Source organism: Streptomyces sp. P1-3, from assembly GCF_050613155.1.
Classification (GTDB): Bacteria; Actinomycetota; Actinomycetes; order Streptomycetales; family Streptomycetaceae; genus Streptomyces.
Genome location: NZ_CP192512.1, coordinates 4,024,453 through 4,080,254, shown reverse-complemented (window position 1 = coordinate 4,080,254; position 55,802 = coordinate 4,024,453). Strand labels below are relative to the sequence as shown.

At 71.1% G+C, this 55,802-nt stretch carries 49 protein-coding genes, 2 tRNA genes and 5 pseudogenes (1 of these 56 running past the window's edge); 16 read left to right on the top strand and 40 right to left on the bottom strand.

Annotated elements, in window-relative coordinates; translation table 11 throughout:
* The 14 genes and pseudogenes from ACQUSR_RS17525 to ACQUSR_RS17460 all read right to left on the bottom strand — a co-directional run.
* Positions 1–1,037, bottom strand: partial view of a cytochrome P450 gene (locus tag ACQUSR_RS17525; protein WP_431043512.1) — the 5' portion only. Its footprint begins 178 nt before the window's first position; the window shows 1,037 of its 1,215 coding nt (coding positions 1–1,037); its start codon is at positions 1,035–1,037; its stop codon lies off the left edge, out of view.
* A 338-nt stretch (positions 1,038–1,375) separates the two neighbouring features.
* Positions 1,376–2,245: pseudogene (locus ACQUSR_RS17520) on the bottom strand (alpha/beta hydrolase family protein); the annotation flags it as partial.
* A gap of 285 nt (positions 2,246–2,530) precedes the next feature.
* A pseudogene (locus ACQUSR_RS17515) lies at positions 2,531–2,662 on the bottom strand (alpha/beta hydrolase); the annotation flags it as partial.
* Between the two features lie 75 nt (positions 2,663–2,737).
* The gene (locus tag ACQUSR_RS17510; protein ID WP_431043511.1) at positions 2,738–4,108 is read right to left on the bottom strand and encodes a kynureninase; all 1,371 of its coding nucleotides are present in this window, start codon (positions 4,106–4,108) and stop codon (positions 2,738–2,740) included.
* Positions 4,101–4,985 carry a tryptophan 2,3-dioxygenase family protein gene (locus ACQUSR_RS17505; RefSeq protein WP_431043510.1) on the bottom strand — a complete coding sequence of 295 codons (885 nt, stop codon included), beginning with the start codon at positions 4,983–4,985 and terminating at the stop codon, positions 4,101–4,103. The genes ACQUSR_RS17510 and ACQUSR_RS17505 overlap by 8 nt, the downstream gene beginning before the upstream one ends.
* A gap of 233 nt (positions 4,986–5,218) precedes the next feature.
* The gene (locus tag ACQUSR_RS17500) at positions 5,219–5,632 is read right to left on the bottom strand and encodes a DUF3151 domain-containing protein (RefSeq protein WP_431043509.1); all 414 of its coding nucleotides are present in this window, start codon (positions 5,630–5,632) and stop codon (positions 5,219–5,221) included.
* 140 nt (positions 5,633–5,772) lie between these two features.
* Complete coding sequence (locus ACQUSR_RS17495; protein ID WP_431043508.1) at positions 5,773–7,326, bottom strand: MFS transporter; 1,554 nt, start codon at positions 7,324–7,326, stop codon at positions 5,773–5,775.
* Positions 7,327–7,462: 136 nt separating this feature from the next.
* The gene (gene fbaA, locus ACQUSR_RS17490; RefSeq protein ID WP_431043507.1) at positions 7,463–8,485 is read right to left on the bottom strand and encodes a class II fructose-bisphosphate aldolase; all 1,023 of its coding nucleotides are present in this window, start codon (positions 8,483–8,485) and stop codon (positions 7,463–7,465) included.
* Positions 8,486–8,686: 201 nt separating this feature from the next.
* Complete coding sequence (pyrE, locus tag ACQUSR_RS17485; protein ID WP_431043506.1) at positions 8,687–9,226, bottom strand: orotate phosphoribosyltransferase; 540 nt, start codon at positions 9,224–9,226, stop codon at positions 8,687–8,689.
* Between the two features lie 10 nt (positions 9,227–9,236).
* Complete coding sequence (locus tag ACQUSR_RS17480) at positions 9,237–10,052, bottom strand: aldose 1-epimerase (protein WP_431043505.1); 816 nt, start codon at positions 10,050–10,052, stop codon at positions 9,237–9,239.
* Between the two features lie 158 nt (positions 10,053–10,210).
* Positions 10,211–11,131, bottom strand: a complete 921-nt coding sequence (locus tag ACQUSR_RS17475; RefSeq protein ID WP_431043504.1) for an SRPBCC domain-containing protein — start codon at positions 11,129–11,131, stop codon at positions 10,211–10,213.
* Positions 11,132–11,343: 212 nt separating this feature from the next.
* Entirely contained in the window at positions 11,344–12,993 is a 1,650-nt protein-coding gene (locus tag ACQUSR_RS17470) for a spermidine synthase (protein WP_431043503.1), read from the bottom strand.
* 339 nt (positions 12,994–13,332) lie between these two features.
* Positions 13,333–13,869 carry a DUF2617 family protein gene (locus ACQUSR_RS17465; protein ID WP_431043502.1) on the bottom strand — a complete coding sequence of 179 codons (537 nt, stop codon included), beginning with the start codon at positions 13,867–13,869 and terminating at the stop codon, positions 13,333–13,335.
* Between the two features lie 409 nt (positions 13,870–14,278).
* Positions 14,279–14,563 (bottom strand): hypothetical protein, encoded by a 285-nt coding sequence (locus tag ACQUSR_RS17460; protein WP_431043501.1) that lies wholly within the window; start codon positions 14,561–14,563, stop codon positions 14,279–14,281.
* A 129-nt stretch (positions 14,564–14,692) separates the two neighbouring features.
* Between ACQUSR_RS17460 and ACQUSR_RS17455 the strand changes: the two genes are divergently transcribed.
* Entirely contained in the window at positions 14,693–15,880 is a 1,188-nt protein-coding gene (locus tag ACQUSR_RS17455; RefSeq protein WP_431043500.1) for a pyridoxal phosphate-dependent aminotransferase, read from the top strand.
* A gap of 32 nt (positions 15,881–15,912) precedes the next feature.
* Here ACQUSR_RS17455 and ACQUSR_RS17450 read toward each other — a convergent pair whose 3' ends face one another.
* From ACQUSR_RS17450 to ACQUSR_RS17440, 3 genes are read right to left on the bottom strand one after another with little or no spacing between them, the layout of a single operon-like run.
* Entirely contained in the window at positions 15,913–16,452 is a 540-nt protein-coding gene (locus ACQUSR_RS17450) for a hypothetical protein (RefSeq protein WP_431043499.1), read from the bottom strand.
* The gene (locus ACQUSR_RS17445; protein WP_431043498.1) at positions 16,442–17,578 is read right to left on the bottom strand and encodes a hypothetical protein; all 1,137 of its coding nucleotides are present in this window, start codon (positions 17,576–17,578) and stop codon (positions 16,442–16,444) included. Before ACQUSR_RS17445 ends, ACQUSR_RS17450 begins: the two co-directional genes overlap by 11 nt.
* On the bottom strand, positions 17,578–18,159 hold the full coding sequence (locus tag ACQUSR_RS17440; RefSeq protein ID WP_431043497.1) for a hypothetical protein: 582 nt from the start codon (positions 18,157–18,159) through the stop codon (positions 17,578–17,580). The genes ACQUSR_RS17445 and ACQUSR_RS17440 overlap by 1 nt, the downstream gene beginning before the upstream one ends.
* A gap of 373 nt (positions 18,160–18,532) precedes the next feature.
* Here ACQUSR_RS17440 and ACQUSR_RS17435 point away from each other — a divergent pair, with 373 nt between their 5' ends.
* Positions 18,533–19,741 (top strand): hypothetical protein, encoded by a 1,209-nt coding sequence (locus ACQUSR_RS17435; protein ID WP_431043496.1) that lies wholly within the window; start codon positions 18,533–18,535, stop codon positions 19,739–19,741.
* Between the two features lie 104 nt (positions 19,742–19,845).
* Here ACQUSR_RS17435 and ACQUSR_RS17430 read toward each other — a convergent pair whose 3' ends face one another.
* Together ACQUSR_RS17430 and clpB are read right to left on the bottom strand one after the other, a co-directional pair.
* Positions 19,846–20,379 carry a YbjN domain-containing protein gene (locus ACQUSR_RS17430; RefSeq protein ID WP_431043495.1) on the bottom strand — a complete coding sequence of 178 codons (534 nt, stop codon included), beginning with the start codon at positions 20,377–20,379 and terminating at the stop codon, positions 19,846–19,848.
* A 130-nt stretch (positions 20,380–20,509) separates the two neighbouring features.
* Entirely contained in the window at positions 20,510–23,095 is a 2,586-nt protein-coding gene (gene clpB / locus ACQUSR_RS17425; RefSeq protein ID WP_431043494.1) for an ATP-dependent chaperone ClpB, read from the bottom strand.
* Positions 23,096–23,263: 168 nt separating this feature from the next.
* Here clpB and ACQUSR_RS17420 point away from each other — a divergent pair, with 168 nt between their 5' ends.
* Positions 23,264–23,698, top strand: a complete 435-nt coding sequence (locus ACQUSR_RS17420; protein ID WP_431043493.1) for a pyridoxamine 5'-phosphate oxidase family protein — start codon at positions 23,264–23,266, stop codon at positions 23,696–23,698.
* On the opposite strand, the gene ACQUSR_RS17415 is transcribed toward ACQUSR_RS17420, so the two are convergent.
* The 3 genes from ACQUSR_RS17415 to ACQUSR_RS17405 all read right to left on the bottom strand — a co-directional run bounded on the left by ACQUSR_RS17415 (position 23,679) and on the right by ACQUSR_RS17405 (position 24,791).
* A complete protein-coding gene (locus tag ACQUSR_RS17415; RefSeq protein ID WP_431043492.1) occupies positions 23,679–23,972 on the bottom strand; it encodes a hypothetical protein in 294 nt (97 codons plus the stop codon). The two genes, ACQUSR_RS17420 and ACQUSR_RS17415, sit on opposite strands and share 20 nt — an antisense overlap.
* A 3-nt stretch (positions 23,973–23,975) precedes the next feature.
* The gene (locus ACQUSR_RS17410) at positions 23,976–24,344 is read right to left on the bottom strand and encodes a cupin domain-containing protein (RefSeq protein ID WP_431043491.1); all 369 of its coding nucleotides are present in this window, start codon (positions 24,342–24,344) and stop codon (positions 23,976–23,978) included.
* Between the two features lie 63 nt (positions 24,345–24,407).
* Positions 24,408–24,791, bottom strand: coding sequence for a winged helix-turn-helix transcriptional regulator (locus ACQUSR_RS17405; protein WP_431043490.1), 384 nt, complete (start codon positions 24,789–24,791; stop codon positions 24,408–24,410).
* A 25-nt stretch (positions 24,792–24,816) separates the two neighbouring features.
* Here ACQUSR_RS17405 and ACQUSR_RS17400 point away from each other — a divergent pair, with 25 nt between their 5' ends.
* Positions 24,817–25,365, top strand: a complete 549-nt coding sequence (locus ACQUSR_RS17400; protein WP_431043489.1) for a YybH family protein — start codon at positions 24,817–24,819, stop codon at positions 25,363–25,365.
* Here ACQUSR_RS17400 and ACQUSR_RS17395 read toward each other — a convergent pair.
* The 3 genes from ACQUSR_RS17395 to ACQUSR_RS17385 all read right to left on the bottom strand — a co-directional run bounded on the left by ACQUSR_RS17395 (position 25,287) and on the right by ACQUSR_RS17385 (position 28,042).
* Positions 25,287–25,805, bottom strand: a complete 519-nt coding sequence (locus ACQUSR_RS17395) for a GNAT family N-acetyltransferase (protein ID WP_431043488.1) — start codon at positions 25,803–25,805, stop codon at positions 25,287–25,289. The genes ACQUSR_RS17400 and ACQUSR_RS17395 overlap by 79 nt on opposite strands.
* A 126-nt stretch (positions 25,806–25,931) precedes the next feature.
* On the bottom strand, positions 25,932–27,038 hold the full coding sequence (locus ACQUSR_RS17390; RefSeq protein ID WP_431043486.1) for an amidase domain-containing protein: 1,107 nt from the start codon (positions 27,036–27,038) through the stop codon (positions 25,932–25,934).
* Positions 27,039–27,346: 308 nt separating this feature from the next.
* On the bottom strand, positions 27,347–28,042 hold the full coding sequence (locus ACQUSR_RS17385) for a TetR/AcrR family transcriptional regulator (protein WP_431043485.1): 696 nt from the start codon (positions 28,040–28,042) through the stop codon (positions 27,347–27,349).
* Positions 28,043–28,166: 124 nt separating this feature from the next.
* Here ACQUSR_RS17385 and ACQUSR_RS17380 point away from each other — a divergent pair, with 124 nt between their 5' ends.
* Entirely contained in the window at positions 28,167–29,591 is a 1,425-nt protein-coding gene (locus tag ACQUSR_RS17380; protein WP_431043484.1) for a serine hydrolase domain-containing protein, read from the top strand.
* A gap of 47 nt (positions 29,592–29,638) precedes the next feature.
* Here the strand turns inward: ACQUSR_RS17380 and ACQUSR_RS17375 are convergent, their stop codons facing one another.
* The 3 genes from ACQUSR_RS17375 to ACQUSR_RS17365 are packed head-to-tail and all read right to left on the bottom strand — an operon-like array spanning position 29,639 to position 31,205.
* Positions 29,639–30,100 carry a GNAT family N-acetyltransferase gene (locus ACQUSR_RS17375; protein WP_431043482.1) on the bottom strand — a complete coding sequence of 154 codons (462 nt, stop codon included), beginning with the start codon at positions 30,098–30,100 and terminating at the stop codon, positions 29,639–29,641.
* Positions 30,101–30,144: 44 nt separating this feature from the next.
* Entirely contained in the window at positions 30,145–30,342 is a 198-nt protein-coding gene (locus ACQUSR_RS17370) for a DUF397 domain-containing protein (protein WP_431043481.1), read from the bottom strand.
* Positions 30,343–30,353: 11 nt separating this feature from the next.
* Positions 30,354–31,205: a helix-turn-helix domain-containing protein gene (locus ACQUSR_RS17365; protein WP_431043480.1), complete on the bottom strand. Its 852-nt coding sequence runs from the start codon at positions 31,203–31,205 to the stop codon at positions 30,354–30,356.
* Positions 31,206–31,381: 176 nt separating this feature from the next.
* Between ACQUSR_RS17365 and ACQUSR_RS17360 the strand changes: the two genes are divergently transcribed.
* On the top strand, positions 31,382–31,828 hold the full coding sequence (locus ACQUSR_RS17360) for an ATP-binding protein (protein ID WP_431043479.1): 447 nt from the start codon (positions 31,382–31,384) through the stop codon (positions 31,826–31,828).
* Positions 31,829–31,919: 91 nt separating this feature from the next.
* Positions 31,920–32,501, top strand: coding sequence for a Uma2 family endonuclease (locus tag ACQUSR_RS17355; protein WP_431043478.1), 582 nt, complete (start codon positions 31,920–31,922; stop codon positions 32,499–32,501).
* 87 nt (positions 32,502–32,588) lie between these two features.
* Here the strand turns inward: ACQUSR_RS17355 and ACQUSR_RS17350 are convergent, their stop codons facing one another.
* The 4 genes from ACQUSR_RS17350 to dnaK are packed head-to-tail and all read right to left on the bottom strand — an operon-like array spanning position 32,589 to position 36,832.
* Positions 32,589–33,056 (bottom strand): heat shock protein transcriptional repressor HspR, encoded by a 468-nt coding sequence (locus tag ACQUSR_RS17350; protein WP_431047645.1) that lies wholly within the window; start codon positions 33,054–33,056, stop codon positions 32,589–32,591.
* A 27-nt stretch (positions 33,057–33,083) separates the two neighbouring features.
* On the bottom strand, positions 33,084–34,262 hold the full coding sequence (gene dnaJ / locus ACQUSR_RS17345; protein WP_431043477.1) for a molecular chaperone DnaJ: 1,179 nt from the start codon (positions 34,260–34,262) through the stop codon (positions 33,084–33,086).
* A gap of 33 nt (positions 34,263–34,295) precedes the next feature.
* Positions 34,296–34,970: a nucleotide exchange factor GrpE gene (gene grpE, locus ACQUSR_RS17340; protein WP_431043476.1), complete on the bottom strand. Its 675-nt coding sequence runs from the start codon at positions 34,968–34,970 to the stop codon at positions 34,296–34,298.
* Positions 34,967–36,832, bottom strand: coding sequence for a molecular chaperone DnaK (gene dnaK / locus ACQUSR_RS17335; protein ID WP_431043475.1), 1,866 nt, complete (start codon positions 36,830–36,832; stop codon positions 34,967–34,969). Before dnaK ends, grpE begins: the two co-directional genes overlap by 4 nt.
* A 301-nt stretch (positions 36,833–37,133) precedes the next feature.
* Here dnaK and ACQUSR_RS17330 point away from each other — a divergent pair, with 301 nt between their 5' ends.
* Positions 37,134–39,398 (top strand): (Fe-S)-binding protein, encoded by a 2,265-nt coding sequence (locus ACQUSR_RS17330; protein WP_431043474.1) that lies wholly within the window; start codon positions 37,134–37,136, stop codon positions 39,396–39,398.
* Between the two features lie 64 nt (positions 39,399–39,462).
* Here the strand turns inward: ACQUSR_RS17330 and ACQUSR_RS17325 are convergent, their stop codons facing one another.
* The gene (locus ACQUSR_RS17325; RefSeq protein WP_431043473.1) at positions 39,463–42,174 is read right to left on the bottom strand and encodes a SpoIIE family protein phosphatase; all 2,712 of its coding nucleotides are present in this window, start codon (positions 42,172–42,174) and stop codon (positions 39,463–39,465) included.
* A gap of 706 nt (positions 42,175–42,880) precedes the next feature.
* Between ACQUSR_RS17325 and ACQUSR_RS17320 the strand changes: the two genes are divergently transcribed.
* On the top strand, positions 42,881–44,335 hold the full coding sequence (locus tag ACQUSR_RS17320) for an FG-GAP-like repeat-containing protein (protein ID WP_431043472.1): 1,455 nt from the start codon (positions 42,881–42,883) through the stop codon (positions 44,333–44,335).
* A 259-nt stretch (positions 44,336–44,594) separates the two neighbouring features.
* A complete protein-coding gene (locus tag ACQUSR_RS17315; RefSeq protein WP_431043471.1) occupies positions 44,595–45,632 on the top strand; it encodes a YIP1 family protein in 1,038 nt (345 codons plus the stop codon).
* 111 nt (positions 45,633–45,743) lie between these two features.
* Here the strand turns inward: ACQUSR_RS17315 and ACQUSR_RS17310 are convergent, their stop codons facing one another.
* The 3 genes from ACQUSR_RS17310 to ACQUSR_RS17300 form a co-directional block, all read right to left on the bottom strand.
* Entirely contained in the window at positions 45,744–46,241 is a 498-nt protein-coding gene (locus tag ACQUSR_RS17310) for a phosphoribosyltransferase (RefSeq protein ID WP_431043470.1), read from the bottom strand.
* Positions 46,242–46,246: 5 nt separating this feature from the next.
* A complete protein-coding gene (gene dcd / locus ACQUSR_RS17305) occupies positions 46,247–46,822 on the bottom strand; it encodes a dCTP deaminase (protein ID WP_431043469.1) in 576 nt (191 codons plus the stop codon).
* 138 nt (positions 46,823–46,960) lie between these two features.
* Positions 46,961–47,125 carry a hypothetical protein gene (locus tag ACQUSR_RS17300; protein WP_304462667.1) on the bottom strand — a complete coding sequence of 55 codons (165 nt, stop codon included), beginning with the start codon at positions 47,123–47,125 and terminating at the stop codon, positions 46,961–46,963.
* Positions 47,126–47,348: 223 nt separating this feature from the next.
* Between ACQUSR_RS17300 and ACQUSR_RS17295 the strand changes: the two genes are divergently transcribed.
* Positions 47,349–47,422: transfer RNA gene (locus ACQUSR_RS17295), tRNA-Gly, on the top strand.
* 112 nt (positions 47,423–47,534) lie between these two features.
* Positions 47,535–47,996, top strand: a pseudogene (locus ACQUSR_RS17290) (mobilization protein); the annotation flags it as partial.
* Positions 47,997–48,116: 120 nt separating this feature from the next.
* On the opposite strand, the gene ACQUSR_RS17285 reads toward ACQUSR_RS17290, so the two are convergent.
* The 3 genes and pseudogenes from ACQUSR_RS17285 to ACQUSR_RS17275 form a co-directional block, all read right to left on the bottom strand.
* Positions 48,117–48,192 (bottom strand) — tRNA-Trp (locus tag ACQUSR_RS17285).
* A 125-nt stretch (positions 48,193–48,317) separates the two neighbouring features.
* Positions 48,318–48,860, bottom strand: a complete 543-nt coding sequence (locus ACQUSR_RS17280) for a flavoprotein (RefSeq protein WP_431043468.1) — start codon at positions 48,858–48,860, stop codon at positions 48,318–48,320.
* A pseudogene (locus ACQUSR_RS17275) lies at positions 48,857–50,127 on the bottom strand (helix-turn-helix domain-containing protein). The gene ACQUSR_RS17280 and the pseudogene ACQUSR_RS17275 overlap by 4 nt, the downstream one beginning before the upstream one ends.
* Positions 50,128–50,302: 175 nt before the next feature.
* Here ACQUSR_RS17275 and ACQUSR_RS17270 point away from each other — a divergent pair.
* Together ACQUSR_RS17270 and ACQUSR_RS17265 are read left to right on the top strand one after the other, a co-directional pair.
* Positions 50,303–50,761, top strand: coding sequence for an ATP-binding protein (locus ACQUSR_RS17270; RefSeq protein WP_431043467.1), 459 nt, complete (start codon positions 50,303–50,305; stop codon positions 50,759–50,761).
* Between the two features lie 5 nt (positions 50,762–50,766).
* Positions 50,767–52,076 (top strand): annotated as a pseudogene (locus ACQUSR_RS17265) (UDP-N-acetylglucosamine 1-carboxyvinyltransferase).
* A gap of 65 nt (positions 52,077–52,141) precedes the next feature.
* On the opposite strand, the gene ACQUSR_RS17260 reads toward ACQUSR_RS17265, so the two are convergent.
* Complete coding sequence (locus ACQUSR_RS17260) at positions 52,142–52,909, bottom strand: GNAT family N-acetyltransferase (RefSeq protein ID WP_431043466.1); 768 nt, start codon at positions 52,907–52,909, stop codon at positions 52,142–52,144.
* A gap of 492 nt (positions 52,910–53,401) precedes the next feature.
* Between ACQUSR_RS17260 and ACQUSR_RS17255 the strand changes: the two genes are divergently transcribed.
* The gene (locus ACQUSR_RS17255; protein WP_431043465.1) at positions 53,402–54,802 is read left to right on the top strand and encodes an FAD-binding oxidoreductase; all 1,401 of its coding nucleotides are present in this window, start codon (positions 53,402–53,404) and stop codon (positions 54,800–54,802) included.
* 290 nt (positions 54,803–55,092) lie between these two features.
* A complete protein-coding gene (locus tag ACQUSR_RS17250; RefSeq protein WP_431043464.1) occupies positions 55,093–55,545 on the top strand; it encodes a hypothetical protein in 453 nt (150 codons plus the stop codon).
* Positions 55,546–55,802 lie beyond the last annotated feature (257 nt).

Sequence of the window (55,802 nt, the reverse complement as noted above, 5' to 3'; positions counted from 1 at the left end):
TGTGGGTTGTCCTTACGGCCGAGATCGAGCGTGCCAGGGTCGTCGAAGCGGGCCGGGTCGTGATTGGCCGAGCCGAAGAGCAGCGCGACCTCGCTGCCGCGCGGGATCACGGTGCCTCCGACCTCGATGTCGTCCAGCACCCACCGCTCGAACATCTGGAGGGGCGTGTCGAAGCGCAGCAGCTCCTCGATCGCCGACGGCAGCAGCGCGTCCGGCTCGGCGCGCAGCCGGTCGAGCTGGTCGGGATGGCGGAAGAGCGTCAGCCAGCCGTTGCCGGTGCTGTTGACGGTCGCCTCGTGACCGGCGTTCAGCAGCGTCACGCAGGTGGAGACCATCTCCTGCTCGGAGAGCCGGTCCTCCGCGTCGTGCGCCGCGATCATCGCGCTGATCAGGTCCTGGCCGGGGTTGTCCCGGCGGGCCGCGATCAACTCCCGCAGATACGCGGAGAACTCCAGCGAGGCGCGGACCGCGCGCGCGGCCGTCTCCTCACCGGGATTCAGCTCGTACATGCCGCAGATGTCCGCCGACCACGGGCGCAGCTGCCCCCGGTCGGCCTCCGGAATGCCCAGCATCTCGGCGATCACCGCCACCGGCAGCGGCTCGGCGACGGCCGCTATCAGGTCCCCACCGCCCTCGGCGAGCAGCCCGTCCACCAGGTCTCCCGCCATCCGCTCGATCGTGGACGCGAGCCGCTCGACCGTACGCGGGGTGAACGCCTGGGAGACCAGGCGCCGGATACGGGTGTGGTCGGGCGGTTCCAGGTCCAGCAGTCCGTTGTCGTTGAGCGTGTGGAACGGGCCGTGCGCGGGCGGGGGCGCGGGCCGGCCGAACTCCTCGTGGGTGAACCGGTGCCGGTACGTACGGCCGAGACGGCGGTCGCGCAGCAGGGCGCTGACGTCGTCGTGACGCGGGATCAGCCATTGTTTGGTGGGCGCGAAGTAGTGGGCGCGGCCGGCTTCGCGCAGACTCGCGTACACGGGGTAGGGGTCGGCGACGAAGGACCCGCTCCACGGGTTGAACCCGGCGACTGTGGTCATGACCGGAGCGTACGGGAGCACGGCGCGCGTGAGCCGCTGCGGCGGGCTTCGGCGCTGTGGGGGCGACCGGACCCGGGTGCCGAACCCGAGCAGACCCGGGTGGCGGACCCGGGCGGCCCCAGGCTGGACCCAGGCGGACCCAGGCGAGCCCGAGCGGACCCAAGTAGCGGACGCGAGTAGCGGACCCCCGAGTAGCGGACGCCGGTCCGCGGCTTTCAGGCGCTGCTGTCGAACTCCGGCCGTCAGGCCCCGGGTCCGAGCACCGGCCCTCGATCTCCCCCGGACCTCGTCCGGGTGCCTCCGGACGGGCCGGGTTCCGTGACGCGGGCGAGTTCCGTGACGCGGGCGAGTTCCGCCACCACCGTGTCGGCCGCGGGCGCGGCCGGGTCGATCAGCGGGAAGTGGCCCGTCCCGGCGAGCAGGGTGAACCGGACCCGCTGTCCGGCCCGTGCCGCGGCGGCCGCGAACGCCTCCGCGACCGGCGGTGGAACGTCGATGTCAGTGGCGCCCTGCACGATGGTGGTGGCGATGCCGGTGGGGAGCAGCACGGCGGGATCGGTGTAGGGCGAGCGTGCCCGCATGTGCTCCGCCCCGCCGAGCAGTTCGTCGACGGCGTCCGAGCACACGCGCAGTTCCCGCGCCGTGCGGAACTCCGCGATGGGGGCCAGCGCGACCACACCGAGAACGGGGGGAGGCGAAGGGAGATGCCAACGCGAGCCGGTCGGCAGCCGATGGCGCGCGGCCGCCCACAGCGCGGCGTGCCCACCCGCGGAGTGGCCGCAGAGCACGATGCGGTCGGGGTCGGCGTGAGCCGGGATCCGTGTGCGTACGAGCTCGGGCAGCGCGTCCATGGCGGCGGCGATGTCGTCGAACGTCTCCGGCCACCGCCCGGCCGGTGGCACGTCCGGGGCGCTGTCCGCCGCTTCCTGACGGCCCTTCGGGGCACCGTCGGACGCCGTGTCGGCGCGCTCCTCGCCGCCGCGCCGGTACTCCACGGACGCGACGGCGAAGCCGCGCCCGGCGAGGTACGCGGCGAACGGCGACAGGTGCCACCGGTCGTAGCGCGCCCGCCAGGCACCGCCGTGGAAGAGCACGACGAGCGGCGCGGGGGCACCGGCCTTACCGGCGCCCCCCTCAGCGCAGGGCAACCCGGCGGCCGCCTCGGGAGAGGGCGGGTCGGACGACCCGGCGGGCTCGGTGCGGGGCAGGTCAGGCGATCCACCGCCGGTACGAGACGACTCGGGCGGGCCGGCGTCTTCGCTGGGGTCCGGTTCGGACGGCCCGACGGCCGCGACGCCGGACAGGACAGACCGCCAACCGGGCCCGATGCCGAACAGGGCGGACGGCTCGCCGGGCGGGGTGCGGGGCAGACCCGGCGGCTCGCCGGGCTCGGTGCGAGAGGGATCGGCGTGCCCAGCGCTCTCAGCACGGGGCGACTCGGACCTCACGGCACCCCCGGCGTGGGGCGGGTCGGACGGCCCGTCCGGCGACCCGCCGGGCCCGGTGCGGGGCAGGTAGAAGTCCACGACCTGGTCCGGGTGTTCGCCGTACGCGGCGGACACGTCCGGAGCGACGGGCGCGTGCCCGAAGGCCGACTCCTCCTCGGCGGCGGCCCGCCGCGCGGAGCTGAGGCTGCCGTCCGCCTCCGGCCCGCTGAGCCCGCTGGGCCCGCCGCCCTCCTGCCCTCGCACCGTCACGGGCTAGGACACCCCCTCGGATGTCCCGGTGCCCTCGCCCAGCACCTCGGCCAGCACCCGGGCCGCGCGCTCCGCGTCGGCGAAGCCCGTATAGAGCGGGGTGAAGCCGAAGCGCAGCACGTCGGGGCGGCGGAAGTCGCCCACGACACCGCGCCGGATGAGCTCGTTCATCACCGCACCCGCGTCGGAACAGCGCAGCGAGACCTGGCTGCCGCGCTCCCCGTGCTCGGCGGGGGTGACCGACGTGACCCGGCCCGCGGGGACGTACGTCCCGACGCAGCGCAGGAAGAAGTCGGTCAGGGCCAGGCTCTTCGCGCGGACGTCCTCGATCTCCACGCCGTCCCAGACGTCGAGCGCCGCGTCGAGGGCCAGCAGCGACAGGATGTCGGGAGTGCCGACCCGGCCGCGGACCGCGCCGTCGGCCGGGGCGTAGTCGGCCTCCATGCCGAACGGGTCGGCGTGCGAGTTCCAGCCCGGCAGCGGGGAGTCGAAGCGGGGCTGGAGATCCCGGGCCACGTACAGATACGCGGGCGAACCGGGCCCGCCGTTGAGGTACTTGTACGTGCAACCGACCGCGAAGTCGACACCGTGCGCGTCCAGCCCGACCGGCAGCGCGCCCGCGCTGTGGCACAGGTCCCACACCACGCGCGCGCCGGCCGCGTGCACGGCGGCCGTGATGCCGGGCAGATCGTGCAGTCGTCCGGTGCGGTAGTCGACGTGGTTGACGAGCGCGACCGCGGTGCGCGGCCCGGCGGCTGCCGCCATCTCGCCCGGCGGCACGGGCCGCAGGGTGCAGCCGGTCAGCCGGGCCGCGGACCGCGCGATGTAGCCATCGGTGGGAAAGGTGGTGGCGTCGACCAGGATCTCGTCCCGGGCGTGCACGCCGCCCTCGCCGCCCGGGGCCATGGCACCGCCATCCCCGGCGACCGCGTCATCCGCGCCGCCCGGGGTCACCGCACCGCCCGAGATCACCGTGCCTCGTGCGGGCGCCGCGCCGCCCGGGGGCGCGGCGCCGACTGCGCCGCCCGCCTGGGCGATCCGTACCGCCGCGACGACGGCCTTGAAGACGTTCACGCTCGTCGAGTCGCCGACGACGACCTGGCCCGGCGCGGCCCCGATCAGGCGGCCGACGCGGTCGCCGACGCGCTCGGGCGCGGTCCACCAGCCGCTCTCGTCCCACGAGCGTATGCGCAGCCGCCCCCACTCGTGGGTGATCACCTGCTGCAGGCGCGGGGCGACGGAGTGCGGCAGGGCACCCAGCGAGTTGCCGTCGAGGTAGACGGTGTCGCTGTCGAGGGCGAACCGGTCGCGGACCTTGGCGAGTTCGTCTGCGGCATCGAGCCGCGCCGCCTCTGCGGCCAGCTGCTCAGACATGGCTGCGCGCCGTCCACAGCTCGGGGAAGACGTTCTTCGCCGCGCGCTTCTCCAGCCAGGCCACGCCCGCCGAGCCGCCGGTGCCCGTCTTGGCGCCCATGGCCCGCCGGGTCGCGACGAGGTGGTCGTTGCGCCAGCGCCACACCAGCTCGGCGACCTCGGTCAGCTGCTCGCCCAGCCGGACCAGCTCGCTGTCGCCCGCTCCGGCCTCGGCGTAGATCCGCCGCCACACCTCTTCGACCAGCGGATCCGGCTCATACCGCCGGGTGAGATCGCGGTCCAGCACGGACCGCGGGACCGCGCAGCCGCGGCGGGCGAGGAAGGCCAGCACCTCGTCGTAGAGGCTGGGCTCGGCGAGCGCCTTCTCCAGCTCCTCGTGGACACGCGGCGAGCCCCGGTGCGGCACCAGCATGGACGCGGACTTCTCGCCCAGCAGGAACTCCAGCCGCCGGTACATCGCGGACTGGAAGCCGGAGCCCTCGCCGAGGGCGGAACGGTAGGCGTTGAACTGCCCGGGCGTGAGGTGGGCGAGCGGCTTCCACGAGTCGTTCAGGGACTCCAGCTCATGGCCGGAGCGCCGCAGCGCGGCCATCGCGGTCGGCAGGTCGTCCTCGCGCAGCGCCTGCGCGGCGGTCTCCCACTCGTGGACGATGACGGTGAACCACAGCTCCATGACCTGGGTCGTGACCAGGAAGACCATCTCGCCGGGGTCGTCCGACCGGGGATGCTGCAAATGCGTGAGGACGGACGCCTGGACGTAGTCCTCGTAAGGGGTGGTGCCCTGGAAGTCGAGATTCGGGGTGTCCGGGTCCGCCTCGTTCCCGTGCTGGGGCTGGGCCTGAGCCTGGGCGTGGTACGCGTCGTGATGTTGCGACATCACTGTCTCCTCGGTACAGCGTCCGGGTAGCGGTCCGCTCCTTCCTCATCGGCGATGGAGCCCCGGTCCCCTCAGGACCCGAGATCGCCCGGGTCCTGAGCGCATCATGCGCGGCCCGCGCGCGTACGGCAAGGGCCTGCCTGGTCGGTATCCGCCCAGGCAGGCCCGGAAGCCGGACGCGTACGCGCACGAAGTGCCTTCGTACGGTCCCGATCAGCCGTACTCGACGCGCCTCAGGAGAGCGTGTCCGCCGCGGTCGGGGAGCTGTCCCGCAGGAAGGTCGTGCAGCGCTCGTACTCCTCCTGCTCGCCGATCGCCTGGGCGGCGCGGGCGAGCGCGTGCAGCGCGCGCAGGAAGCCGCGGTTGGGCTCGTGCTCGAACGGCACCGGGCCGTGCCCCTTCCAGCCGCTGCGGCGCAGCGCGTCCAGGCCGCGGTGGTAGCCGGTGCGGGCGTACGCGTAGGACTCGACGACCCGGCCGGCCTCGAAGGCCTCATCGGCGAGCTGCGCCCAGGCGAGGGACGACGCCGGGTACTTCGCGGCGACCTCGGTGGGGGCCGCGCCCGAGGCGAGCAGCTCGCGCGGCTCGGGATCGTCGGGCAGGTGGGTCGGGGGCGGTCCCCCGAACAGGTTCTCGTGAATGGCCATGGGACCCAGTCTGCCGGACGGCCCGCCACGACGGCCGCCTCCGTTGGCTCCACGGGGACGAGCGGGAGGCGGGAGCGGGAGCGGGAGCGGGAGCGGGACCAGCGAAGCTACGGGGAGGAGCGGGCGCGGGGCCAGGGAAGCTACGGGGAGGAGCGGGGCGGGGGACGGTCACCTGGGTGGTGCGTCGGCTCCGGCTCGCCGGGGTCCAGCGGGGGCGCGGCCACCGCGCAGTGCGTGCGGCACTCGGCCCGGCAGTGCGGCGGCTCCCCCTCCGCCGCGGGCGCCAGCACATCGGACCGCACCGTGAACCAGGCGAGCAGCGCGCCGAGTACCAGCAGCACCGCGCACAGCCCCATCGCGAGCCGGAAGGCGTCGTCGAAGCGGTCCGCCGAGCGGTACGCGTCCGGGTCCATGCCGGCGAGCAGCGGCAGGGCCGCCACCGCGAGGAGCCCCGCCGCGCGCGCCGCCGCGTTGTTGACGCCGCTGGCCAGGCCCGCCCGGCTCACATCCACAGAGGCCAGCACGGTCGCGGTGAGCGGGGCGACCAGCGTGACCATGCCGGCCCCGAGCACGAGCAGCGCGGGCAGCACGTCCCGCCAGTACACCGCGTCCTCGCCGACGCGCGCCATCAGCAGCATCCCGGCCGCGCACAGCAGCGGCCCGACCGTGAGCGGGATACGCGGGCCGATCCGTCGCCCCAGCTCGCCGGAGCGGGCGGACAGCAGCAGCATCAGCACCGTGGTGGGCAGCAGGGCGGTACCGGCGGCGAGTGCGGAGTAGCCCGTCACGATCTGGAGCTGGAGCACGGCGAGGAAGAAGAAGCCGCCGAACGCCGCGTAGACGCAGAGGGTGACCGCGTTGACGGCGCTGAACTGCCGCGACGTGAAGATCCCGAACGGCAGCATCGGATCCGGTCGCCGCCGTTCCACCACGGCGAACACGGCGGCCAGCAGCAGCCCGCCGACGGCCGAGCCGAGCACGGCGGCCGAGGCGCCCCGCTCCGGCGCCGCGATCAGCGCGTAGGTGACCGCGCCGAGTGCCAGCGCGCCGAGCCCCGCGCCGAGCACGTCGAACCGCCCGTGAGCATGCGGGTCCCGGGAGTCCGGTACGTGCCGCAGCGCGACGGGGACGCACAGCGCCGCCAGCGGCACATTGAGCAGGAACACCCAGCGCCAGCCGGGCCCGTCCACCAGCCAGCCGCCGACGAACGGCCCGACGGCCGCGCCGACCCCGCCGAACCCCGACCACACGCCGACCGCCCGCGCGCGGTCGTCGGGGTGGAAGGTCGACTGGATCAGCGCCAGCGAGCCGGGCGTGAGCAGCGCCCCGCCGATGCCCTGGAACGCGCGGGCGGCGACGAGGACCCCGGCGTTCGGCGCCAGCCCGCACAGCAGCGAGGCGACCGCGAACCACACCACGCCGATGACGAAGATCCGCCGCCGCCCGAACCGGTCCCCGAGCGCCCCGCCCAGCAGGATCAGCGCGGCCAGCGTGAGCATGTAGGCGTTCACGGTCCACTGGAGCGCGGCGAGACCGGCACCCAGATCGGCTCCGATGCGCGGCAGGGCCACGTTGACGACGGTGCTGTCGAGCAGCGCCATGCCCGATCCGAGGACGGTGGTGAGCAGCACCCAGCGCCCCACGGGCGTGGCGAGCCGGACGGCGCCGGGCGCCGCCGACGCGGACTCGGTCATGCCCCGATCCTCCCCGCACCCCTGCCCGGCGGCCACCTCTGCGGCGGACACGGCGCGGGCCCGGCACCCCGTGTCCGGGGTACCGGGCCCGCCGCCCGTACACAGGTCAGGCGCTGGTCAGCCGCTGCTCAGGCGCCTACTTGAGCTTGGTGCCCGTCGAGCGCAGGTCCGCGCACGCCTTGGTGACGCGCTCGGCCATGCCCTTCTCGGCCAGCTTGCCCCAGCTGCGCGGGTCGTAGGTCTTCTTGTCGCCGACCTCGCCGTCGACCTTCAGCACGCCGTCGTAGTTGCGGAACATGTGGTCCGCGACCGGGCGGGTGAAGGCGTACTGGGTGTCGGTGTCGAGGTTCATCTTCACCACGCCGTTCTCCAGCGCGGTGCGGATCTCCTCCTCCGTGGAGCCGGAGCCGCCGTGGAAGACGAAGTCGAACGGGTCGGTCTTGCCGTGCTTGGCGGCCACGCCGTCCTGGAGCTCACGCAGCAGCTCCGGGCGGAGCACGACGTTGCCCGGCTTGTAGACGCCGTGGACGTTGCCGAACGAGGCGGCCAGCAGGTAGCGGCCCTTCTCGCCCAGGCCGAGGGCCTCGGCGGTCCGCTCGACGTCGGCGACGGTGGTGTACAGCTCGTCGTTGATCTCGTGCGTGACGCCGTCCTCCTCGCCACCGGTCGGGGTGATCTCGACCTCGAGGATGATCTTGGCCTTCACGGCCTCGGCGAGCAGCTCCTGCGCGATGGCCAGGTTCTCGTCCAGCTTCTCGGCGGAGCCGTCCCACATGTGGGACTGGAACAGCGGGTTCTGGCCGGCGGCCACGCGCTCCTGGGAGATCGCGAGCAGCGGACGGACGTAGCCGTCGAGCTTGTCCTTCGGGCAGTGGTCGGTGTGCAGCGCGATGTTGACCGGGTACTTCTTGGCCACGACGTGCGCGAACTCGGCCAGCGCGACCGCGCCGGACACCATGTCCTTGCTGTACTGACCGCCCAGGAACTCGGCGCCACCGGTGGAGATCTGGATGATGCCGTCGCTCTCGGCCTCGGCGAAACCGCGCAGCGCGGCGTGCAGCGTCTGCGTCGAGGTCACGTTGATCGCCGGGTAGGCGAACTTGCCTGCCTTCGCCCGGTCGAGCATCTCGTTGTAGATCTCGGGGGATGCGATGGGCATGTGTCCGCTCCTTGTGATGTGCGGGGTTTCTTCTGCGCCCTGACCTAGGGGGGCGACGTCATCGTCGCGCCTATCCTCGCAGACTCTGTCAATTGCTCCAGACGGCGCCTCGACCGGTACGCCGAAGGGGTGCGGTGTTTCACGTGAAACACCGCACCCCTTGGGAGAAACTCAGAAAAGTCGCAGATCAGCGCGGGTTGATCAGCCCAGGTCGAGATCGGCCAGCGAGTACGCCGGCAGATACCGGAGCCCGGCCTCGGCGATCGCCGGAGCGGCACCCCGCTCCACGATCGTGGCCACCGCCACGACCTCCGCGCCCGCCTCGCGCGCCGCCTCCACGGCCGTCAGCGGGGAGCCGCCGGTGGTGGAGGTGTCCTCGACCACCAGAACCCGGCGGCCCTTGATGTCCGGGCCCTCGATCCGCCGCTGCATGCCGTGCGTCTTCTGCGCCTTCCGCACGACGAACGCGTCCAGCTTGCGGCCGCGGGCGGCGGCGGCGTGCAGCATCGACGTGGCGACCGGGTCGGCGCCCAGGGTCAGGCCGCCGACCGCGTCGTACTCCAGGTCGGCCGTCGCGTCGAGCATGACCTGCCCGACCAGCGGGGCGGCCTCGGCGTCCAGGGTGATCCGGCGCAGGTCGATGTAGTAATCGGCCTCCAGCCCGGAGGAGAGGGTCACCTTGCCGTGGACCACGGCCTTGTCCTTGATCTGTGCCAGCAGGGCGTCACGCGCATCGCTCATGCGTATGAGACTAGTCGAGCGTGCGCCAGCGCCACGTCGTGGAGATCTCCAGCGGGTCGATCGGGGTGACCAGGCGCGGCAGCGTGTTCAGGCCGTTGGGCGGGCCGGACTGCGGCTCGACGCAGACCGCCTCGGCCTGCTCGTCGTAGACCACGACCCACTCGCTGCGGCTGGTGATCGTCAGCTCCAGCCGCTTCGGCCAGGTGAGGGTCACCTCCACCCCATCCGCCATCCCGAAGCAGTCGTCCCAGGGGCCGGGCAGCGGGGCGATGCGGCGCCCGGTGGGCAGGTGGTCCTCGCCCCGCTCCTCCTGCCAGTCGGCGGTGAAGGACAACTCGACGTCGGCGCCGCCCTGGCCGAGGTCGCGCAGGAACCACGGGTGCCAGCCCGCCTGGGCCGGGAAGGAGTCGCCGATCGTCTCCACGCTCATCGCCATCGTGAGACTGTCCGGCACCAGCTCGAAGACCTGGGTGACGCGGCCGGGGTACGGCCAGGGGGCGGCGAGGTCGTAGGTGAAGGACGCGGCGGTCTCCGTCACGTGGGCGGGGCGCCAGGCGGTGTCGCGGCCCGTTCCGTGGATCGCGTGCGGCGGGGCGTTGAGGGGCAGTTGGTGGCGCTCTCCGCCGTTGCGGAACTGGCCCAGCTCGACCCGGCCGCACCACGGCACCATCGGGAACGAGCCGAACTTCGGGCCTTGGCGCAGCAGTTCCGTTCCGCCGATCCGCAGGGAGCCGACACGGCAGCCGTTGTCCGGCAGGACGGTCAGCTCGGCGTCGCCGGCGGCCAGCCGCACGCCCTGGGCCTCCGTTGTGTTGTGGGTGGTCACGACTCCGACCCTATGCGGCCGCGGCGGGCGGAGGTAGGAGGCGCCGACCCGGTGGCCCGCCGCGGCCCACCTGCCCGCCCGTACCCGCCGTCCGCTTACCCGCCCGTACCTACCGCCCTACGGCCCGCCTGCCCGCCCGTACCCGCGGGCGGTCCGGCTCAGCGGCGGCGGCGCAGGACGCGGCGGCCGACGACGACGGCCGACGCGAGGACGAACGCGGCGGCGGGCGCGGCCCAGCGCAGCGCGGCACCGGCAGGGGCCGCGTCGGGGGCGGGAACGGGGGCGTACCGGCCGCGGGGCGGGGCGTGGTCGACCTCTTCGGTGCTGCGGCCGATCATCGTGCGGCGGGCGTGCGCGGCCTCGGCGGGGGGCTCGCCGTCCAGACCGTCCAGCGGGTCGACACCGTCGATGCCATCGATGCCGTCGGCCCCGTCCAGATCGCTGACCCCGTCCAGATCGCCGACGGCGTCCAGATCGGCGCCACCGGGGTCGTACCCGGCGTCGCCGCCGGGCTCCGCCGCCGTATCGCCGCCGGACTCCGCGACGTCGTCCGGCGCGGTGCCGCGAGCCTCCGCCTCAGGCCGGTTCTCGGCCCCCACCCCAGGCGGGTTCCCGGGCGGGTTCCCGGCCGCCGCGTCCTCGGGGGCGTCTGAGGCCAGCCCCGCCGCCAGGTTCGAGGCGAAGCGGTCCAGCAGCCGGCGGGCGACCGCCTCCCCGGTCTGCGCGTCGTACTCCGCCAGGCGGCCCTCGCTGCGTACAGACGCGGAGCAGGCCAGCCGGGTCCCGCCGTCCGCCGCCGCCGGCACGACGGTGAGCACGGCCTTCAGGCCGCCGTCACCGCGCACCTCCACGGCCTCCGCCTCGGCCTCGAAGACCCCGTCGCGCTCGGCGACGCGGAGCGTGCCGCGGTAGGTGATCGTGTGCCCGCCGATACGGAGGCGCAGCCGTCCGGCGATCGGGCCGGCCGACTCGTCGGCGTCCTGCTGGAGACCGGGGATGCTGCGGGCGATACGGGCGGGGTCGGCGAGGGCCCGCCGGACGGTGTCGACGGGAAGCGCAACGAACACCTCATGCTCCATGTCCACCGAGCCTACCCACGGTCCCCGTCCTCAGCGCCGCTCCCGCGCAACTTTCGCGCGCCACCGTACGCCGCCGCGCCCCGTGCCGTACGCTCCGCCCCCATCAGGCCCTCCGCCCGCCCCATCCCGCTCCTCCCCGCGTGGCCGCGCGCCCGCGCCCCGTGCGCCCCGCCCCGCCCCCGTCCGGGCGCGAAGCGTTCGCCGGACCCGGCCTAACCCGTGTAGCGCGGGTGCATCAGGGTCGAGACCGGAGCCACCGGCGCCCGCCGCTCCGCCGCACAGCGGGCCGCCCGCCGCAGCCCCTTCGCCGTCACCGCGCGCAGCGGGGGCACCCGTGGCGACAGGTCCAGCCGGGGACGTCCGCGACCGGCCAGGACGAAGCCCCAGTCCGGCGGGGCGGCGTGCCGCGCGCCGTCCGGCCCGGGGCGCCACGCGCAGCCCCGCGCGCCGCCGACCGCGTACGGCACCGTCAGCAGCCCCACCGACCGCACCGTCGCGTCAACCGTCCAGAAATCCCGCGGCCGGGCGCAGAGCGAACCGGCGTGCACCGTCAGCCGCCCGCCCGGTGCCAGCGCCCGCCGCATCAACCCGTAGAACTCATGGGAGTACAGCCTGGTGCCGGCGGTGGCAGTCGGCCCGGGGAGGTCGGAGATCACCACGTCGAACCGGCCCGGCCCGTCCCGACCGGCGCGGCCGCGGAGCCAGCCGAAGGCGTCGCCCGTCACCAGCCGGACCCTCGGGTCGTCCAGGGAACGCGCGTTGAGGGCGGAGAGTCCCGGATCCGTGCGGGCGAGCCGGACCAGTCCCGGGTCGAGTTCCAGCACGGTCACCGACGCGACATCGGCGTACCGCAGCACTTCGCGCGCCGCCAGCCCGTCGCCGCCGCCCAGCACCAGCACCCGCCGGTGCGCACCGGACATCGCGGGGTGGACGAGCGCCTCGTGGTAGAGCGCGTCGTCGCGGGCGCTGATCCGCAGCCGGCCGTCGAGGTACAGGCCCAGCGGCGCCCCGCCCCGGCCGTCGCCCGCGCCTCCGCCCTGGACGCCGCGTCCGCCCTGGAAGCCGCGTCGGCCCTCACTCTCTGCTTCGCTCCCGCTCCCGCCCTCCACGCCGCCCGTGAGGACGATCTCCTGTACGCCGGTGCGGACCGCGACCCGTACGTCCGCGCCGTAGACGGCCCGCCGCGCGGCGCTCTCGAACGGGCCGGTCAGCGCGGCGCCGACGGCGAGCAGCGAGAGCACCATGACGTTGGCGGCGACCAGCGTCCACCGCGCCCGCACGGTCAGTTCGCGCCGGAAGAGCCACAGCACCAGCCCCCCGCCCGCGACCGCGTTGACCGCGCCCGTCAGCAGGGCGCCGGTCAGCTGGCCGAGCGCGGGCAGCAGCAGGAACGGGAAGGCCAGCCCGCCCACCAGCGCGCCCACATAGTCGGCCGCGAACAGGTCGGCCACCGCGCAGCCCGCGTCCTGCCGCCGCACCCGTTGGATCAGGGTCATCAGCAGCGGCACCTCGGCGCCGATGAGCACCCCGATGGCGAGCGCGAAGCCGACGAGCGCGGTGCCCGACTCCCCGGCCCAGGCGAAGCTCGCGTACAGCGCCATCGCCGAACCGCCGCCGACGAGCGCGAGGAGCGCCTCGACCGCGGCGAAGCCGAGCGCGGCGCGGCGGCGCAGCGGCTTGGCGAGCAGCGAGCCCATCCCCATGGCGAAGACCATGACCGCCAGGACCACGGACGCCTGGGTGACCGAATCGCCCGTCAAGTGCGCGGCCAGGGCGACGAGTTCCAGTTCGTATACCAGGCCGCAGGCCGCGCAGATGAAGGCGGTGGCCAGGACGGAGAAACGGCCGAGCCCGGCGGGCACGGGGACGCCTGGCGGCGACTCCCGCCGCGGCGGAGGGGGGGCGGCCGGAACGGCGCACCGGGCGGACTCCCCACCGTAGGGAGGCGAAGAATCGATCACGCAGAAACGCTACGTCACGACGCACTCACCCCCGGTCACTCACACGGGTGCAATCCGTCCGCCGGCAAGGGCACGGGATTCCCCTATCCGGTGCGACTATCCGGTGCAACCAACGGCGCCGGGTCACACGACCGCACGGGCTACGACGGATCACACCGCCACGTCAGGCCATACGACCGCCCGGGCTGCAACGGATCACGCCACCGCGTCGGCGCGCACAACCGCATGGGTCACAACGGACTACGCCACCGCGTCGGGCTGCAACGGAGCCGCGGCGCGCACGCCCACGCGCGTGCGCGTCGCGACCAGCCGGCCCTCCTGCGGATAGGCGTGCCAGGTCCGCCAGCCCACCTGCCCGTCGCTGCGCTGCGCGAGCATCGCGGTGAAGGCGTGCGGGTCGCCGGGAAAGGTTCCGGCGAGTCCGTGCGGATGGTCGGCGACAAGGGCCAGCAGCTCCTGGGCCCGCCCGGCGAACGAGCCGCGGGAGAGCGTCTCGACGCGCGCCGCGAACTCGTACTCCCGTTCTCCGACCAGGGTGGAGACCCCCAGCGGCAGCGGGGTGCTGCTGCCGGGCATGCAGGCCACGGTCTCCGAACAGGTGCCGTCCCCATTGTCGAGGATCACTTGATGCGAGGCGCCGAGCAGCCTCAACTGCACTTTCACATGGCCGAATTGGAGGCCGAGCGCGGCGAGGGCGGGGAGCGGCTCCCGTCCCAGACACCAGGCGAGGTCGGCGGCGCGGGTATCGATGTAGGCCGTCTTCAGGGTCGTGAGCATGAATCGGCTCCGCAAGCACGCAGTAGAGAAGGTGGGCCGGGCCACTCTCTGGAGCGGACCAGAGGCGTCGGGGGCGCGCCGGCTCGTGCCTACGTTGGGGGTCCGTAGGGTCCGGGAATACGGAATCATGAAATGCACGGCGCCACAGCGTTTTTACCCATGTTCGCCGGGTTTCCATCCCGTCGGGCGCACTCGCGTTCAACTGTTCAACCACCATGCGCCCGGCGCACGTTGGCATCTGGGGGGCGCTTCAGAAGCGGCGCGGGGCGTACGGACGCACCTCCGACGCGGACACGTCACGCCGGCCCACGGCGGCGGCGGGCCGGTGGACCTGCCACCGCCCCGCCGCCCACACCCCCCGTTCGCCGATCCCCCGTCACACTGATTCAGCCGATCAGCGGATCAGGGATCAGCCGCCACCACCACCGCCGCCACCGCAGCCGCCCCCACCACCGCCACCGCCCCCGCCGCCGCAAGACGAGCCGCCGCCGCAGGACGAGCTGCTACCGCACGAGGAACCACCGCCGCACGAGGAACCGCCGCCGCTGCCGGCCCACCAGCTCGTCGACGACCCCGACCGCCGGCCCGTCCGGCGACCCCGGCCGGGCGACCGGTTCCCCGAGGTGGAGGCGACCGCCGCCACCAACGTGATCACGAACAGCACCAGAACGGCCGCCAGGAAGATCTCCAGCATCTGCCCTCACTCTCCTTACATCTCCCCCGAAGCGAGGTTGCGCTCCGTACGTGGAGGGCTGATGCCCCGGCCGAATCCGGCCCAAAGCAGAGTTGAGCAACTCCAGAGGTTGGCCGCAGGATGTCAGGCATGGCCTCCAAGGAACGCCCCCTGCTCAACCGCCGCCTCGCCGCCTTCGGCACGACGATCTTCGCCGAGATGTCGGCGCTCGCCGTGCGCACCGGCGCCATCAATCTCGGCCAAGGCTTCCCCGACACCGACGGCCCGGAGGAGATCCGGGAGGCCGCGGTGCGCGCGCTGCGCGACGGCCGCGGCAACCAGTACCCCCCGGGCCCCGGCGTACCCGAGCTGCGCACCGCCGTCGCCGAGCACCAGCGGCACTGGTACGGGCTGTCGTACGACCCGGACAGCGAGGTGCTGATCACCGCGGGCGCGACCGAGGCCATCGCCGCCGCGCTGCTGGCGCTGCTGGAACCGGGCGACGAGGTCATCGCCCTGGAGCCGTACTACGACTCGTACGCGGCGTGCATCGCCATGGCGGGCGGCACCCGCGTGCCCGTCACGCTGCGGCCGGACGCCGGCTCCGGTACGTACCACCTGGACGTGGACGAACTGCGGGCGGCCGTCACCGACCACACCCGCCTCATCCTCCTCAACACCCCGCACAACCCCACCGGCACCGTGCTCACCCGCGAGGAGCTGGCCGCCGTGGCCGAACTCGCCTGTGAGCGGGACCTGGTCGTCGTCACCGACGAGGTCTACGAACACCTGGTGTTCGGCACCGGGCACACGCCGCTCGCGACCTTCCCGGGCATGCGCGACCGGACCGTCACCATCAGCTCGGCCGGCAAGGCGTTCTCCTTCACCGGGTGGAAGGTCGGTTGGGTGACCGCCGCTCCGCCGCTGGTCTCGGCGGTGCGCTCCGCGAAGCAGTTCCTGACGTACGTGTCCTCCGGGCCGTTCCAGTACGCGGTCGCCGAGGCGCTGCGCCTGCCCGACAGCTACTTCGAGGGGTTGCGCGCGGACCTGCTCGCCAAGCGGGATCTGCTGGCCGAGGGGCTGCGGGACGCCGGGTTCGGCGTCTTCCGGCCGTCCGGAACGTACTTCATCACCACCGATATCCGGCCACTGGGCGAGAGCGACGGCTTCGCGTTCTGCCGCGCCCTGCCCGAGCGCTGCGGCGTGGTCGCGATCCCGAACGCCGTCTTCTACGACCACCAGGACCAGGGCGCGCCGTTCGTCCGGTTCGCGTTCTGCAAACGGGAGCCGGTGCTGGCGGAGGCCGTGGCCCGGCTCAAGGGGCTGGCTGCCGGATAGCCACCGGTCCGTCCGGCCCCTCGGCGCGCCCCTCAGTCGGCCTTCGTGAGGACGATGTCGGGGCAGACGTCCGGGTCCACGTCGTCGAACAGCACCGGGTGCTCGCTGTCGCCGCCCACGGTCAGGAAGCTGATCGGGTCGGGGTTGCCTTCGGGGCCCTCGGTGAAGCTCAGCCTGATCTGCATGCCGTCGACCCCGCTGCGCGGCTCGTAGTCCCAGTATCCGGAACCGTCGAAGGAGCCCAGGCTGTCGTCGCCGTGCTCGTAGCCGCTGTACCGCCAGTTCTCCACCCACAGGTTGACTCCGGAGTCAGGGCCGGAGCGGTGGTACGCGAGCCTGATCCGCATGCCGTCAGGCCCCGTGTACTCCCCGTCCAACGCGCTCACGCTCACGTCGGAGGCGGGCCGCGGACAGCCGTGCGACGGCTTTCCGCCGATCGCGTTCATCAGCCGCAGATAGCCCAGGCCCAGCAGCAGCACGAAGATGAACGAGAAGATCAGGCCGCGCGGCACCGAGCCGTACATCCAGCGCAGCGCGCGGCGGGCCTTCCGGGCCTTGGTCTTACTTGCCATCGGGATGAAGCCGTTCGGTCCAGGTCACGGTCTGATCGATGCTGCGGCCGGGGCCGCCGGGCGGGTTCAGCGATTCCTGCCAGTCGTAATACCCCATGTAGTGAAGGAACGACGAGACGCTCGTGGTGTTGTTCAGCGTGTATTTCACGATGACCGAGCCGTCCGGCTCGACTCCGTTGATCTCGTAGTTGACGCTGTAGGAGCCCAGGAAGGCCTGCCCGAGCCCGTCTTCATCGCCGGTGACAATCGCCGGAAGGTCCTCGACGAACAGCTTCTTCAGCGCACCGAGCTTGCCGTCCTCGGAGATGGAGTAATGGGCCCGGCCGGTGCCGTTGCCCTCCTTCCATCCCTCCAACGTCTGCTTCCGGATGTCCGCCATGCTCTCGCTGCGGCGGATCAGCTCGGTGAACTTGTCCCCGTTGGTGAAGTCCTGATGCTCATCGCCGGTGCCGCCGGCCCAGTCGAGGCCGAGGTCGTACGGATCGTCGTTGTTGCGCCTCGGGTTGGCTTCCTTGCCGTCCAGCGCCAGGTTCAGGGCGTTGTACTGATCGATGCCGAGCGAGGACGTGTGGTTGATGTCCGTCAGCGGGTTCTTGGTGTTGAACCACTGGTCGACCCCGATATCGGCCATCAGCGTGATCGACAGGTTCTCATCGGCGAGATACGCCTTGCGGACCAGCGCGATGATCTCGTCCTGGGCCGTGTCCATCTCCTTCTCGGTCGCGGCGTCGGGCCCGTCGACCGTGCACTGGCCGTCGAAGGCGATCCGGGAGACGACGCCGTCGGGGCCGACGTACAACCCCTTCGCCTCCGCCCTGGCCACCGCCTGTTTCAGCTCCGTGCGGGCCGCCCTGAGCTCGCCGACGCCGTCCACGATGACCTTCTGCACGGCCTCCGCGACCTTGACGGCGCCCGCGACCTGACGCTGGATGTCGTCGATCTGGGACCAGGCGTAGGGGGCCGCCGCGCCCTCCCAGTAACCCTTGTCCTTCAGTGGCTTGAGTACGTCGTCCCGCACCCGGTCGGGCAGTTTCGTTATCTTCCCGTGGACCTCGCCCCATTTGGTGGCGAGCGTGTCCAATGCCGAGAAGTCGGCGTCCATGAGTTCCCGGTAGAAGGACGGCATCACTCGCCCCCGTTCTGCGGCAGGTAGGGCGCATACGGGTTGCCATACGCCGGCGGATAGGACGGCACAGGAGGCTGGTACGGATTCTTCAGATAGGGGTTGAAGCCGTCCTTGACGCCCTTGTCGGTGCCGTCGTAGGCACGGGCCGCCAGCCGCAGGCTCTTGCCGATATGGGTGAGCCAGGCGGTCACCGATCCGGCCTGCTGCTCCCATTTCTCGTGAGACTTCTTCAGCGCATTGGCCGTCTGGAGCCCGTCGAGAGCCTTGACCGCCGACAGCGTCGACTCCTCCAGCGACGCGGCAGGCGTGTAGAAGGCGTCGTGGATCTCGTCCGCCTTCCCGGCCGCGCCCTCCAGCACCTTGTCCGCGATCCTCAGATTCGGCGCCACCGGGCCGTGGACACCCGGCGGGAGCGAACGCTGCGGCGGGGGCGCGGACGGATCGTAGATGTTCGGCGCATGAGGGTACTGGGTGCCCAGCGGGGGCGGTGCCACGATCCCGCGCTGGCCCGGGAGGAGCGGCATCCACTTGTCGGGCGGCTCCGGAAGTTCGTTGTCGGCCTTGCCCGCCTTGTCACCCATGCCCAGCTCTCCCCCGTAGTCCAGATGGCGTAGGCACACCAGTCCTTACGCCGTATCCATGCTCTACCGACAACGACGCGGACCAGCTCCGATCGGTTTCCCAGGCTACCTACGCCGTTTCCGGCGCGGTCGCCGCGCCCCCGCTGGACCAGCGCACGGATCGGGCGCGGGTGCCAGCGGGTCTGCGCCGATCGCGTGCAACCGTGCCCCGGACGGGCGCGCGGCCGGGCGCCTCGGCTCGCGGGCTCGGCTGGATGAGCGCAAGGTCGAAATGCCGAGCCCCCGCCGCATTCCCGGGGGCTCGGCGCCTGACCGCCCGGCGCACGACCGCTTCGAGAGGTGCCCCGTGTCCATCCCCCATAGCCCTGCGGGCATGGGAGGTGCCCCCAACACCGCCGTACCCGTGCAGCCCCCGGAACCGCGCCCCGCCCGCTCCGCCACCGACGTCGTACGGCGATCCCTGCGCCGGGCCGCCCCCGCGCTCGCGGTGTACGCCGCCGTCCGGCTCACCGGGATGGTGGCCATGGCGGTCTGGGCCTGGCGGCTCGGCAGGCACCCGCTCACGCTGCTCGGCTACTCCTGGGACGGCATCTGGTACACGGGCATCGCCCGGCACGGCTACGGCACCTCCTTCCCCTCCCCCGACTGGCCCGGGCTCACCTTCAGCGACCTGGCGTTCTTCCCGCTGTTCCCCGGGCTCGCGCGGGCCGTCGCGCTCGCCACGCCGCTGGGCACGGTCAGCGCCGGGCTGCTCGTCGCCTGGCTGGCGTCGGGGGCCGCCGCGTGGGGGATGTTCGCCGTCGGGGACCGGCTGCACGGCAGGCGCGTGGCGTTCTGCCTGGTGGTGCTGTGGGGGCTGCTGCCGCACGCGATCGTGCAGTCCATGGCGTACACCGAGCCGCTGCTGACCGCGCTCGCGGCCTGGTCGCTGTACGCCGTGCTGACCGGGCGCTGGGTCTGGGCGGGCTCGCTGGCCCTGCTCGCCGGGCTCTGCCGCCCCAACGGGATCGCGGTCACGGCCGCCGTGTGCTGCTCCGCGGTCACCGTGTTCGGCCGCGACCGGGTGGCCGAGGCCCCGCCGAGGTGGCGGGTCTGTGCGGGGGCCGCGCTCTCACCGCTGGGCTGGCTCGGCTACCTCGGCTGGGTCGGGGCCCGGCGCGGCGATCCGCTCGGCTACTTCGCGGTGCAGGCCGACTGGGGGTCGCGGTTCGACCTCGGCCGCGACACCCTCCGCTCCGTACGCCACGTGCTCCTCGGCGACGACGTGCTGGCTGTCTACATGGTGCCCGCGGTCCTCGTCGCCGCACTGGTCTCGCTGGTCCTGTTCGTCCTGGACCGGCCACCGCTGGCGCTGCTGGTCTACACCCTCGTCCTGGTGGTGATCACGCTCGGCGGCGGCGGGACGTACTACTTCGCCTCCAAGCCGCGCTTCCTGCTGCCCGCCTTCCCGCTGCTGCTCCCGGCGGCCCTGGCGATGGCGAGAGCCCGGCAGCGCACCGCCGTGGTGGCGGCCGGCGCGCTCGCCGGGCTCTCCTGCCTTTATGGGACGTATCTGCTGACCGTCGCACCGGTGCCGATGTAGCCCACCGGCAGCTGTAGCCCACCGGCAGCTGTGCCCACCGGCGGCCGAAGGCGCGACTGCGACGCGGGTGTCAGTCCCCGTCGGGTGTCGGCCCTCGTCGGGTGTCAGTTCTCGTCGTCCGGCTTCTCGTCGTCGCCGGACTCGAGGTCGGACTCCAGGCCGAGCTGCTCGACCAGCCACTTGTCGAACTCGATCGACGCGCGGACCCAGCTGACCGTGCTGGAGACGAAGTGCTCCAGGCTGACGCCGGTGCCGATCAGCATCTGCGCCTCACCGATCAGCCGGACAGTGCCGTCGTCGTTGGTGTGGCTGTAGACCTTGGGCCACAGGGTGCGGCGGTTCCAGTCGTCGACGACCTCCAGAAGCTGGTGCTTCGTGTCGATCTCGTGCGGCCGGTCGTAGAACGTACGGACCGAGAAGACCTGCTGATCCTGCTCACCGCGGAACATGAAGTACGTACGGAACTGCTCCCACGGCGCGACGAGGTCACCCTCCTCGTCGACGACGTACTTCAGCTCCATCTGCTCCAGCAGCTGCTTGACCAGGTCCTGGTCCGGAATGACAGGGCCAAGAGGACCGCTCGGCTCGGGCTCTGGCTGGCCCCCGAAGTTCGGAATCGAGGACGGGTCGATGCTCACCGTGGATTTCCCTTCGTACGGATACAGCCATCCTCCCCCACACCCGCCCGTTCGCCGCAACCCCTGGCGTGGCGATCAGCCCAGGGCTGACAGCGCTTGCCGGGCCGGGCGGCCCCAGGGCTGACAGCGCCTACCGGGCCGGGCCCACCAGCAGGCCGTCGCCCGCCCGGTCCACCCGGACCGTGTCGCCGTCGCGGACCTCGCCCGCCAGGATCTCCTTGGCCAGCCGGTCGCCGATCGCGGTCTGCACCAGGCGGCGCAGCGGCCTGGCCCCGTACGCCGGGTCGTTCCCCTCGTCCGCCAGCCACTCCAGCGCCTCCGGGGTGACGTCGAGCGTGAGCCGTCGCTCGGCCAGGCGCCGGGCGAGCCGCTGGATCTGGAGTTCGGCGATCCGCCCCAGCTCCTCCTTCGACAGGGCCGAGAAGACCACCAGGTCGTCCAGCCGGTTGAGGAACTCCGGCTTGAAGGATGCCCGGACGACCTCCAGCACCTGCTGCTTCTTCTCCTCCTCGCTGGTCAGGGGCTCGACCAGGTACTGGCTGCCCAGATTGGAGGTGAGGATCAGGATGGTGTTGCGGAAGTCCACGGTCCGGCCCTGGCCGTCGGTGAGCCGCCCGTCGTCCAGCACCTGGAGCAGGATGTCGAAGACCTCCGGGTGCGCCTTCTCGACCTCGTCCAGCAGCACGACGCTGTACGGGCGGCGGCGCACCGCCTCCGTCAGCTGGCCGCCCTCCTCGTAGCCGACGTAGCCGGGCGGGGCGCCCACCAGCCGGGCCACGCTGTGCTTCTCGCCGTACTCGCTCATGTCGATGCGGACCATCGCCCGCTCGTCGTCGAAGAGGAAGTCCGCGAGCGCCTTCGCCAGCTCGGTCTTGCCGACGCCGGTGGGGCCCAGGAAGAGGAACGAGCCGGTGGGCCGGTCGGGGTCGGCGATCCCGGCGCGGCTGCGGCGTACGGCGTCGGAGACGGCGCGCACCGCCTCGCCCTGCCCGATGAGCCGCCTGCCCAGCTCGTCCTCCATGCGCAGCAGCTTCTGCGTCTCGCCCTCCAGCAGCCGCCCGGCGGGGATGCCGGTCCAGGCCGCGACGACATCGGCCACGTCGTCCGGGCCGACCTCGTCCTTGACCATGGTCTCCTTCTTGGCCTCCTGCTCGGCCTCGGAGGCGGCCGCCAGCTCCCGCTCAAGGCCCGGGATCTCCCCGTACAGCAGCTTGGAGGCGGTGTCGAAGTCGCCGTCCCGCTGCGCGCGCTCCGCCTGTCCGCGCAGGTCGTCCAGCTTCTCCTTGAGCTCACCGACCCGGTTCAGGCCCTGCTTCTCCTTCTCCCAGCGGGCGGTGAGGCCGCGCAGCTCCTCCTCCTTGTCGGCGAGGTCGCGGCGCAGCTTCTCCAGCCGCTGCCTGCTGGCCGCGTCCGACTCGTTCTTCAGCGCCAGCTCCTCCATCCGCAGCCGGTCGACGGCCCGCTGGAGCTCGTCGATCTCGACCGGCGAGGAGTCGATCTCCATCCGCAGCCGGGAGGCGGCCTCGTCCACCAGGTCGATGGCCTTGTCGGGCAGGAAGCGGGAGGTGATGTAGCGGTCGGACAGGGTCGCGGCGGCGACCAGCGCGCCGTCCGCGATCTGCACCTTGTGGTGCGCCTCGTACCGCCCCTTGAGGCCGCGCAGGATCGCGACGGTGTCCTCCACGGTCGGCTCGGCCACCAGCACCTGCTGGAAGCGGCGCTCCAGCGCCGGGTCCTTCTCGATGCGCTCGCGGTACTCGTCCAGGGTCGTCGCGCCGACCATGCGCAGCTCGCCGCGGGCCAGCATGGGCTTGAGCATGTTCCCCGCGTCCATGGCGGAGTCGCCGCCCGCGCCAGCGCCGACCACGGTGTGCAGTTCGTCGATGAAGGTGATGATCTGCCCGTCGCTGGCCTTGATCTCGGCGAGGACGGTCTTGAGCCGCTCCTCGAACTCACCGCGGTACTTCGCGCCCGCGACCATGGCGCCCAGGTCGAGCGCGACCAGCCGCTTGTCGCGCAGCGACTCGGGTACGTCGCCCTTGACGATGCGCTGCGCGAGCCCTTCGACGACGGCGGTCTTGCCGACGCCCGGCTCGCCGATGAGCACCGGGTTGTTCTTGGTCCGCCGGGACAGCACCTGCACCACGCGGCGGATCTCCTGGTCCCGCCCGATGACGGGATCCAGCTTGCCGTCACGCGCCGCGGCCGTGAAGTCGGTGCCGAACTTCTCCAGCGCCTTGTACGTGCCCTCCGGGTCCTGGGTGGTCACGCGCTGCGTCCCGCGCCGCTTCTCGAACGCGTCGAGCAACCGCCTGGCCGACGCGCCCTGCCGATCCAGCAGCTGCCCGGCCTGACCGCCCTTCGCGGCGATCCCGATCAGCAGATGCTCGGTGGACACGTACGCGTCGCCCAGCTTCCGGGCGCGCTCAGCGGCGTCGGCGAGCACGGCCAGCAGTTCGCGGCTGGCCCTCGGTGGCGCCACGGTCGAGCCCTGCACGCTGGGCAGCCCGCCCAGCAGCCGCTCGGTCCCGGACCGTACGGCGGCGGCGTCCGCCTCGACAGCGGCCAGCAAGTCCATCAGGTTCTCGTTGTCCTGCCCCTGGAGCAGGGCGAGCAGCAGATGCGCGGGGGTCAGGTCCGCGTGTCCAGCGGAGACCGCCCGCTCGTTGGCGGCGCTCAGCGCCGCCTGGCTCTTGTTGGTCAGCTCGGCGTCCACGGCTGGCTGCTCCTCCTCGCGCGATCGGCAACGGAACTGTCGGCGAACAGACGGTCGGCGACTGTCTGTGACCCTACCGACCTGCCCTTAGCAACATACGATAAGTTGAGTCTATTCCACTCAAGGCACTGGCGACAGCTTGCCGAGGTTGCCGATAGGTTCATCCTCATGGCGATCGACTTCCGGAACCCCGACCCGCTGTACCTCAGCTTCTGGCGCGAGCGCCACCTGTGCACGCTCACCACCCTCCGCCCCGACGGCACCCCGCACGTCGTCCCCGTAGGCGTCACCTACGACCCGGAGGCCGGGCTGGCCCGCGTCATCACCAACAAGACCAGCCGCAAAGTCGCCAACGTCCTGGCCGCGGGCCCCGACGGCGCCCCGGTCTCGGTCTGCCAGTGGGCCGACGTCCGCTGGGCCACGCTGGAGGGCCGCGCGGTCATCCGCACGGACGCGGCCCGCGTCGAGGACGCGGTGCGCCGCTACGCCGAACGCTACGAGCGCACCCCGTCCCCGAACCCGGACCGCGTCCTGATCGAGATCGCCCTCACCCGGGCCCTGGGCCGGGTCACGGATCCTCGCCTCAGGGCTCCTCGTCAATGACCTCCAGATTCACGAACCGCGGCTCGCCCTCGCACAGCGACCGGAACTCCTCCGCCATGCGCCGCGTCTCGGGCAGGGCGTTGTTGACCATCGCCTTCTCGTACGACGGGAACTCGACGATGTCGACGTAGTGCCTGGGGTGCTCCCGGTCCCGCGTGTGGAACTCGCGCGTCACCGTGCGCCTCCCCTCCGTCGCCATCATCCACTCGTCCATGAGCCGCGACATCTTCTCTTCCTGAGTCGTCTCGTACTCGATGACCTGCATGAACTTCATGGCCTAGGCGTCCTCTTCCACGCGGGCGTAGCTCTGGGCCATGACACCCGCGAAGTCGTACAGGACGCACGGCTCGCTGCCGACCACCCAGGCGTCGTGCCCGGCCGGGACGACGAAGACGTCCCCGGGCCCGATCTCAGCCTCGGCGCCGTCGTCCATCCGGATCCGCATCCGGCCTTTGACCACGAACCCGTTGTGGTGGACCTGGCAGCTCTCGGTCTTCGCGATCGGCTTCACCGACTCCGACCACCGCCAGCCGGGCTCGAACGTCCCGACGGCGAAGTCCAGCCCGGTCATGTGCAGCGCGTCGAGGTGTCCTCGGGGAAAGTCGCGCCGCTCATCCGGCTTCTCGATCGTCTTGACTTCCAACATGGCGGTACCTCCTGCCGTACCTCCATGGTGCGCTTGATCGCGGCGGCGAGCGCCGTACGAGGCTCAGCGCGCGGCCGGTGGCCGTACGGCACCGTCGCCCGCGCCCCAGTCCCACAGCGCCTGGAGCACCGGCCCGAGGTCGCGGCCGCGCGAGGTGAGCTCGTAGCGGACGGTCGCGGGCCAGCCGGGGGTGCGCTCGCGCCGGACCACACCCGCGGCCGCCAGCTGCGCCAGCCGGTCGGTGAGCACCTTGTCGGAGAGGTCGGGGAGCGCGGCGGCCAGCTCGCTGTAGGCACGGCCGCCGCGCAGCAGTTCACGTACGACGAGCGTGGTCCAGCGGCCGCGCAGCGCGGACAGCGTGATCTCCACCGGGCAGTCGGGGCTGGGCGCGCGGACCTCGGCGCGGGGGTCGTCGGGCAGCCCGTGACGAACCGTTGGGTGAGCCACGGCACCGCCTCCTAGGGTTCCCGCCATGCCCACCCATTCTGCTGCTTCCGCTGCTTCCGCGCCCCCGCCCCTCCCCGCAGCCGCCCACGACCTCCCCGCCGTCTTCGCCGAACGCTTCAACAGCGGCGACGCGGCGGCGGTCCGGGAACTGTACGAGGAGGGCGCGGTGTTCGTCCGGCCCACGGGCACCCCCGCGACGACGCCGGAGGCCATCTCCCGCGCCAACGCGGACTTTCTGGGCCTCGGCCTGCCCATCGCCGTCACCCCGCGGCACATCCACGTGGCGGGCGACATCGCCCTGCTGATCGTGGACTGGAGGCTCGCCGGCACCGCGCCGGACGGCACCCCGGTGCGGATCGAGGCCACGGCGACGGACGTGGCGCGCCGCGGCCCGGACGGCCGCTGGCGCTATGTGATCGACAGCCCCTTCGGCGCGGCGACGGAGCGGTCTTCCGCGGACGGGCTCTCCGCAGACCGGCTCTCCACAGACAGGCCTCAGTCAGACGGGCCTGCGGCGGACACGCTGTCCACGGACAGCCCTGCGGCGGACAGGTCCAGCTCGCCGACGACCTGATCCCCGCTGGTCTCCCCGGTGAGCCGGAACCCGAGCCCCAGGTAGAACCCCTCGGGCCCGTGCTCGCCCTGCCCCCAGGTCACCGTCACCCGCGTCTGCCCGCGCCTGCGGACCTCGTCGCACACAGACGCCACCGCGAAGCGGCCGCATCCCCGCCCCTGCTGGCCGGCGGCGACGACCAGCCGCCAGAGGCCGCTGCGGGGCCTCTCGTCCGGGTTGTCCGGATCGAAACGGACGTCGAAGAAGCCCATGACGAAGCCCACGAGCCGGTCGCCGTCGAAGACCAACCGCGGCCAGGCGACGTCCGGTTGCGCGTACGCCTCGGCCAGCGACCGGGCGACCGGAGCCACGAACCGCTCCTGCTCGGGCCGTACCCGCAGCCGGCACGCGTCGAGCACGTTGTCCGGCGTGACCTTCTCCAGGCGGAGCGATGAAGACATGCCGGGACCCTATGGGCGGTCCCGGCGATGAGCCACCGCATTTCACGGCGACGCCCCGCCGGTCGGTCCGTCGATCCGGCGGGGCGTCAGCTGCGGCAGCGAACGGTCAGCTGCGGTAGCGAACCGTCAGGTGCGGTAGGCGTAGTAGGCCGAGCCCGGGTTGGAGACCACGATGCTCGTCAGCGACTTTCGGTAGGTGTTGACCGAGTGGTAGGTCATGTACGGGACGCCGGTCCGGCTCCGGTACGTGGTGATCATGGTGTGGTCCTTGGACCCGTCCTTGTCGAAGTCCATCTGCAGGATGTCCCCGACCTCCATCTGGTACGCGTTGGAGAGGTTGGTCGCCCGCTTGTGGTGCAGCGTGAACCACGACCACTCGTTGGCGCCGACCCAGGACGTCGACTGGTACGAGGAGCTGTACCACCAGTTGCGGTAGTCCGCGTAGTCGCCGGAGTCGTGCTTCCAGCCGCCCGCCTTCAGGGCCTGGCTGACGAAGTTCGTGCAGTCCCCGCCGTCATCGTTGAACTGCCGGTAGGCGGGGTTGTAGTTCTTCCAGTATTTCTCGGCGTACGCGGCCATGGCCTTGTAGTTGTACGGGGTGGCCCCCGCCGTCCTCGGCTTCGACCGCGCGGGGTACGACGTGGCGGCGGGGGTCGCGCTCGGCGGGCCGTCCCCGGCCGTCGCCACCACCGTGCTGGGCGCGTTGACCGCCCTGAGGCCGTTGTCCGTGGGCCTGATGCCCGTCAGCTCCCACCTCCCGTCCGGCGAGGCGGCGAAGGTCAGCTCGTGGTGGGCCTGGAAGCCGGTCGTCGCGGGCTCGTCACCGCGGATCTTCTTGTACGTGAGCGTCGTGGTCTCGGTGACCTGGACAGTGGCCCGTCCGTCCTTGACGCGGGTCTTGTCGACGGTGGTCCGGGTGTCGGCCGCGGTGTACGCCTCGCCCAGCGCGGCAAGCCGCGCCTTGCGGGTCCGCAGCGAGGACACCGCGGTGCCCTCGGTCCGCGCCAGCCCACCCGACAGGCGCACGTCCGAGTCCACCAGCGGCGCGATCCGCCGCACCGGCCGGGTGTCCAGGAGCGCCGACGTACGGTCGGTCAGCACGGCATCGGCGATACGGGCGAAGGACTTGGCCGTCGCGCGGTCCGCCGAGCGAGGCTCCGCGGAGGGGTTCCCCGCCCCGTTCCCCGCCGCGTACGCTGCCGAGGCAGGCAGCAGCGCGGCCGACAGAGCCACGGCCAGTACCGCCCCGACAGCCCCTCTGCGCAACGTTGTTCTCACGGCTTACCCCCACTTCACTTCGGCCCGGACGGACCGCGCACGGAATCCCCACATGGACTCCCGGTTTGTGAAGGATACGTGTAGCCCCGCCGCTGTCCAGAGGAAGCGGCGGGGCAGATTCCGCAGGGGGCGGCCGGCCTTTCGCGATGACCCCCGAACACCGCGACCACCGGCATCGACCACTCTCCCGTCGCGCCTGACCCACCGTCGTCAGCCGACAGGTCGATCGGGCTCCGCTTCGCGGCGGAGCGCGGCGCTCCGACTCATTCCCCGGAGGTAGCCGTGCGGCGGGCCGCGAGGCGGCCTTCGAGGCCGTCGAGGAGGGCTTCGAGGCCGAGTTCGAAGGTCTTGTCGGGAGCCGCGAGGTACTCGGCGGAGGCCGTCCCGATGCGGCCGCGCAGTCGCGGGAACCGCATGGCGACCTCACCGGCCTTGGCCATGGTGTCCTGGATCAGCTCCTCCGCGTCACCGCCGTCGCGACTCAGCCGCCTCGTCAACGACGCCGCGGCCGACGCCCCGAGGGCGTTGCCGAGCACGTAGGTGAACACGCCGGCCGCCGCCTGGTCCGCCTCCTCGCCGACGAAGCCGGCCTTCTCGTAGAGGGCGAGGCTGTGGTCGTCGTGGCGCGACTTGCCGGACCCGTAGAGGAAATAGGAGCCGAAGGCCTGCACGAGCCACGGGTGGCGGGCGAGCATCGCGTGCAGGCCGGTGGCCATCGAGGCGGCGGCCGTGCGCCAGTCGACCGCTTCGAGATCGGGCAGCTCGATCTCGTTCCACACGTGGTCGCCGGCGAGCAGGACGAGGTCGTCCTTGTTCTTGACGTGCCAGTACACGGCGGTGGCGACGGTCCCGAGCCGCTTGCCCAGGGCGCGCATGTTGAGCCCTTCGAGACCTTCCTCGTCGAGTAGCTCGACGGCGGTCCGGACGATCTGTTCCCTGGTCAGCGAGGCGCGCGGCATGCCTCCACGATAAGACACCGCCCCGCCGGCCTGCACTAAGTTCAGCCCACCACTTGCACTTAGTTCAATCAGTCCTCTAACGTTTCACTTGAACTTAGTTCAAGTCCGTCGAAGGGAAATTGGGATGTCACAGGCAGAGCTGTCGGAGTTCGTGGAGGCGACCGCTGCGGAGTTCGGCATACCCGGTGTCGCCGTCGGGGTGTGGGCCGACGGCCAGGAGATCTACGCGTGCCACGGCGTGACGAGCGTCGAGAACCCGCTGCCCGTCGACGAGAACACGCTGTACCAGCTGGCCTCGGTCACCAAGACCTACACGGCGACCGCGCTCATGCGTCTGGTCGCGGACGGGCTGGTCGAATTGGACGCCCCGGTGCGCCGGTACGTTCCCGAGCTCACGCTGACGGACGAGCGGGCCGCCGCGGAGATCACCGTGCTGAACCTGCTCAACCACACAGCGGGCCTGGAGTGGGGCGTCATCAACGACACCGGCGACGGGGACGACGCCCTGGCCGGCTACGTGGCGTCGATGGCCGAGCTGGAGCTGATCGCGCCGCCCGGCACCCGGTCCTCGTACAGCCAGGCGGGGTACAACCTGGTCGGGCGGATCCTGGAGAAGGTCACGGGCATGACGTACGAGCGGGCCGTCTCCTCGCTCGTACTGGAACCGCTGGGCCTGTCGGAGAGCCTCTTCGCGCCCAACGACGTCATGACGCGGCGGTTCGCCGTGGGGCACAACCGCGACGAGGACGGCACGCCGTCCGTCGCGCGGCCGTGGACACCCACCACGCGCGGCAATCGACCCGGCGGGGGCCTCGTCTCGTCGGCGGCGGACCAGCTGCGCTGGGCGAGGTTCCACCTGGGCGACGGCCGGACGGAGAGCGGCGTCCGCGTACTCCCCGCCGACCTCTTGCAGCAGATGAAGGAGCCGACGGTCGCGCTGCGGGGCAGCGCGGAAGGCGACGCCATGGGCATCGGCTGGTTCCTGCGTGACGTGGACGGCGTCCGTGCGGTCGGCCACGGCGGGTCGGCGAACGGTCAGTTCTCCGAACTCCTCACCGTGCCGGAACGGAACTTCGCCGTCGTCACGCTGTCCAACGCGGGCCCGAACGGCATCCTCTTCAACCAGGCCGTGGTCCGCTGGGCCCTCCAGACGTATCTCGGGGTCACCGACCAGGACCCGGAGCCCCTCCCGTACGACGAGGTGCGGGCGCGGGCCCAGGAGATCGCCGGGACCTACGAGATCGACGCCATGACGCTCACGATCGACGCGGGCGGGGCGGACGGGGCGGACGGGGCGGACGGGGCGGAGCTGACGCTGGAGGTCGTGATCAAACCGGAGATCCGCGCCGCCGCCGACACCGACCTCCCCCCGGACTACGCACCGTTCACCCTCGGCCTGCTGCCCGGCGACGGGGACGAGTACGTCCTCACGAGCGGCGGTTTGAAGGGCCGGCGCGGCTTCTTCACCCGCGACGAGAGCGGCACGGTCGTGGGCGTCGACCTCGGAGGCCGCATGTTCACCCGGGTTCCTCAGGCTTCTTCCGCCTGACCAGGGCGAATGCGCGGCCCGGGGCGGGCCCAGCCTCCCAGCGGGTCCTACTCCTGAGGCCGCCAGGTATAGCGGACGTCCGGCTCGTGCTCCTCATTGCGCAGCCCGTCGGTGTACTCGACCGCGATGAAGCCGTGTCGCTCGTAGAACCGCCGGGCGGGCCCGTTCACGTGGAACGTCCACAGTCCCAGCCCATGGGGCCGTCGCCGCTTGGCCACGTCCATGAACCGGTCGCCCACACCGCGGCCGCGCCAGGACGGGTCGAGGTAGAGCTGTTCGAGCTCCTCACCGTCGAGGACCAGAAGCCCGATCACCGAGCCCTCGGCGACGGCCACCCAGGTCTCGTACTGCGGCACGACCACGTGGGTAAACCAGCTCCGTACCTCGTCGTCGCCGTGCGCGCGGCGCACGGTCGGCAGCGCGGCGGCGAAGGAACGCAGCCACACGTCGGCGATGTCGGCCGCGTCAGAGTCCACCGCGCGCCGCAACACCAGCTCAGCACTGTTCACAGCGCGCGACTATCGCAGAGGGGCGCCCCTGGGCGCATCCGGATTCAGCTGTCCGCGTCGAACTGGCCGGCCTTCGCGGCGCGGAGGAAGGCGGCGAGGGCGGCGGGGGTGGTGGCGAGGACGACGGCGGGGTCGTCGCTCTCCCGGAGCCGTACGAGGCCGTCGGCGGCGCCGAGCTCCACGCAGTTGTTGTCCGGGCCGGTTCCGGAGAACGACGACTTCCGCCAGCGAACCTGCCGCATAGCCAGACCTCTCACAGCTCGCGCGCGATCCGGTGGATGAAATCCCGCGACTTCTCGGGGCTGAGGGCAGAGCGCTCCACCGTCCCCAGGAGCGTTCGGTAATGGCCGAGCTGCGCTTCCGCGTCCAGGAAGACGCTGCCGTGTACGTGATCAATCTGAACCGTGTCGAGTTGGGGTACCGGGCCCGACGCGTACGTCATCGAGTAGCCCATCCCCGCGAAGCCGTCCGCCGAAAAGGGAACCACCCGTACGGTAACGCCGGGGAGTTCGGCCCGCTCCACGAGGTACTCGAGCTGCTGGCGCACGGCGGCCCGGTCGCCCACTCTCATCCGTAGCGCGGCTTCGTGGACGATCGCCATCAAGACAGGCGCACCCTCACGGTCGAGAACCTGGCGGCGGCGCAAGCGGAAGTCGATCACAGCGTCGAGGTGGTCCGGCGAGAACGCCGTCCGCGCATACGTGAACAAGGCCCGCATGTACGGCTCCACCTGCAAGAGGCCGGGGATGTGCACCACTTGCAGAGTCTGCATAGCGCGCGCGTGCCACTCCAAGGCGGCCAGATCGAGGGACATCGCGGCGAGGACGCCCCGGTACTCCTCCCACCATCCGCGCACGCGCTCCGTCGCCATGCCAACCAGCGCTTCGACCAACTCAGGGTTCCCGCAGCGATAGTGATCCGCCAGCCGCCGCAGGCGGTCCTCGCTCACGCCGATGCGTCCCGCTTCGATATGGCTGATCTGGACGGGCCCCGTACCCAGGAGGTCACCGGCTTGCCGTGCAGTCATACCCGCGCGCTCACGCATCTTGCGCAGCTCCGCGCCCAACCTCTCTTGCCGGGCGGTGGGGTTGCTCCTGGGCGGCATGACCACATCTCCTCTGCTGGACGCCTGCGCGGCCACCATGCCACGCCCGACCCGATGGGGCGAACATTCGGGATAAGCCTTGCAACGTATCAGCCATGCAACCTACGGTGAGTGTTGCATCGCTCACTCAGCGAAGCGTCACGGCTCAAGCGTGCCCACAGGAGGCCCGTATGCCCATGCCCAACACCCAACAGGACGTCGCCCCCTTCGAATACTGCATCCACGTCCCCAACGCCCCCCGGGCCGTCTCCGTCGCCAGAGCCACCCTCCGCAAGATGCTCACCGCGCACGAGTTGCCCGAACTGATCGACCGTGCCGAGCTGTTGGCCAGCGAATTACTGACGAACGCCATCGTGCACTCCGGCGGTGAGGCGGACATGCGGGTCAGCTGGTCCAAGGACGAGAAGCTGCGGCTCATGGCCTGGGACAACAGCCCCGCGCCGCTCGTCATCAAGGATCCCGACGACCCCGAGGGGAACGGCGAGAGCGGGCGCGGGCTGATCCTGCTCACGGTGGTCGCCGACGCGTGGGGCACGTTCCCGCTCAAGGGGGAGCTGTGGGGCCCGGCCGCCAAGGTCGTCTGGTGCGAGATCGGCCGGCAGGCCCGGCGGCCGTGGGGATAACCCCGCCACTCCTGAGAGTGAACCTCTCCGCGGAACCGCCATCGTCGCCACGCGCGGCCGACACTGGACCGTATCCACAAAGGGGGGCAGCATGACTGCTATGACACACGAGCCGACTCCCACCCCGGAGCAGATTCTCCTGGAGGAATTTCTGGCTCTGGAGACCCCCAAAGGCTTCAAGGCCGAGCTCATCGAGGGGGAACTCGTCGTGTCACCGACACCTGACGGCGACCATCAAGACGCCATCGACCTCATCGTCGCCCAGGTCTACAGACACTCCCAGGTACCCATGCAGCAGTCCGGCAATACCGGACTGATCCTGCCGCGCGGCGGCCTGTGCCCGAAGAACCACGCCATCCCCGATATCACCTTCGCCCCTCGCGACCTCCGCCTCTTCCGCGGTGCCCCGCCCTGGATGCCCTGCGACGGCGTCACCATGGTCGCGGAGGTGACCAGCAGCAGGCCCCAAGGCGACCGCATCGCGAAGCGGCACTGCTACGCGCGCGGCGGGATCCCGCTCTATCTGCTGGTGGACCGGCAGGAAGGCATGGTCACGCTGTTCAGCGAACCGGCGTCCGAGGACTACACCGAGAAGCACCCCGCCCCGTTTGGCAAGACCATCGCCCTGCCGGAACCCTTCGCCTTCGAACTCGACACGGCGGACTTCGTCTGACCTCGGGCGGCCACCCCGCACATGGAAGGGGCCGGGAGAGCGGATGCTCTCCCGGCCCCTTCCATGTCTGACACAGCCGCGCCGCGACTACTCCGGCCGCTTCGGCCGCCACACCACCAGCGCGCTCGTCTGCTGCACCTGGTCGTACGGGACCAGGTCCCGCCGGTACGACGCGTGCACCTGCGCCTCGCGCTGCTGCATCGCCGCCGCCGCGCCCTCGACGGCCGCGGTCAGTTCCGCGACGCGCGCCTGAAGCGCGGCGACCTGGTTCTCCAGTTCGATGATGCGCTTGATGCCGGCCAGGTTGATGCCCTCGTCCTGCGACAACTGCTGCACCTGGCGGAGCAGTTCGATGTCGCGGGCCGAGTAGCGGCGGCCGCGGCCCGCGGTACGGTCGGGGGAGACCAGGCCGAGCCGGTCGTACTGCCGCAGGGTCTGCGGGTGCAGGCCCGAGAGCTGTGCCGCCACCGAGATGACGTACACAGGTGTCTCATCGGTCAGTTGGTACGGATTACGGGGAACCCGGCCGCCACCACGGCCGCCGCCGCCCTGCATTCCGCCTCGCCCGTCCACCACCATGGCTCATGCTCCCTTCGCGGCCTGGAACAGCTCCGCCCGCGGGTCCTGGCCCGCGGTGGCCTCCCGGTACGACTCCAGCGCCTCGCGCGCCTTGTCGTCGAGCTCCTTCGGTACGGCGACCTCGACCGTGACCAGCAGGTCGCCGCGGCTGCCGTCCTTGCGCACCGCGCCCTTGCCGCGGGCGCGCATCGTACGGCCGTTGGGCGTGCCCGCGGGCAGCTTCAGGGTGACCGGCGGGCCGCCGAGGGTCGGCACCTTCACCTCGCCGCCGAGGGCGGCCTCCACGAAGGACACCGGCACGGTGACCGTGAGGTTGTCGTCCTTGCGGCCGAAGACCGGGTGCGGGTCGACGTGGACGACGACGTAGAGATCGCCGGCCGGGCCGCCGGTCTCGCCCGGTGCGCCCTTGCCGCGCAGCCGGATCCGCTGGCCGTCGCTGACGCCCGCCGGGATGCGGACCTGCATGGTGCGCGCGGAGCGGGCTCGCCCGCTGCCCTTGCACACGTCGCAGGGGTTCTCGGCGATCAGGCCCCGGCCGCGGCAGTCCGCGCACGGGTCGGTGAGCGAGAAGCCGCCGCCCGCGCCCCGGCTGACCTGGCCGGTGCCGACGCAGGTGGGGCAGACCCGCGGCGTGCCGTTCTTGTCGCCCGTGCCCGAACACGTCTTGCACGGGGCCTGGCTGGACATCCGCAGCGGGACGGTCGCCCCCTCCACCGCCTCGGTGAAGCTCAGCGTCACCTCGGACTCGATGTCCTGGCCGCGGCGCGGCTGGGCGCGGGTCGTGCCCCGGCCGCCGAAGAGGCCGCCGAAGACATCGCCGAGCCCGCCGCCGAAGCCGCCCGCGGCACCGCCGGGCTGGCCCGCGCCGCCGAAGAGGTCGCCGAGGTCGAAGTTGAAGCTGCCGCCGCCCGGGCCGCCGGGACCGGGGCGGAAGCCGCCGTTCCCGAACAGCGCGCGGGCCTCGTCGTACTCCTTGCGGCGCTTGGCGTCCGCGAGCACGTCGTTGGCCTCGGAGATCTCCTTGAAGCGCTCCTCGGCCTTGGCGTCGCCCTTGTTGGCGTCCGGATGGAACTCGCGCGCGAGCTTCCGGTACGCCTTCTTGATCTCCGCTTCGGTGGCGTCCTTCGGGACGCCGAGGACCTTGTACAGGTCCTTCTCCAGCACATCCCTGCTCAGGCTCATCCCCGGCGTCCCTCCTTCCTCGTCACCACTGCGTCAGCCCTCTTCCGGGCCACCGCTCTCCTCGTCGGGCGTCTCATCGGACTTGGGCTGGGCCCCGGGCTGGGGCTCGGCCACCGCGACCCGCGCGGGGCGGATCGTACGCTCGCCGATCCGATACCCCGGCTGCAGAATCTGCACGCACGTGGTCTCGGTGACGTCCGGCGCGTAGCTGTGCATCAGCGCCTCGTGCACCAGCGGGTCGAAGGGCTCGCCCTCCTTGCCGAACTGCTGCAGCCCCATCTTGGCGGCGACCGTCTCCAGCGACTCGGCGACCGACTTGAAGCCGCCGACCAGCTCGCCGTGCTCCCGGGCGCGGCCGATGTCGTCGAGCACCGGCAGCAGCTCGGACAGCAGGTTCGCGACGGCGATCTCCTTGACCGTCACCCGATCCCGCTCCACGCGGCGGCGGTAGTTCTGGTACTCCGCCTGGAGCCGCTGGAGGTCAGCGGTGCGCTCGTTGAGCGCGGTGCGGACCTGGTCCAGCTGCGCCTGGACGCCGACGGTGGACAGCCCGTCCCCGCCCGGGGCCTCCGGGCCCGCCTTGTCGGCTGACCCGGCGCCCTTGGCCTTGTCGTCGGAGGACTTCGAGGTGGAGGTGTCCCCCTCCTTCTCGGGGGCGGAGGAGGGGACGTCGGGCTGCTCCTCGAAGCCCGGAGTCTCCTCCGTCACGCGGCACCACCCTGCCCGCCGGCGGCCTTCTCGTCGTCGACGATCTCGGCGTCGACGACGTCGTCGTCGGCCTTCGGGGCGGCACCGTCAGGACCCGGGGCACCGGCGCCGCCCGCGGCCTGCTGGGCCTGGGCGTCGGCGTACAGCGCCTGGCCGAGCTTCTGGCTGACGGCCGCGACCTTCTCGGTGGCGGTGCGGATCTCGGCGGTGTCCTCGCCCGCCAGCTTCTCCTTCAGCTCGCCGACGGCGGTCTCGACCTCGGTCTTGACCTCGGCGGGAACCTTGTCCTCGTTGTCCTTGAGGAACTTCTCCGTCTGGTAGACGAGCTGCTCGCCCTGGTTGCGGGTCTCGGCGGCCTCGCGGCGGGCGTGGTCCTCCTCCGCGTACTTCTCGGCCTCCTGGCGCATCCGGTCGACCTCGTCCTTCGGCAGCGAGGAGCCGCCGGTGACGGTCATCTTCTGCTCCTTGCCCGTGCCCAGGTCCTTCGCGGTCACGTGCATGATGCCGTTGGCGTCGATGTCGAAGGCGACCTCGATCTGCGGGACGCCGCGCGGCGCCGGCGGCAGACCGGTCAGCTCGAACATCCCGAGCTTCTTGTTGTACGCCGCGATCTCGCGCTCGCCCTGGTAGACCTGGATCTGCACCGACGGCTGGTTGTCCTCGGCCGTGGTGAAGATCTCCGAGCGCTTGGTCGGGATGGTCGTGTTGCGCTCGATGAGCTTCGTCATGATGCCGCCCTTGGTCTCGATACCGAGGGACAGCGGGGTGACGTCGAGCAGCAGGACGTCCTTGACCTCACCCTTGAGGACACCGGCCTGGAGGGCGGCGCCGATGGCGACGACCTCGTCCGGGTTCACGCCCTTGTTGGCCTCGTTGCCACCGGTCAGCTCCTTGACGAGCTCGGCGACGGCCGGCATACGGGTGGAACCGCCGACCAGGACCACGTGGTCGATCTCGGAGAGGGCGATGCCCGCGTCCTTGATCACGTTGTGGAACGGGGTCTTGCAGCGCTCCAGCAGGTCCGCGGTCAGCTGCTGGAACTGGGCGCGGGTGAGCTTCTCGTCCAGGTGCAGCGGGCCCTCGGCGGACGCCGTGATGTACGGCAGGTTGATCGAGGTCTCGGTGGACGAGGACAGCTCGATCTTCGCCTTCTCCGCGGCCTCACGCAGGCGCTGGAGGGCCATCTTGTCCTTGGACAGGTCCACGCCGTGGCCGGAGTGGAACTGCTTGACCAGGTAGTCGACGACGCGCTGGTCCCAGTCGTCACCACCGAGGTGGTTGTCACCGTTGGTGGCCTTCACCTCGACCACGCCGTCGCCGATCTCCAGCAGCGAGACGTCGAAGGTGCCGCCGCCGAGGTCGAAGACGAGGATCGTCTGGTCGTCCTTGTCCAGCCCGTAGGCGAGCGCCGCGGCAGTAGGCTCGTTGACGATGCGCAGGACGTTAAGCCCGGCGATCTCACCGGCCTCCTTGGTGGCCTGACGCTCGGAGTCGTTGAAGTACGCAGGAACAGTGATGACCGCGTCCGTGACCTTCTCACCCAGGTACGCCTCGGCGTCCCGCTTCAGCTTCTGCAGGATGAAGGCGCTGATCTGCTGCGGGTTGAAGTCCTTGCCGTCCAGGCCGATCTTCCAGTCAGTGCCCATGTGGCGCTTGACCGAGCGGATCGTCCGGTCGACGTTGGTGACGGCCTGGCGCTTGGCGACCTCGCCGACGAGCACCTCACCGTTCTTCGCGAAGGCCACAACGGACGGCGTGGTCCTGGCGCCCTCGGCGTTGGTGATGACGGTGGGCTCACCGCCTTCGAGCACACTGACGACGGAGTTCGTCGTACCCAGGTCGATGCCGACCGCACGTGCCATTTCAGGATCCTCCAGCTACAGCATTGAGTGGAACAGGCTCAAGCGTGCATGATCAACTTTTCCGTGTCAACAGACCTGAGCCGGGCTCACTCAACTTTTATATCGAGCTTATGAGCAGCAAGGGGTGGGGCGCCCGGGGTGGCGCAAGGAAGAGAGAGGTCAGGGCAGCCTGAGCGACACAGATCACCGGCCGGTCGACTGCATGGGTCCGTGAAACCTCGGTAATCTCGGCAGAGACCGGATAAGTTACTGCTTAGTAATCACTCATCATCACCGCTCTCGCAGGTCCGAGGAGCCACCAATGCAACTCGCCGCGATCATTGTGTCGCTGGTCCTAATCGCGGTCGGCGTCGCGCTGTTCGGCCGTGCCATCCTGCAGATCTACAACTTCATGCGGCTCGGCCAGCCCGTCCCCGCCGGCTCCCGGACCAACGACCCCAAGCAGCGCACCATCACGCTGGTCAAGGAGTTCCTCGGCCACTCCCGCATGAACAAGTGGGGCATCGTCGGCGTCGCGCACTGGTTCGTGGCGGTGGGCTTCTTCTCCCTGCTGCTGACGATCGTCAACGCCATCGGCCAGCTCTTCAAGTCCGACTGGATGCTGCCGATCATCGGTGACTGGGTCCTGTGGGAGATGTTCGTCGAGTTCCTCGGCACGATGACGGCGCTCGGCATCCTCACCCTGATCGTCATCCGGCAGCTGAACAGGCCCGGCAAGGCGGGCCGCAAGTCCCGCTTCACGGGCTCCAACACCGGCCAGGCGTACTTCGTCGAGAGCGTCATCCTCATCGTCGGCCTGTCGATCATGACGCTGCGCGCCCTGGAGGGCGTCCAGCACCACGTCGACAGCTACGAGGCCGGGTACTTCGCCTCGTACCCGCTGATCCTGGCCCTCAAGGGGCTGAGCCTCAGCACGATCCAGAACCTCACCTACCTCGTCGCCGGGATCAAGATCGCGACGTCCTTCATCTGGATGATCACGGTCTCCCTCAGGACCGACATGGGTGTCGCCTGGCACCGCTTCCTCGGCTTCCCGAACATCTGGTTCAAGCGCGAGTCCAGCGGCGACGTGGCGCTCGGCGCGCTCCAGCCGATGACCTCCGGCGGCAAGCCGATCAACTTCGAGGACCCGGGCGAGGACGACGTCTTCGGTGTGTCGAAGGTCGAGGAGTTCTCCTGGAAGGGCCTGCTCGACTTCTCCACCTGCACCGAGTGCGGCCGCTGCCAGTCGCAGTGCCCGGCCTGGAACACCGGCAAGCCGCTGTCGCCGAAGCTGCTGATCATGGCGCTGCGCGACCACGCGCACGCCAAGGCCCCGTACCTGCTCGCGGGCGGCGGCAAGACGATGGAGGGCGAGGAGAAGGGCACCGAGGAGCAGCTCGCCGAGGTCCCCGCGGCGGCCCTCGCGGAGGCCGAGCGCCCGCTGATCGGCACCCTCGAAGAGAACGGCGTCATCGACCCGGACGTGCTGTGGTCCTGCACCACCTGCGGCGCCTGCGTCGAGCAGTGCCCGGTCGACATCGAGCACGTCGACCACATCGTCGACATGCGCCGCTACCAGGTGATGATCGAGAGCTCCTTCCCGTCCGAGGCGGGCACGATGCTCAAGAACCTGGAGAAGAAGGGCAACCCCTGGGGGTTGGCCAAGAAGCAGCGCCTGGCGTGGACCAAGGAGGTCGACTTCGAGGTCCCGGTCGTCGGCAAGGACATCGAGGACCTCACCGAGGTCGACTACCTGTACTGGGTCGGCTGCGCCGGGGCCCTGGAGGACCGGGCCAAGAAGACCACCAAGGCCTTCGCGGAGCTGCTGCACATCGCGGGCGTCAAGTTCGCGATCATGGGCGGTGACGAGGCGTGCACCGGCGACTCGGCCCGGCGCCTGGGCAACGAGTTCCTGTTCCAGCAGCTCGGCCAGCAGAACGTCGAGATGCTGAACATGGCATTCGGCGAGGACGCTGATGAGGGCGTCACGGTCGAGAAGTCGAAGAAGAAGATCGTCGCGACCTGCCCGCACTGCTTCAACACGATCGCCAACGAGTACCCGCAGCTGGGCGGCGAGTACGAGGTCATCCACCACACCCAGCTGCTCCAGCACCTCGTCGACGAGGGCCGGCTGATCCCGGTCACCCCGGTCGAGGGCCTGATCACGTACCACGACCCGTGCTACCTGGGCCGCCACAACAAGGTCTACACGCCGCCGCGCGAGATCATCGCCAAGGTGCCGGGCCTGCGGAACGAGGAGATGCACCGCCACAAGGAGCGGGGCTTCTGCTGCGGCGCCGGTGGCGCGCGGATGTGGATGGAGGAGCGGATCGGCAAGCGCATCAACAACGAGCGTGTTGATGAGGCGCTGTCGCTCAACCCCGACATCGTCTCCACGGCCTGCCCGTTCTGCCTTGTCATGCTGACCGACTCGGTCAACGGCAAGAAGAACGACGGCAAGGCCAAGGAGTCGATCCAGGTCGTGGACGTCGCGCAGCTGCTGCTCGAGTCGGTGAAGACCCCGGCGGAGCCGGAGGGCGACGGCGAGACGGCGGAGGAGCCGGCGCCCGAGCCGGTGAAGTGACGCCTACTGGGCTGTAGGTAAGGGGCTGGTGCCATAGGGCACCAGCCCCTTACGCGTACGCCTATTACGCGTATGCCTGTTTGCCGGCCGGAAGCGGCTGCTCGGCCCAGATGACCTTGCCTTCCGGCGTGTACCGGGTGCCCCATCGCTCGGCGAACTGCGAGACCAGGAACAGCCCCCGCCCGCCCTCGTCCGTCGTCGCCGCGTACCGCAGGTGCGGCGAGGTGCTGCCGGCGTCGGCCACCTCGCAGATCAGGCTCCGGTCGTACAGCAGCCGCACCCGGATCGGACCCGCCGCGTGCCGGATGGCGTTGGTGATCAGCTCGCTGAGGATCAGCCCGGTGGTGAACGCGAGCTCCTCCAGCCCCCACCCGGCCAGGGTGCTGGCCACCGCCGCCCGCATCCCCGCGACCTCCGCCGGATCCGACGCCACCCGCCACTGGGCGATCCGCTCGGCCGGCAGCGCCCGCGTACGGGCCACGATCAGCGCCACGTCGTCGCTGGGCCGGCCGTGGAGCAGATCGCCCAGCACGACCTGGCACGTCTGCTCCGGATCGCGCCCAGGAGCGGGGTCACGCCCAGGAGCCGGGTCGCCCGCCGCGGCCGGGACACGCCCCGCCGCCTCCGCGGCCCCCGGCCCCGCCAGGGACGTGCGCAGCAGCTCAAGCCCCTCGTCGATGTCCCGGTCGCGCCTCTCGACCAGCCCGTCGGTGTACAGCACCACACTGCTGCCCTCGGGTAGCTCGAACTCGGCCGTCTCGAAGGGCAGCCCGCCGAGACCCAGCGGCGGCCCGCTGGGCAGATCCACGAACTCCACCTTCCCGTCGGGGTGCACCAGCGCGGGCGGCAGGTGCCCGGCCCGCGCCATCGTGCAGCGCCGGGACACCGGGTCGTAGATCGCGTACAGGCACGTCGCGCCGGTGACGGCCTTGGCGGAGCCCTCCTCCTCCGCGTCCTCCCGGTCGATCCGGGCGATCAGCTCGTCCAGACGGGACAGCAGTTCGTCCGGCGGCATGTCGAGGGCGGAGAAGTTGTGCACGGCGGTACGGAGCCGGCCCATGGTCGCGGCGGCGTGCAGGCCGTGGCCGACGACGTCCCCGACGACCAGCGCCACCCGCGCACCCGGCAGCGGGATGACGTCGAACCAGTCGCCGCCGACGCCCGACTGGGCGGGCAGATAGCGGTAGGCGACGTCGAGCGCGCTCTGCTCGGGCAGCACCCGGGGCAGCAGACTGCGCTGGAGCGTCACCGCCATGGTGTGCTCGCGGGTGTAGCGGCGGGCGTTGTCGATGCTGACCGCCGCGCGCGTCACCAGTTCCTCGGCCAGCGACAGGTCCTCGTCGTCGAACGGCTCCGGCTTCTGGGACCGCCAGAAGCTGGCCACGCCCAGCACCACACCGCGGGCCCGGAGCGGCACGGTGATCATCGAGTGGATGCCGAACCCGACGATCTCGCGGGCCCGGGCGGGGTCCTGCGACTGCCACCCGCCGAACGCGGCGAGATCGGGCTCGATGGCCGCCATGCCGCTGTCGTAGCTCCAGCCCTGCGGGGTGGTCGGCACGAAGTCGATCAGCTTGCCGAGCGGGAAGAGCGGGGCGTCGTCGCGCACGCCGCACACGGCCGTACGGCGCAGCGTCACCCGCTCGTCCGGCTCCTCGCCGTGCAGTACGGCGTCGGACAGATCGACGGTGACGTAGTCGGCGACGCGCCGCACCGCGTACTCGGCCAGCTCCTCGGCCGTGCGCGCCACGTCGAGTCCGGTGCCGATCCGCACACTCGCGTCGTAGAGGGTCTTGAGCCGCTTGCGGGCCACGTCGACGGAGTCGGACAGCTGCTGGAGCTCGGTGGTGTCGCGCAGGGTGGCGACGCTGCCCGGCGGGCCGCCGTGCCGGTCGGTGGGCCGGTGGCTGACCGACAGCAGCCGGTCCCCCGCGACGTGCACCTCGTCGGTGGTGGCGCGCCCCGAGACCAGCAGGGCGGCGGAATACGGGGCCAGGCCCAGCTCGGACACCCGCCGCCCCTCGGCGTCCGGCGGCAGGTCCAGCAGCCGGCGCGCCTCGTCGTTGGCGAGCACCAGCCTGCCGTCGCCGTCGACGATCAGCACCCCTTCGCGTACGGAGTGGAGCACCGCGTCGTGGTGCTCGTACATCCGCGTCATCTCGACCGGATCCAGGCCGTGGGTCTGCCGCCGCAGCCGTCTGCTGACCAGCGCGGTCCCGCCGGTGGCCAGCGCGAGCGCGGCGACCGCGGCGCCGATCACCAGCGGCAGCTGGCGGTCCACCACGTCGCCGACCTTCTCGACGGTGATCCCGGCGGAGACCAGGCCGACGACCGTACCGCGCTCGTCGGTGACCGGGACGACGGCCCGCACCGAGGGGCCGAGGGTACCGGTGAAGGTCTCCACGACGGTCCCGCCGTGCTCGGCGGGCTTGATCGTGCCCATGAAGCGCCGGCCGATGCGCTCGGGGTCGGGGTGGGTCCAGCGGATGCCCTTCGGCGACATGACGACGACGAAGTCGACGCCGGACGCCTTGCGCACCGCCTCGGCGCGCCCTTGCAGGGCGGCGGTCGGGTCGGTGCCGCGCAGCGCGTCGACCAGCCCCGGGGAGCGCGCGAAGGTGGCGGCGACGGCGAGGGAGCGGTTCCGGGCCTCCTGCGTGCTGTCGTGCCGCGACTGCAGTATGAGGGCGGCGACGGCGGCGACGACGATCAGCAGGACGACCGACACCTGGAGGACGAAGACCTGGCCCGCGACCGTGCGCACCCGGCGCGCCACGCGCGCAGGGTGCTCCGTGCGGGGGTCGGTCCGCGCGCGGGGATCCGCCTGCGCGCGGGGGCCCGGTTGCGGGCACGGGCCGAGCTGCGCGCGCGGGCCCGACTGCGTGCGAGGGCCCGGCTGCGTGTGCGGGCCCGGCTCTGTGCAGGGGCGCCGACGGCCTGGGCGCCCGCGTCCGTCTAACATCCGCTACGCCGTGGCCGCGTCCCATCGCGCCATGCGGCCAGGTTCGTGTGGGCGGTCCCGCTCGACCATGACGTTCCCCCGTTCAACGATGTGGACCCGGACACCCGATCCTGACCGCGAAGTGCCCCGGATCACAACAGGATCGGCGATCTCGGCAGCTTCATGCCCGAAGTTCCCACTCGGACCGTACCGCAGAGCCGCTCAGCGCCGCGTAAGCCGCCGATGTCCGCTTCGTCGCCGCCTCCGCTGCCCGATTCGCTGCCAACTTCGCTGCCGGCGTCGCTGCCGGCGTCGCTGCCGACTTCACTGCGGCGTCGCTGCGCAACGTCGCTGCCGATCGCGCGCGACCAAGGGGCGAAAACCAGCCACCGACATACAACCTTCGGCCATCGCCGCCGGTCTCCTCTTCGCCAACCGCCGCCCGACCCGGCATGAACCTCCGGCGAACCGCGGCGCTCCGGCACCCCCGTCAACTGTGGATGTCCCCCACGCATCCCCGCATGCCGCAGGAGAACTCCGCGTGCACAAGCACCACCGCATCGCCCTCGCCTCCGCCACCGTGGCCGCCCTGACCGCCGGGCTGCTCACGGCCGTCGCGGGCCAGGCCGCCGCCGCCCCTACCGGCGTCCAGGGCGACTTCGACAACGACGGATTCCGCGACCTCGCGGTCTCCTCCCCGTTCGCGACCGTCGCCGGGCAGGCCAAGGCCGGGCAGATCACGATCCTGTACGGGTCGCAGGACGGCGCCGGGGCCACCCGCCGCGCCACCATCACCCAGAACTCGACGGGCGTCCCCGGCACCGCCGAGAACGGCGACTACTTCGGCGGCACCACCAGCGCCGGTGACTTCAACGGCGACGGCTACGCCGACCTCGCCGTCGGCGCGCCCGGCGAGGACGTCTCCAGCGACACCGACGGCGGCACCACCGAGATCATCTGGGGCTCGGCCACCGGCCTGGCCGGCGGCACCACCATCGCCGATCCGGCACCGCACGACCACGACCGCTTCGGCGCGGCCGTCGCCGCCGGGGACTTCGACGGCGACGCGAAGACCGACCTGGTCGTCGGCGACTCGTCCGCCACCCTCCGCCTCTTCAAGGGCGGCATCGCCAAGTCCGGTACGGCGGGTTCCAAGGCGGCCGTCAGCACGCCGATCCTCGGCGGCGGCGCGGGCGTGATCAGCCTCACCCCCGGTGACGTGGACGCCGACGGCAGGACGGACCTCGTGGTCAACGGTGTCGAGGGCACCGGCTCCGGCGAGTACCTCTACAACGCCAACTACTACCTGCACGGCACCGCCTCCGGCCTCAGCTCGGCCGACGCGAAGAAGCTGCCCGCCGGCGTCATCACCGCCATCGGAGACGTCAACGGCGACGGCTACGGCGATCTGGTCACCGGCCTGCACTGGGACGACACCGTGCCCGGCACCACCAAGGGCGGCAAGGTGACCGTCCGGTACGGCTCGGCGAGCGGCCCGACCGACGACACCGCCGCCATCACCCAGGACTCCGGCGCCATCCCCGGCAGCTCGGAGACGGGCGACTCGTTCGGCTGGGAGGTCACACTCGGGGACGTCAACGGCGACGCCATCCAGGACCTCGCCATCGGCGCCCCCGCCGAGGACCTCGGCGGCGCCACCGAGACCGGCACTGTCACCGTCGTCTACGGCTCGCCCAGCGGCCTGGACACCACCACCGGCGTGCAGTACTTCCAGCAGGACACCGAGGGCGTGCCGGGCCACAACGAGAGCTACGACCACTTCGGCGGGGAGGTCTTCCTCTCCGACGTCACCGGCGACGGCAAGGCGGACCTGACGGTCGGCGCGAACGGCGAGAACGAGGGCAACGGCTCGGTCGTCGCGCTCCGTTCGGACGGCACGCGGATCGTCACGGCCGGGGCGCGCTCTCACGCACCGTCAGCGGTCGGCGTGAGCACGGCGGGCACGCCGCAGTTCGGCAGCGTCATCTCGGGCTGACGACGACTGGCACCGGACTGCCACCGACTCGGCACCGACTGGCACCGGGCCGACAACGGCTGACGGTGCGCTGGCACAACGGCTGACGGCGCGCTGGCGCAACAGCTGACGGTGCGCTGGCAACGGCGGCGACCCGCGACGCGCGACCTGGTGCGGTCCCCCCAGGGTTCCCCTAAGGGATGTCACAGCTCGGCCGCAATGCCGGGCCTGTTACCGCAGGCCCGGCATAGCGGACCTGGCGACCAGGTACGTTCGAATCGTGGCTGGATTCAGGATGGGACGTGGACGGGACTCCCGCTCCACGCAACAGGGGCCGCAGGGCCAGCCCGGGCACTACCCCGGGCAGCAACCACCGCGAGCGCCGTACGGGCAGCAAACCCCGCACGGCTCTCCTTACGGCGGACCGCAGGCCCCGCGCAGCGCCCCCTACGGCGGACCGCAGGCCCCGCGCGGCGGTCAGGCTCCGTACGGTCAGCAGCACGGCGGGCCGCGGCCTCCGCACGGCGGACAGCCGCAGTGGTCGCCGCAGGACGACGGGCCGGAGTACTTCGACGGTCAGGACCCGTACCCCGCGCACGGCGCTCCCGGCGGCTACCCCGGCGGTGACCCCGGGCAGACCCAGCAGTTCAGCCTGGGCGAGGCGCCCGACTACGACCCGTACGGCCGCCAGGACCCGGGCCCGGGCTACGCCCCCGGCCCGTACGACGACGAATACGGCGCCCCCTACGGCGGCGGACCCGCGGGCCCGCCGCCCGGCCCCCGCCTGCACTGGAAGGAGCTGCTGAGCGGCATCGTGCTGCGCCCGCCGGCCACCTTCTGGCAGATGCGGGACCACGCGATGTGGGGCCCGGCGCTGATCGTCACGTTCCTCTACGGCCTGCTCGCGGTCTTCGGCTTCGACAAGGCCCGCGAGGACGTGCTGAACGCCTCGATGTCGAACAGCATCCCGGCGATGCTGTGCACGGGCGTGGCGATGGTGCTCGGCGGCCTGGTGCTGGGCGCGGTCACCCACACCCTGGCCCGCCAGCTCGGCGGCGACGGCACGTGGGCGCCGACGATCGGCCTGTCGATGCTGATCATGTCGGTCACGGACGCGCCGCGACTGCTGTTCGCGATGTTCCTGGGCGGCGACAGCATGTTCGTACAGGCCCTGGGCTGGGCGACGTGGGTGGCGGCGGGTGCGCTGTTCACCTCGATGGTGAGCAAGTCGCACGACCTGCCGTGGCCGAAGGCGCTGGGGGCGTCGTCGATCCAGCTGATAGGGCTGCTGAGCCTGCTGAAGCTGGGCACGCTGTAGGCGGGCCGACGCGCATGCGAAGGGCCCCGGCCGTCGGCTTCCGCCGACGGCCGGGGCCCTTTCGCGTTGTGTGCGTCGCGCTCGCCGCGTTGTGCGTCGTGCTCGCCGCCCTCAGGCGTCGAGGACCTGCCCGTCACGCCGGATGACGGGGGGCTCGACGCTCCACGGGAAGTTGATCCAGTCGTCGGTCCGCTTCCACACGTACTCGCACTTCACGAGGGAGTGCGACTTCTCGTAGATGACGGCGCTGCGTACGTCGGCGACGGTGCCGACGCAGAAGTCGTGGACCAGCTTGAGCGTCTTGCCGGTGTCGGCGACGTCGTCGGCGATCAGGACCTTCTTGTCAGAGAAATCGATCGCATTCGGGACGGGCGCCAACATAACGGGCATTTCCAGGGTCGTCCCCACGCCTGTGTAGAACTCCACATTCACCAGGTGGATGTTCTTGCAGTCCAGCGCGTAGGCCAGCCCGCCGGCGACGAAGACCCCGCCCCGGGCGATGGACAGCACGATGTCGGGCTCGAACCCGTCGTCGGCGATGGTCTGCGCCAGCTCGCGGATCGCGCCGCCGAACCGCTCGTAGGTCAGGTTCTCCCGTACGTCGCTCATGCCCGTCACACCTGCGTCCGGTGGAAATTCAGGAACGAGCGCGAGGGCGTGGGACCACGCTGCCCCTGGTACCGGGAGCCGTACCGCGCGGAGCCGTAGGGGTGCTCGGCGGGCGAGGCCAGCTGGAACATGCACAGCTGCCCGATCTTCATCCCCGGCCACAGCTTGATCGGCAGCGTCGCGACGTTCGACAGCTCCAGGGTGACGTGCCCGGAGAACCCCGGATCGATGAACCCGGCGGTCGAGTGCGTCAGCAGCCCCAGCCGGCCCAGGCTGGACTTGCCCTCCAGCCGGGAGGCGATGTCGTCGGGCAGGCTGATGACCTCGTAGGTCGAGGCGAGCACGAACTCCCCGGGGTGCAGGATGAACGCCTCATCGCCCTCCGGCTCCACCAGCCGCGTCAGGTCGGCCTGCTCGACGGCGGGGTCGATGTGCGGATAGCGGTGGTTCTCGAACACCCGGAAGAAGCGGTCGAGGCGCACGTCGATACTCGACGGCTGCACCATGTCCGGGTCGTACGGATCGATCCGCACCCGCCCGGCGTCGATCTGGGCGCGGATGTCCTTGTCAGAGAGAAGCACGGGACGAGGATACGCAAACGACGCGGACACCGCGGGCCCGCCCCAACGCGGACACCGCGGCTCCCGCGATCCCGACTGCCCTACGGCCCCCGATCCACCGCTCTCGACCGACGGCCCTACCGCTCCCGATCGACGGCTCTACCGCTTCTGAAGCTGCACCGGCACCGCGTGCCGCAACCGCGCACACTGCGGACAGCGCAGCAGCCGCCCGGGCCCGATCCGATCGGCGCCGAGGTTCTGCATCGGGAACGAAGCGGTGCTGAACACGTGCCCTTCGGCACAACGGACGACGGTGCGCTCCATCGAGTCCCTTCCCCGAGAACGTGAAAGACAAAAGCCACATTAGGGGATGAACAGGCCGCCGCTCCACGCGGCACTCCGACCCCCACCGTACGCCCCAACTCCAGCCGCCCGCAGTCACATCGCTTGCCCTAACAGCACGAAGACCCCAGGGCCAATGCGGCTGGGGTCAGGAATGGGGTACAGTGTGCGACGATGCGGCACTGAGAGATCAGCGCTCCGCTTCGCGGGTGTAGTTTAATGGTAGAACATGAGCTTCCCAAGCTCAGAGCGCGAGTTCGATTCTCGTCACCCGCTCCATAGCGAAGGCCCAGGTCAGAGACCTGGGCCTTGTTGGTTGTCTAGACCTCTCCTGGACTCCCGCACCACTTGCGCACCACTCGACAACGGAAATCGGCCCACAGAGGCCCTCCACGCCCAGCAGGCCGCCGCCGCCCGCGAGGCCGCCGAGCACCTGCGCGCCGCCTACCAGGCCGCAACCGCGATGCCCATGGGTGTGCTGTATCAGCGGGGCCGGCGCCTGTCGCAGCCCCTGCGGCACAAGCAGGTCGCGTACTTGCGGCAGGCGGTGCCGGAGCTGGCGGAGCAGGTCCTGGCCGAGCCGGGCTGGTATGCACTCGCAGCCACCCTCGCCGACGCCGAGACCGCGGGCCACGACCCAGCCGCCCTCCTGGCCGAGGCTGCCGAACGGCGGGAGTTGGAGACGGCCGAGTCGGTCAGCGACGTGCTGGTGTGGCGGCTGCGGCGCATGGCCGGTCTGCCCGCAGATGCCTCCACGATGCCCGAGCACTACAGCTCGACCTCGGCCCAGGCCACCGTGCGTGCCGCCCGGCCCTCGGCGAGCCGCAACGACCGGCCGCGCAAGGCCCGGTGATGGCCGGGCAACAGCTTCACCCGAGGCCGTCGATGCCAACCCGCAAACACGGGTGGCCCTGCGGGATTCCGCAGGGCCACCGGTGCTTCATTCCGTACCGTCGCCGGTGATACATGGCTATGGCAGGGGTGACAGGAGTCGAACCTGCGACATCCGGTTTTGGAGACCGGCGCTCTGGCCTCTGAGCTACACCCCTTCGACACCGGTCAGCCTGGCACGGCTGAGCACGTGGTTCCAACGCATTTTCATGCTGGGCACTTCTCCTGCCACCGCCGACGAAAGGCCACGTGGCTGCAGATCACAAGGCGCAGGCAAGGAGCGTCACCCGGCGGCGGCCACCTGGGGCGCGAGCAGTTCCAGCGCCTCCTCCCAGCGGAAGCGGTCGGCCCCGCCGCCAGCCTTGGGCCTGTGGGGTTCATAGGAGCCGATCAGGACGCCCATTCCGCGTAGCCGGTCCAGGCTCTGCTGGTACGCAGGGTGGGCGGCCTGGGCGGCGTTCAGGTACGGCAGCGCGGCGATGGGGATACCGAGGCCGTACGCCTCGCACAGGATGCCCACAGCGAGGGTGTCCGAGATGCCGGCGGCCCACTTGTTGATGGTGTTGAAGGTGGCCGGGGCGACCGCGATGGCGTCGGCGGGTGGCAGCGGCCTGGGGTCTCCGGGGCTGCGCCAGGCCGAGCGGATGGGGTAGCCGGTCTGGGCTTCGATGGCGGTCGCGTCTATGAAGCCGAGGCCCTGCGGGGTGGCGACCACGCCGACGTTCCAGTTCTGCTCCTGCGCTGCGGTGATGAGCTTACCGACGTTGTCGGCAATGCCGGCCGCGCAGACGACGACGTAGAGGAAGGACTTGGTCTGCTCGGTCACGCGGGGACCCCCAGTCGGCGGCTGAAGTGATGCAGTTCGGGCAGTGCACGGTGGCGGTCGCGGGCTGCCATGTCGGCGACCAGTTCGCGCACCGCGGGGCGGCGGATGTCCTGGGCCGCGCAACTCTCGGCGATGCGCAGGGCCTGGTAGCCGTCGGCGAGCCTGCCCTGCTGACTGTAGGCGCGGGCAGTGTCCACCCACAGGGCGGCCCGGCGTTCGGGGACGGGGATGTGGCGGCGCATGAGCGGGCGGGCGGTGTTCAGGGCGATGCCGGCGTCGCCGAAAGAGACGGCTGCGCTGACCTCGTGGAGGGCGACGTTGGTGGGGCTGAAGTTCGCCCAGGCGTCTGGCCGGTCGAAGGCAACGTAGCGGGCCACCTCTTTGGCTTCGGTGAGGAATTCCCGGGTGGTGTCGCGGTCCCCGTTCCGGCTGGCGGCGGTCGCGCCACGGAGCAGCAGGAGGCCGACGGAGGCCAGGTACCGCGGTGAGCGCTGGTCGTAGGAGCCGGTGAGCTGGTCGGCGGTGTGGCGGACCATGTCCACGGCTTGCGCGGTGTGCCTTTCGCGGACGAGGACGTGTGCGTGGACGCGGACGCTGGCAGCGAGGGCGACGGGGTCTCCGGACCGCTCTGCCTCGGCCATGGCCCGACCGGCCGCGAGCCAGGCGTTGCCGTGGTCGGCTCGCTTGAGCAGCAGGCTGACCGAGGTCTGGTAGGCGGTCGCCAGCAACCCGGACGCCTCCACCGACATGGATGAGCCGCTGGTCGCCTGGCGCAGGTCGGCGATCAGACCAGGCAAGGTCGCTCCAGCTCCGCGTAGTCGCACGTACAGAACAGTCGGCGTACAGCCCTGGCCCGGTGGCACAGCTCGTCGATGTCCAGCGCTTGCCCGGTGCCCGCGGGGTTCGTGCCAGGGAGCAGAACCTGAGTTAGCTCGTGGTGTGTTGGGGCGGCAGGCGGTGCTGCTGCGAGCGTGGCGATGCTGGCGGCGAGGAAGGTACGGCGGTGCATGTCCTCTGTCTCGTGGTCGGCGGTGCTGGCGTCGGGGGCTGCGGCGAGGCCGAGGTCGTGAAGCGGAATGTCGAGTTCTCTCGCGACCTCGCGCAGCACCCGTGTGTCCTCGGTTCCGCGGCCGTTCTCCAAGCGGCTCACCTTGGACTGGTGGTAGCCCAGCTCTGCGGCGACGCTCGCTTGCGAGCGCCGCTGTAAGACCCGTGCCCGGCGGATCACTTCGCCGATCCGTCTGGCCTCACCCTGTGCATCGGCCATCTGTGCCACGGCCCCTCCTGCCGTCGCGATCCTGCCTGCTCAACCGAGCGTAGTCCGCAAGTAATCGACCGTGATGCACGTCCTGCATAAGTCATGCAGCGATGGCACCAGTCCTGGCAGCGGCCTGTCCCGGACCAGTTACGTGGAGTGGCCATAGTCGCTCGGGAGGCCGCTCATGGAAGTCCGCCAGCTCAGCTTCTCCGTACCCAGCACCACACGTGACGCCAGTGAGGCACGGCGCCGGGCCGTCGCCGAGATAACGGGCTGGGGCCTGCGGCCGGGCAGCGAAGCTCTCAACGCCGCGGAACTCGTGACGGCGGAACTGCTCGCCAACGCCGTGCGGCACGCCGGTCCCGAGCCCGTCTCGTTGGGCCTGCGCCTCCAGGACAGCGTTCTCCGCATCGAAGTCCGCGACTCCAGCAGCAAGCTTCCCCGGCCGAGGCTTCCCGCCTCGGAGAAGGAGAACGGCCGCGGCCTGTTCATCGTGGCGGCGCTGGCCACCCGCCACGCCGTGGAGCCGACACCGACAGGCAAGCAGTGCTGGGCCGACATCCAACTGCCGCCTGATGAATCCCCTGATCAGGCCAGTCCCTGCCCTCAACCGACAGGCCACGTTCCGCTTCCGAGGAGGTAATCGCGGTGTCCAACCGACTCCCAGTCGCCGAGGTCGTTGCCGTCCGCCCCGGCCGACCACTCACCGGCACCGTCACGGTCGACGGCTCCAAGAGCCGCCCTTCCGCTCCTTGCCGCCGCCGCGTGCCTGCGCCGCCCCGTACGTCTGAGCAATGTCCCGGCGAGCACGGACGTACAGACCATGCTCACGCTGGTGCAGCACGCCGACTGCCACGTCACCCGGCCCGTCGGCGAGCCCGACACCGTCGTGCTCCTGCCCAACGACGGATCGCGCGTCGGGCCAGGGCTGCGCGAGGCCGCCCGCATTCGCGCCTCGTACTACGTCGTGCCCGCGCTGCTCGCCGTCCACGGGCGGGCTCGCCTGCCCTGGCCGGGCGGCTGCCAGATCGGCGAGCGCGGCATGGAACAGCACTTCAAGGTCTACGAGGCATACGGGGACCGGGTGGCCGTTGATGACGACGGATATCTCGTGAAGATTGGCAAGTCCAGTACAGCGCCGGTGTCGGTAACCCTGCCCTTCCGGTCCCGGGGCGCCAGCATCGCGGCCATCTTGCGAACCGTTGTGGCTCGCCGGCCGCTGCGCATCATCCACCCCAACCTCTCACCAGAGGTCACCGCCGTCCTGGACGCCCTGCGGTCGGTGGGCTGGCAGTCGCAGGTCAGCGAGCGCGTTCTCACCCTCACACCGCCGACCGCAGCGTCCGACGACGTCCCGGTGTGGAAGGTGCCGGGAGACAAGATCGAAGCCGGGACTCTCGCTTGCGCGATTGCGGCCACCGGCGGCAGCGGACGTATCTCAGGCGTAGCCGGCAAGGACGTCGCTCCCATGGCGGCCGCGCTCCGCTGGCTCGGCATCCCCGCCATCACGGAAGCAGAGGCACTCACCATCCAGGCCCAGGAAGCCCCGCCGGACGCATCGCTCCTTGCGGGCGGTCGCTTCCCTGGCGCCTGGTGGCCTTGACGCCGACTTCGAACCGCCGCTGATGGCTCTCGCTTTGGGGTTACCGGGCACCCATCTGTTCGCCGATTCGATCAACCCGGGTCGGCACGGCAATCTGCTGCCCCACCTGGCGCGCCTCGGCGCCGCCATCGAGGAACTGTCACCCACCCGGTGCCGTCTCACCGGCCCGCAGCGGCTGACCGGCGCAGGTGTGGAAGCCACCGACATCCGCACCGGCTCGGCTCTTCTCGTCGCCGGCCTGACCGCGCACGGGGTCACCACCTTGGGCGGACTCGACCAGCTCCGCCGAGGCCACGCCGACCTGCCGACAAAACTCCACGCCCTGGGCGCCGACATCTGCGAGGTCATCCCATGACCTGCCGCCGGGCCTTGCAGCGGATTGTGGCCACCACCGATGTCCACTCCGCCTTCGCGGTGGCGTCACTGAGAGGCCCACCAGGTCGAGGGCGCCGCGGCGGTGTAACCCAGCGACTCGTACAGCGGCCTGCCCAGCTTCGAAGCGGTGAGCGTGACCGGCAGGTCCGCCAGGTGGGCGAGGGAGCCGAGCATGACGGCCCGCCCCACGCCACGCGACCGGAAAGCCGGCGAAGTGCCGACCCAGTGATGGCCGCCGACGCCGTCGTCCACGACGCTGACGCCGGCTCCCGCGGGCACGCCGTCGTGCGTGGCGACGAACACGTCCACGCCCGGCTGCTCGATCAGCGCCGTCGGGAACAGCTCGCCGGGGCGGTAGGGCTTGAATCCGGCCAGCTCGAAGCCCTCGATCACGATCCGCTCGGCCGCCTGGAGGTCCTCGGGCCGCCGTACCCGGATCACGTCCAGCATCGGTTCGCCGACGGGCCCGGGCGGGCGCAGCATGACCGGCATCTGCCAGCTGCGCATGCCCAGGTGGCTCAGGTCGGTCGAGCTGAACGGATCCTCGGCGTTCACCGGGCCTGCGGCTCGGCGTACCAGCTCGCTCAACTCGGTCAGTTCGCGCGGGTCGAGGACCGGCTCTTGGATCAGGATCCGCAGGCCGGCGCGCACGTCGCCGTCGACCGCGACGAATCCGCGGCGCCGGATGACCTCATGCCCCCGGCATCGGCCGGTCGCGGTCCACAAGGCGGCGGAGTTACGGGCCTGACGCATCGGCGCCTCGGCCAAGGCTACGGACGTGGGCTGGTCGGCCGACGTAGATCGTGTTGTCATTGCGCCTACGGTACTGCGCAATTGCCCCATCACAGGGGCCAATTCCATGCGAGCTGACTGGGCCACCTGCGCGGCCGGACCACCTGGCGAGCACGAGCGGCTCCATGTTCCGTCTCGATCGTTGCCGCTGCGCCGCGTTCACAAGACCAGGCTGAGGTTCCCAGCGACCGAAGACAGACACGAGCCGTGCCACAACGTGCCAGTAGGGACGGTGAACAGCGGTCAACAGCAGGCACGGGAAGATGGTTGTGAGCCCTGAAGCTGGTGGTCTTTCCCGCAGGTCAGAGGCCGTCTGAGCGCTCAAGTGCTGGGTGATTCCCAAGCTCAGAGCGCGAGTTCGATTCTCGTCACCCGCTCCATAGCGAAGGCCCAGGTCAGAGACCTGGGCCTTGTTTGTTGCGGCGGGACCAGGCCCACCGCTGCGCACCTGCGGTCGGACGGGCGGCGGCGTAGCATCCGACAGAGAGCCCCGAGAGACTCCAGGGAGGCGCGGTGGCGTCCCTGCAGGTGAAATCGCGAACCGGCGACCTAGTACTCCTGGACGAATCGGCTGCCGAGCGCTTGGGTGCGGAGCTGCGCGGCGAGCTGCTTCGCCCGGATGATCAGGCATACGACCAGGCGCGCGCAGTCTGGAACGGCCTGATCGACCACCGGCCCGCACTGATCGCCCGCTGCTCCGGAGCAGCCGACGTCGTTCAGGCGGTCACCTTCGCACGCGAGCACGACCTGCTGGTGTCAGTGCGAGGAGGCGGGCACAACATCGCTGGCAAAGCGGTGTGCACCGGCGGCCTGATGATCGACCTCTCGCCCATGCGAGGTGTCGCGGTCGATCCGGAGTGCTGCACCGCCCGAGTCGAGGGAGGTGCGACCCTCAAGGAACTGGACCGAGCCACGCAGGCATCGGGCCTGGCCACGACGGCGGGCGTCGTGACGCACACGGGCGTCGCCGGGCTCACTCTGGGCGGCGGCGTCGGCCGGCTGGCCCGGAGGTACGGCCTGGCCTGCGACAATCTGCGGTCCGCGGAGGTCGTCACCGCCGACGGCCGGATGGTGAGGGCAGACGAGTCCGACAACGCCGACCTCTTTTGGGGTCTGCGGGGCGCCGGAGCCAACTTCGGAGTCACGACCTCCTTCGAGTTCCAGCTCCACCGCGTGGGCCCCGAAGTGCTCGGAGGTGTCGTCGTCCACCCCCTGGGGAAGGCGAAGGCCGCCTTGAGGTTCTACGGCGAGTACTCCCTGTCGGCTCCCGACGAGCTGTCGGCCGACGCGATCTTCCTGACTTCGCCGGATGGCGACCCGATGCTCGCCATCTCCGTCTGTTACGTCGGGTCGGTGGAGGAAGGCGAGCGCGTACTGCAGCCACTCCGGCGGTTCGGCCCGCCGCTGGTCGACGAGATCGGCCCGGTCGCGTACACGGAGCTACAGGCCGCGGCCGACGCCTTCTTCCCCACCGGCCTCCGCTACTACTGGAAGTCCCATTTCCTGGAGCGGATCACCGACGACACTGTGGAGGCCACGGTGGACCACTTCGCCCGCGTCCCGTCCCCCAGGTCCCTCATCGTCTTCCAGCAATACGGCGGTGCAGTCAGCCGCGTCGACCCATCCGCCACGGCCTTCCGTCCCCGGAACGCGCAGTACGACAACTTCGCCGCATCCATCTGGCCCGGCCCCGGGGAACTCCAGACACAGAGGCAGTGGGTCCGGCGGTGGTGGGACATGGTGAGCCCCTTCTCCCTGGAAGCCGAGTATGTGAACAACCTGGGAGAAGAGGGCGAGGAGCGCGTGCGTGCGGCCTACGGCGGGAACTACGAGCGGCTGGTGTCCCTCAAGAACACGTACGACCCCGCCAACTTCTTCCGCCTGAACGCGAACATCCGGCCAGGCACGCGATGACCCCCAACAGCGCATCCTCCGGCCTCGGCTCGGATCGCAGTAGAGGCAGCCACCGAGCGCACGGCCAGCGAAGGTCCTTAAGCATGCAGGCCCGGGCGATTCACCCGTCTCGCGCAACTACCGCGCCAGTAGGAGCGGTAACGCACGGGCGACCACGGTGTGCAGGATGGCGGTCCGCCCAAGCCGCCAAGAGCCACTAACTTGAAGCGGGCCGACGGCAGGTGGGACCGGACTCTCTATACCGTGGCCAAGTGGGAAACGTATTTTGCGGCGGAGGAGACAGTCTCTCCTTGTCCAACGGCGGCACGAGCGTCTTCGTCGACGTACTGATGCTCGCCGTATCCGATCTCGCTCACGATGCATGGGACTACCGCTTCGCAGCGCTCCTGACGCTGCAGGACCAGAACGTCATGGGACGCGGGGCTGTCGGGTTCGACCTGGAGGACATCGAGTGGGGTCAGACGCCGTCCGAGCAGACCCAAGCCAAGAACTTCGTGATACGCGCCATCGACCTCGCCATGCGCCGGCACCGCTGGGACGAGCTGAGATACGAGCCACCATTCGCACATGACTACCTGCGGCAGTTCAGAGCCATGGTCAAGTCGTTCGACACAGCCACGGCCGGACGTCATGACGGCGTCTTCCCCAGCTCTGCCGAGGCCGCGAGGGCTTCGTGCGTACGTCATCGGATCCTGAGCGCGTTGCCGTACTGGGAGGGCTGTCTCTTCTGTACCGGGCAGTGACGGCAAGCACTCACTCGCGATTCGGTCGGGTGGCCACAAGCGCCGAGGCGCGACACGAATCTCTACGGCGCGGCAGACAGTCTGGCTGCCAATCTCTCCAGCAGGGCTCGGCCAGTCGCTCAAGAGGTTGATCGTTCCCGACAAGCGTCTGCTCAGCCGATCGCGGGACGCCTGGCGACCTGCTACGCGGCGCAACGCGCGGCCCTGGACACCAAGCGGGCAGGCGAGGAGCCAGCCCGATGCCCGGACGAGCGTAC

Excerpts from the sequence above, each read along its gene's own strand:
- ACQUSR_RS17510 (WP_431043511.1), bottom strand. The coding sequence starts at position 4,108 with ATGTCTGAGCAGCTGGCCGCAGAGGCGGCGCGGCTCGATGCCGCAGAC.
- ACQUSR_RS17505 (WP_431043510.1), bottom strand. The coding sequence starts at position 4,985 with ATGTCGCAACATCACGACGCGTACCACGCCCAGGCTCAGGCCCAGCCC.
- ACQUSR_RS17500 (WP_431043509.1), bottom strand. The coding sequence starts at position 5,632 with ATGGCCATTCACGAGAACCTGTTCGGGGGACCGCCCCCGACCCACCTG.
- ACQUSR_RS17495 (WP_431043508.1), bottom strand. The coding sequence starts at position 7,326 with ATGACCGAGTCCGCGTCGGCGGCGCCCGGCGCCGTCCGGCTCGCCACG.
- fbaA (WP_431043507.1), bottom strand. The coding sequence starts at position 8,485 with ATGCCCATCGCATCCCCCGAGATCTACAACGAGATGCTCGACCGGGCG.
- pyrE (WP_431043506.1), bottom strand. The coding sequence starts at position 9,226 with ATGAGCGATGCGCGTGACGCCCTGCTGGCACAGATCAAGGACAAGGCC.
- ACQUSR_RS17475 (WP_431043504.1), bottom strand. The coding sequence starts at position 11,131 with ATGGAGCATGAGGTGTTCGTTGCGCTTCCCGTCGACACCGTCCGGCGG.
- ACQUSR_RS17465 (WP_431043502.1), bottom strand. The coding sequence starts at position 13,869 with ATGCTCACGACCCTGAAGACGGCCTACATCGATACCCGCGCCGCCGAC.
- ACQUSR_RS17460 (WP_431043501.1), bottom strand. The coding sequence starts at position 14,563 with ATGCTGGAGATCTTCCTGGCGGCCGTTCTGGTGCTGTTCGTGATCACG.
- ACQUSR_RS17455 (WP_431043500.1), top strand. The coding sequence starts at position 14,693 with ATGGCCTCCAAGGAACGCCCCCTGCTCAACCGCCGCCTCGCCGCCTTC.
- ACQUSR_RS17450 (WP_431043499.1), bottom strand. The coding sequence starts at position 16,452 with ATGGCAAGTAAGACCAAGGCCCGGAAGGCCCGCCGCGCGCTGCGCTGG.
- ACQUSR_RS17445 (WP_431043498.1), bottom strand. The coding sequence starts at position 17,578 with ATGCCGTCCTTCTACCGGGAACTCATGGACGCCGACTTCTCGGCATTG.
- ACQUSR_RS17440 (WP_431043497.1), bottom strand. The coding sequence starts at position 18,159 with ATGGGTGACAAGGCGGGCAAGGCCGACAACGAACTTCCGGAGCCGCCC.
- ACQUSR_RS17435 (WP_431043496.1), top strand. The coding sequence starts at position 18,533 with ATGGGAGGTGCCCCCAACACCGCCGTACCCGTGCAGCCCCCGGAACCG.
- ACQUSR_RS17420 (WP_431043493.1), top strand. The coding sequence starts at position 23,264 with ATGGCGATCGACTTCCGGAACCCCGACCCGCTGTACCTCAGCTTCTGG.
- ACQUSR_RS17415 (WP_431043492.1), bottom strand. The coding sequence starts at position 23,972 with ATGAAGTTCATGCAGGTCATCGAGTACGAGACGACTCAGGAAGAGAAG.
- ACQUSR_RS17410 (WP_431043491.1), bottom strand. The coding sequence starts at position 24,344 with ATGTTGGAAGTCAAGACGATCGAGAAGCCGGATGAGCGGCGCGACTTT.
- ACQUSR_RS17400 (WP_431043489.1), top strand. The coding sequence starts at position 24,817 with ATGCCCACCCATTCTGCTGCTTCCGCTGCTTCCGCGCCCCCGCCCCTC.
- ACQUSR_RS17395 (WP_431043488.1), bottom strand. The coding sequence starts at position 25,805 with ATGTCTTCATCGCTCCGCCTGGAGAAGGTCACGCCGGACAACGTGCTC.
- ACQUSR_RS17385 (WP_431043485.1), bottom strand. The coding sequence starts at position 28,042 with ATGCCGCGCGCCTCGCTGACCAGGGAACAGATCGTCCGGACCGCCGTC.
- ACQUSR_RS17380 (WP_431043484.1), top strand. The coding sequence starts at position 28,167 with ATGTCACAGGCAGAGCTGTCGGAGTTCGTGGAGGCGACCGCTGCGGAG.
- ACQUSR_RS17370 (WP_431043481.1), bottom strand. The coding sequence starts at position 30,342 with ATGCGGCAGGTTCGCTGGCGGAAGTCGTCGTTCTCCGGAACCGGCCCG.
- ACQUSR_RS17365 (WP_431043480.1), bottom strand. The coding sequence starts at position 31,205 with ATGCCGCCCAGGAGCAACCCCACCGCCCGGCAAGAGAGGTTGGGCGCG.
- ACQUSR_RS17360 (WP_431043479.1), top strand. The coding sequence starts at position 31,382 with ATGCCCAACACCCAACAGGACGTCGCCCCCTTCGAATACTGCATCCAC.
- ACQUSR_RS17355 (WP_431043478.1), top strand. The coding sequence starts at position 31,920 with ATGACTGCTATGACACACGAGCCGACTCCCACCCCGGAGCAGATTCTC.
- ACQUSR_RS17350 (WP_431047645.1), bottom strand. The coding sequence starts at position 33,056 with ATGCAGGGCGGCGGCGGCCGTGGTGGCGGCCGGGTTCCCCGTAATCCG.
- dnaJ (WP_431043477.1), bottom strand. The coding sequence starts at position 34,262 with ATGAGCCTGAGCAGGGATGTGCTGGAGAAGGACCTGTACAAGGTCCTC.
- dnaK (WP_431043475.1), bottom strand. The coding sequence starts at position 36,832 with ATGGCACGTGCGGTCGGCATCGACCTGGGTACGACGAACTCCGTCGTC.
- ACQUSR_RS17330 (WP_431043474.1), top strand. The coding sequence starts at position 37,134 with ATGCAACTCGCCGCGATCATTGTGTCGCTGGTCCTAATCGCGGTCGGC.
- ACQUSR_RS17310 (WP_431043470.1), bottom strand. The coding sequence starts at position 46,241 with ATGAGCGACGTACGGGAGAACCTGACCTACGAGCGGTTCGGCGGCGCG.
- ACQUSR_RS17300 (WP_304462667.1), bottom strand. The coding sequence starts at position 47,125 with ATGGAGCGCACCGTCGTCCGTTGTGCCGAAGGGCACGTGTTCAGCACC.
- ACQUSR_RS17270 (WP_431043467.1), top strand. The coding sequence starts at position 50,303 with ATGGAAGTCCGCCAGCTCAGCTTCTCCGTACCCAGCACCACACGTGAC.
- ACQUSR_RS17260 (WP_431043466.1), bottom strand. The coding sequence starts at position 52,909 with ATGACAACACGATCTACGTCGGCCGACCAGCCCACGTCCGTAGCCTTG.